Genomic DNA, 55346 nt, shown 5'->3' with positions numbered 1-55346 from the left:
GCCGCAGCTCACAGCGGTACGCGACAAACTCGTCACCGAACTCATCGGCCTCGCCGCCGACCCCGGCGCCGCGCGCGCCGCCCTCGCCCTGGGCAAGGGGGCTGACGCGGAGATCGCGCGCAATGCCGCCCTCCGCACCTCGCCGACCCGCCCGGCCCTGGACCGGTACACCGGCGTCCTCTACGACGCCCTCGACGCCGCCTCCTTCACCAAGGCCCAGCGCGCCAAGGCCGAAGCCCGCCTCGGCATCGGCTCCGCCCTCTTCGGCGTCATCCGCGCCGGCGACCCCATCCCCGCCTACCGCCTCTCCGGCGGCTCCAAACTGCCGGGACTGCCCACGCTGCAAGCAGTCTGGAAGCAGGCCCTGCCCGCCGCCCTGCGCGCGGAGACCCAGGGGCAGCTCACCGTCGACCTGCGCTCGGGCACCTACCAGAACCTGGGCCGCGTCCCCGGCGCGGTCACCGCCACCGTCCTCACCGAACGCCCCGACGGCAGCCGCACCGTGGTCAGCCACTTCAACAAGCACCACAAGGGCCTGCTCGCCCGCGCCCTCGTGCTGTCCCGCACCGAGCCCTCGGACATCAAGGGCCTGGCCGCGATCGCCGAGAAATCCGGCCTGCGCATCGAAATCGCCTCGCCGACCGAACTTCTCGTCCTGACTTCCTGACGCCGCCCGGCACTGCTGTTCACCGGTGCGGCGCCGGCCCTGGTAATGGCCGTCCGCGCAGGTCAACCCCGCGCGGCGCCGCCTGTGCCTGGGCTGCGATCGACCAGGGTGGGCGAGCCGAGCTGCGACCCACTGGGATATGAGCGGTCGGGCCGCGGGCGACCTGGCAAGGAAAGCCGGGCCGTGATCGGCTAGGGCAGGGGGAGTTCTGCCTTCAGATAGTCGGCCATGGTGGTGGCGGGGCGGCCGAGCAGGGTGGTGAGGTCCGCTGTGGCGGAGGAGAATTCGCCGTTCCGGCTCGCCTGGAACAGGCCCACCAGCAGGCCGGCGGCCGATTCCGGGACACCGCGGCCGATCAGAGCCTCGCGATAGTCGTTGTCGGACACGATGATCCGGCGGATGGGGCGACCACTGAGTTCGGCCGCCCGGTCTGCCACCTCGGCCATGGTCAGGGCTTCGGGACCCGTGAGGGGCGAGGTGACGGCGGCGGGGGCCGCGGTGGTCAGGAGGATTGCGGCGGCGTCGGCCAGGTCGGCGTGGGCGGTCCAGGCCACCGGACCGTCCTCGGGCGCAACGAGTTCGCCGGTCTCCACCGCATCGCCGAGCAGCATCACGGCGGACTGCGCGTAGAAACCGTTGCGCAGCACCGTGAACGGGACACCGCTCGCGCGCAACGCGGCCTCGGTGGCCGCATGGTCGGGCATCGGCGGGAAAGGCGAGTCCGGGTTCGCGCCCATATGACTGGTGTAGACGATCCGCCCGGCCCCGGCCGCCGCGGCGGCGTCGATGGCGGCGCGATGCTGAGCGACGGCCGCCGACCCGCTGGAGTTGCTCGACACGATCAGCACCGTATCCGCGCCCTCGAAGGCGGCGGCAAGGCTCGGCGGATCGGTGAAATCTCCCCGGCGTACTCGCACGCCACGCGCTTCGAGAACACTCGACTGCCGCGGGTCACGCACGCTGACGCCCAGCTCCCCGGCGGGCACCCGTTCCAGCAATCTCTCGGGTATCGACCCGCGCGGTCAGCACGGCGGCAGGCGTGCAACCGCCGACCATCTACCGCCTGTTCGGCGACAAACAGGGCTTGCTCGATGCGGTCGCCGCGCACGGCTTCGCCGCCTACCTCGCCACCAAAACGACGCGGGAACCCACCGCTGACCCGATCGCGGACCTGCGCGCGGGCTGGGACCTCCACGTCGGCCTCGGTCTCGCCGATCCGGCGTTGTACACCCTCATGTACACCCGCCCCGGCGCGGGCGCGGGCACCCCGGCCGCCGTCACCGCCTTCGGCATGCTCGCCGCACTCATTCGCCGCATCGCCGAGGCCGGCCGGCTGCGGCATCCCCGAAGAGCGGGCCGCCGCACTGGTCCACGCGGCGGGCAGCGGCACGACACTCGCCCTGATCGCCACACCCGAAGATCGCCGCGATCCGGAACTGTCCAGCACCGCACGCGAAGCGGTCATCGCCGCCATCACGACCGGTGAATCAGCCACCGCCGGCAAGAGATCGGCCACCGTCGGTAAAGCATCATCCACCGATGGCGTAGCACCGGCGACGGCGGCGGTCACCCTGCGTGCACTGCTGCCCCGCACCGAGGCCCTGACCGCGGCCGAACTCGGATTGCTGCGCGAATGGCTGGACCGCATCGCCGACCGGGCCCACTGATCGACCGGCTTTCATATACGGCTCTTTCCCCGGCAGCATCGCTCCGGCTCGATAGAGTGGCCTGGTGGAACCCAAAGATCTGGACCCCGAAGTGCTGGAGCTGGCGAGCAAGATCTTCGATCTGGCCCGCAGCGGTGACGCCGCCACCCTCGGCGCCTACCTCGACGCCGGCGTACCGGTGAACCTCACCAACGAGAACGGCGACACGCTGCTCATGCTGGCCGCCTATCACGCCCACCCGGAAGCGGTGAGCGTGCTGCTGGACCACAAGGCCGACCCCAACTTCGGCAATGACAAGGGTCAGACCCCCTTGTCCGGCGCGGTTTTCAAGGGCGAGGACGCGATCGTCAATGCCCTGCTGACCGCCGGCGCGGACCCGGACGCGGGCAGCCCCTCCGCGCGCGACGCCGCCGAAATGTTCGGGCAGACCAAGTATTTGAAGCTGTTCACCAAGTAGTCGCAGCCAGAAGGCTCACAGCCAGTCATTGCGGTGGAAATTCGCGTAGAGCCCACCGCAGATGACGAGCATGACCGCGATGACAGCGGGATACCCGAAATGCCAGGTCAATTCGGGCATGTGCTCGAAGTTCATACCGTAGATTCCGGCGATCATGGTCGGCACCGCGGCCAGGGCCGCCCACGCCGAAATCTTGCGCATATCGGTGTTCTGCTGTACACCGACCTTCGCCAACGCGGCATTGATCAGGGCGCTGAGGGATTCGTTGAAATTCATGATCTGCTCGGTGACCTGAGTGTGGTGGTCGGCGACATCCCGCAGATAGCTCCGGATCTGTTCCGGCAGCGGCAGTGTGGCGTCCTGTACGAGGGTCCGCAGCGCCAGGCCCAAAGGCCGGACCGCGCCACGCAATTCGACGACCTCGCTCTTGAGCTGATAGATGGCCTCCACCGCGATCCGGCTCCCCGGCCGGAAGACGGCCTCCTCCATCTCGTCGATATCCTTGTCGATGGATTCGATGACGCCCAGGTAGGAGTCCACGACATGGTCGGCCGCCGCATGCATGACCGCGCTCGGGCCGAGCCGCAGCCGAGACGGGTTGGCCTCCAGCTCATCCCGCGCCCGCAGCAACCCGCCGAAGTCCCCGTGCCGCACGATAATGACGAAATCCGGGCCGAGGAAGATCATGATCTCGCCCGTATCGACGATTTGCGCGCTCGCACTGGTCAATTCGTGCTCGAGATAGCGCACCGTGCGCATGACGAGAAACAAGGTGTCGCCGTAGCGTTCCAGCTTCGGTCGCTGATGCGCGTGTATGACGTCCTCAGCAGCGAGCTCGTGTAACCCGAAAGCCTGCGCCACATCGTCCATCGTGGCTTTGTCCGGCTCCAGCAGCCCCAGCCAGACGAAACCGTCCTTTCGCGCCCGCACATCCGTCAGCGCGTCACGATAAGTGAGCTGATCCGAGAATCGCCGGCCATCGAGGTAAACAGCGCAAACCATCTCACCGGATCGGATATCGGCCACGGCCCGATAGTAGACACAGAATCATCCGGCCCGCGGACGACATTCGCCGCGCGGGCCGGATTCTTCGCGAGAGCCGCGGTTACTGCGTGCGCTGGTAGCTGTGGAAGGCGGACAGGGCCCAGACGAAGGCGAGTGCCGCCAAGGCCGTCAGGTAGCCGAGGTGAGCGGCCACGAACCCGGCGTCCGCTGTGCCCGCCAGGCCGCTGCGGCCGATATCGACCGCCCACGACACCGGATTGAACTTCGAGATGTCCTGCACCCACCGCGGCATGAGCGCGGGCGACATCATGCCCGAGGACAGGAACGTCAACGGCAGGATGATCAACTGCGACATGCCGATCAGCGCGATCTGACTCCGCGAGATCAGCGCCAGCGCCACTGAACCCGCACAGAAGATGGCCGCCAGCAGCGTCGCCGCCGCCAGCGCGAGCACCATGCCGACCGCCCCGCCCGGATACCGTGCGCCCCCGGCGAATCCGATCACCAGCACCAGCGCCGACTGCACCAGCCCGATGATCAACTGCACCGTGAGCTGACCGGCGATCACCGCGCTACGCGAAATCGGCGCGGTCAGAATCTGATTCATGACACCGTTGTCGATGTCCTCGATATAGCCGGTGCCCGCCCACACGCCGGAGTAGAGCACCGTCATCATGAGCACGCCCGGCGCCAGGAACGTGATGTAGTTGGCGGCCCCGAAGCCCGGGATGTCACCCACCGACTTGAAGACCTGCCCGAACAGCAGGATCCACACGATCGGCTGCAACAGCGCTGCGAACACGCCCCAGGACTCCCGCAGGGTATTGACCATCCACCGCCGGAAGACCTGCCCGGCCGCCACCGGCCAACCGGCCGTGGGCACTTCGTAGGTGGCGGTGCTCTCGTAGGTCGCGAGCGCGGTCATGCCGCCACCCCCGTCCGGCCGTTGTCGGCCCGGTACGAGCGGCCCGCGTAATGCAGATACACATCGTCCAGACTCGGCCGGGACACCGATACCGCGCCGAAAGCGATTGCCGCGGCATCGAATTCACTGATGACCCGGCCGACCACGCCGGACAGGTCGTCGGTGCGGGCGATCAGCTTCCCGTTCGGGCCGTCCTGCTCGACGATCACATCGTGCAGCGCCGGAATGGCTTCCCCCACCGCGCGCACCGCGGCGATATCCGGTTCGATGAGCTCCACCGTCAAGGTATCGCCGTCGAGGGTCGACTTCAGTTGCGACGGAGTGCCTTCGATAACGGCCCGGCCGTGATCGATGATGACCAGCCGGTCGGCCAGCTCATCGGCCTCCTCCAGATAATGCGTGGTCAGTACCACGGTGAGCGCCGCCTCGGTGGCCAGCCGCCGGATCTCCGACCACATTTCGGCCCGCGCCTGCGGATCCAGACCGGTGGTCGGCTCGTCCAGGAACAGCACCTGCGGGCGGTGCACCAGCCCGACCGCGACATCCAGCTTGCGCCGCATACCGCCGGACAGCTTGGCCACCTTGCGATTCCGGGCCTCGGTCAGCTGGAACTGGTCGAGCAGCCGCTCCGCGCGGTCCGCGGCGTCGTGCCGCGTCATGCCGTGCAGCCGGCCCGCCATGACGAGATTCTCGAAGGGGTTCTGCCGCGGGTCCGCGCCCGAACCCTGTGAGACATAACCGATCCGCTGCCGGATGGCCGCCGCATCGGTGGTGACATCGAATCCGGCCACCCGCGCCGTACCGGAGGTGGCGGCGGACAGGGTGGTGCAGATCTTGGTGGTGGTGGATTTGCCCGCCCCATTGGGGCCGAGCATGCCGTAGACGGTGCCGGCGGCAATGCCGAAGGTCAGGCCGTCCAGCGCCCGGACATCGGGCTTGCGCCGCCCGCCCGGATAGATCTTGACGAGATCGGAGACCTCGACCGCGGCCGAGGGCATGGATGTGTGAGACATGAGTGGGTCCTCGTGTTCGGGGATGCGAACGACCGTGGGACCGCAGATATGCTGTGAGTGCTGTTCGAGCATCGGCGGTTCGCTGCCGGTCGTTCGGATCCGGCTCCGGCTCGGGTGTTGGCGCACCCGGGCCGTTGTCGTTACTGGGATAGGAGACTCGTTACTGGGTTTCGAGCGAGCGTCGATGAGATGGGCATCAGCTCGGTGGTTTCGGCATCCCCCGTTCTTCCATGAACTTGTCGGTCTCTTCCGGTGGCACGCGGCCACCGGGGTACTTGTCGACCAGCTCCCGCATCGCGTGCCAGCCGTCGAGGCCACCGAATACGCCCGATTCGATGCGGTCGGCGAGCTCGGCCGTGAACTCCCGTTCGGCTTCGAGCATGCGGACCTCGTAATTGCCCTCGACCATGAGCAGTTCGGGCAGCCAGTCCTCGACCTCGGCGGCTTGGGCGCGGGCCGCGCCGATCTGCCCGTCCAGCAGGGCAACCCGGCGGCGCAGCAGCTCGGTGACCTCCTCGGGTCCCAGCACCGGCAGGAAGGACAACGCGGCCATGAACCGCGGGTACTCCTTCTCCGGCTCGGACAGCCAGGCCCGCATCCAGTCCCGCGTCTCCGTATATCCGGCGTCGGTCACCCGATAGATGGTGCGGGCCGGCCGATTACCGTCCTGTTCCGCGCCGACGACCTCGATGAATCCCTGTTGCAGTAGCGACTCCACCACGGCGTAGAGCGCCCCGAAGTTGATTCGGACACTGCCTTCTTTGCCACGCTGCTTCAGGGTCTGCGAGAGCTGGTACGGATGCATCGGACGCTCGGACAGCAGGGTGAGCACCGCGAGCGCCAGCGGGTTCACCCGCCGGAAAGGCCGCTTCCCCGCCATGCTCGCCTCCGAGTACTCTGACCAAAGTATTTCCTTACTCTGGTCAGAGTATCCCCGCCGGTGCAAGGTCACAAGGGGAATGGAAGGGCCGCGCAGCACGTACGTGCTGCGCGGCCCGGATCCGGCACCCCGCTGTGCCGAAGTCGCTCGAAGCTCAGTTGCCGTAGGCCTTGGCCACATCGTCCAGCAGATGCTCGAGGGTGTCGTAGTCGGGCGGATCCACCACATTCACCAGATCCGGGATCACCGGCGCGTGATGCTCGGCGGTCACCTTCGTGAACAGGCTCGGATCCTGCGGCCGGAAACCGTGCTCGGCGGCCAGCCGCTGCAGGTCCGGATCCGTGGCCAGCAGCTTGCCCACGCTGTCGCCCTTGTCGTCCAGCGGCACCACCGTGTGCTGCGACAGCACCGTCGGCTTCGGATACATGAGCACCATGTCCGGCTTCAACTGATCGTGCACCGCGGCGTCCACGTACTGCGCCTCGTAGATCCACGCCATCGGGATCGGGCCCATGCCGCCGGCCAGATACTCCTTGAACGGCGCGTCCGAACTGCTCTCGGTGTAACCCTGCCGGGTGAACAGGCGCGAAATGCGGGACACCGCATAGTCCTCCGCCTTCGCGCCGCGCACGATGGTGTTGTCATTGGCGACGTACGCCGTCACCGCCACATACATGGCCGCCGAATTCGACGTCCGCGGGTCGGTGGTGGACACCAGCACGTTCTTGCTCACCGGATAGCTGGTGTTACCCGCCAGCTGATCCCACTGCGTGCCCTGCTCCGCCAGCTCCAGATACTTCTGCACATCGAAAGCCGGTGCCGGACCGGGCGTCACGATCCCGGCCGCCGTCAGCAGATCGGCGATGGGCTTGAAGGTTGCCACGGCCATGGGGGAGGAGAACGGCGTGTACTTGCCGCTGACCCCGCGCTGCCGCTGGATCCGCTCGGCCGCCGACGAGCTGGAGGGGAACGCGAAGTCGTAGTGGCTCAGATCAACCGAGGTCGCGATCTGCCGCGACCCGGCCGGATCGATATCCACCTGGAGACCGTGCTTCTTGAAGACATCCGCCACCTTCGGGTCCGCGAAGAAGTCGGACTTCTCCGACCCCACCACGCCGTGCACGACGGTCAGCGCCGCCGGCGCACCCGAGGCGGGCGCCGAATCCGGTTGCCGCACCGACAGGGCCACGGTCACGCCGAGCACCACCACCACGCCCGCCGCGACGGCGCCGACGAGCTTCTTGTTGGCGGTCACCTTCCCCAAGATGTCCTGGAGATTACGACTATCCGAATTCGAATTGTCGCCCAAGGTAATTGATGGTGATTTATCCGGAACAACTGTCATCGCTTCGGTTTTCGAACCGGGATGCGCCAATTCTCTTCGCGCTATTCGCTCCACCAGAATCGGTACGAACTCGCGCACCTTGTGCCCGGTGAACCGGCTCCGCACCGCACCCACCACGGCCTCGACCCGCTCCTGCGTATGCGCCTCGCCATAGTCGTCGACCAGGCGATTCGTCACCTCGCGCAGTGCTTTTTCTTCCCGGGCAGCATCGACCGCCACAGTATCTCCCTCGACCTCACACCGGAATCGAATTGCGCGGCAAAGAAATACGCCACCGCGCAAGCCGATACCCTACCGTGGAAATCGAATTCAGGGCTTGCCGGGAAATGCGATCGTCGCGGGGTTGGTGCCGAGGATCGCCTGCCAATTGGCCAACCGCACAGCGGAATCGGTGAGCGCCTCGATCCCGGTGCGGCGAGTCGCCGGCAGATCCGACTGCTCCACCACCGACCGCCACGCGACCGCACAATCGGATTCGACGGTGACGGCCAGCTTCGCGGCCGGAATGGGATCGTCCACCGGGAACGGCGCGGTATAGGCCGCGGCCGAATCCGGCACCGGCGCACCACCGGCCTTCAGCGCATCGATGGTGGCATCGCGCCGGGCCCGATGCGCGGCGGTGTACTCCGCCACCACCTTGGCCCGATCGGTATTCGCGTAGGCGGCGATGACCCCGTACGCGTAGACAGCGGCGTACTCGGCGCTCAGGGCATCGGTGAGCGCCTGCTGGTCGGCGGTTGTCATGCGAGCAGAACCCCCACGTGAGTCGCGCAGGCGGCACTGATCGAAGCGAGCAGCCCGGCGCGGTATCCGGTCGATTGGGCCGACAGATCGGCGGCGGAACGTTGCGACTGGCCCAAGTCGGTGCGCAACTGGCCGATCGACGGCGGCGACGCCACCGTCGGCGTGATCGGCGGCGTGCGCTTGCTCGGCGTGGTGCCGTCACCGTAAACGCCGATGGCACGGTCGATTTCGGTGCGCAGCGCATCGGCGTGCGCGGTGCGCTGGGTGGCGATGGTCTGCAGGGCCCCGGCGCGATCCGGCGTGGTGGCTATGGCGGCGGTCGCGGCGGCCGCATCGGTGCGGGCCGCAGCCTCCTGCACCAGCAGCGGATCCGGCGCCGACGGCGACTCGTCCTTCGAACATGCGGCCAGCGCCCCGACCGTGATAACTGCCACAGCGCCGCCACCCGCCAACCGCAGCGCCGACCGGCGATCGACGGTCACCCCGCGAGGGTTGCTGAGCTCGGCGGACGGGGGTTCGGGCGGCAGCGGGGACGGGCCTGTTCGGTCCGGTCGGACCACTGCACCGGCCGGGCGGCCGCTCTGACTGCTGGACACGGCATACATGGTGCCAGTCGTTGCGGCCGGCTTGCCGACTCAGGGCCGTCGGATAGGCTGTGATCTCGCACGATTTGTCGTCGCCACGGGCGCGTCACTCCTGGACACGCCGCCGGCCCGGCGGACCCCACCATGCCGAACTCGAGCAGGTTGGCTGGTCCTTTACACTCTTTCCGCGCGTTACGCTAGAGCTTTGGTCGGGTATTTCGCCGACGCCGCCGCGAGCGGCGCGCGCACCATGCCCCATCAGGATCTATACCGACAACTCAAACCGTCACAACTGAACCAGGAGCCGCCCAACATGCCGATGCCGACCGAGGAAAGGGTGAGCCAGCTAGTTGCTGGGCTCGTCGAACGCCGAGGGTTCGACCTCGAAGGCGTCGCGATTTCGGCCGCGGGTGCGCAGACCAAGGTGAAGGTGACCGTCGACAGCGACACAGCCTCCGATCTGGACGCCGTCGCCGACCTGAGTTCGGAGATCTCGCAGGCCCTCGACGACGCGGGCGACTTCGGAGAGACGCCCTACCTGCTGGAGGTCACCACCCCCGGCGTGGACCGCCCGCTCACCGCCCCCCGGCACTGGCGCCGCGCGCAGGGCCGCAAGGTCAAGCTCGCGTTGCGCCCGGGTGTGGAATCACCCGAAGAAAAGGGCAAGCCACACTTCGAAGCCCGCGTCGGCGTTCTCACTGATGATTCGGTGGCGTTGGTGCTGGGTGGCAAGCGGAAGCCACACCGGGTGACGGTGCCGCTGGCCGATATCGAGTCCGCCGTGGTCCAGGTCGAGTTCAGCCCACCCGGCGCGGCCGAGCTGGAACTCGCGGGGGGAGTAGCGCAGGGCCGTCCCCAGCCCGGCGCCCAGGAGGAATCCGAAACATCGCAGGAATCCGAAACAGCCACAGCCACAGCAGCGGCCGTATCACTGACCGAAGGGATCGTGGAATGAACATCGAAATCGAAGCCCTGCGCGCGATAGTCGCCGACAAGGGGATCTCGATGGAGACCGTGATCTCCGCGATCGAGTCGGCACTGCTCACCGCCTACCGGCACACCGAGGGCCACCAGCCCAACGCCCGCATCGACATCAACCAGAAGACCGGTGTGGTGCGCGTGATGGCCCGCGAGGTCGACGCCGACGGCAATGTCATCTCCGAATGGGACGACACCCCCGAAGGTTTCGGCCGCATCGCCGCCACCACCGCCCGCCAGGTCGTGCTGCAGCGCCTGCGTGACGCCGAGAACGAGAAGTCCTTCGGCGAATTCTCCACGCACGAGGGCGATATCGTCGGCGGCGTCGTGCAACGCGATGCCCGCATGAACGCCCGCGGCACCATCGTGGTCCGCATCGGCTCGGAAGCCCATGGCGCCGAAGGCGTCATCCCGCCCGCCGAGCAGGTGCCGGGCGAAACCTACGAGCACGGCGACCGCATCAAGTGCTACGTGGTCGGCGTCTCGCGCGGTCCGCGCGGCCCACAGATCACCCTCTCGCGCACGCACCCCAACCTGGTGCGCCGCCTGTTCGCGCTCGAGGTCCCCGAAATCGCCGACGGTTCAGTCGAAATCGTGGCCGTGGCGCGGGAGGCCGGGCATCGCTCCAAGATCGCGGTACGCTCCACCGTGCCCGGTGTGAACGCCAAGGGCGCGTGCATCGGCCCGATGGGTCAGCGCGTGCGCAATGTGATGAGCGAGCTCGCCGGCGAGAAGATCGACATCATCGACTACGCCGAGGATCCCGCCGCTTTCGTCGGGAATGCTCTGTCCCCGTCGAAAGTTGTATCCGTCACCATCGTGGATCCCGAGGCCCGTGCCGCACGGGTCGTGGTTCCGGACTTCCAGCTCTCGCTGGCGATCGGCAAGGAGGGGCAGAACGCCCGCCTCGCCGCCCGCCTCACGGGCTGGCGCATCGATATCCGCAGCGACGCGGCGCCCGATGTGACCGGATCGATGCGCACGGAGGCGCATCGGGGTTGATCTTGCCGCGCGGCGGTGACCATGGAAAACATGGCCCGATCGCTCCCGAGATTTGTGAAACGGACCCCGCGGGTGACAGGTTGGTAACTTCCAAGGGGTACGGATGCGGAGATCGGGACGTGACAGCGGTAGAGTGGACGCAGGCTCAGCACGAGTCTCCGGCTTCTCTGCGCGCCGAGCGGATGCAATCAAGATCAGCACCCGTCCGGACCTGCATAGGATGCCGGAAACGCGAGCTGGCTGCCGAGTTGGTGCGGGTCGTGGCGCAGGGCATTGCAGTCGAGGGTGAGAACTTTGGCGGCGAGAGCATTGCGATCGTTCCGGATCCGCGGCGCAGACTTCCCGGAAGGGGTGCGTGGTTGCACCCCTCTTCGGCTTGTCTGAGTCAAGCAGTTCGGCGCCGAGCATTCGGCAGAGCACTACGAGTGTCCGGAAATCTGGATATCTCAGCCCTGGAGCATTACGTAGAGAACAGGCACGAGCACTCATGAGCACACCGTGAAGTCCAAGCGATGATCGGCCATCGGAATTAATCGAGGTCGTGCGGGTCACCCGTCCTGAGACGGGGAGTCACGCTCGACCTCTGAGTGAGGAGAGCAGTGGCAGGCAAGGCCCGCGTGCACGAGTTGGCAAAAGAACTCGGTGTCACGAGCAAGGAACTACTCGCAAGGCTCAAGGAGCAGGGCGAGTTCGTGAAGTCGGCGTCCTCGACGGTGGAAGCACCCGTCGCACGCCGTCTGCGTGAGTCGTTCGCGTCGAAGGACGCCTCGTCGAACGGCGCGTCGAAGACCGGCGGCGCACGGCCCGGTCCCAATGCGGCACGACCCGCCCGTCCGGGCGATTCGGCGGCCGCCAAGCCCAACCCCAACGCTTCGGGACCTCGTCCCGGCGCCCCCCGTCCGGCCGCTCCCGCGCCGGCTCCCGCTGTGAAGCCGGCTCCGGCCGTCGCCGAGCAGTCCGCCCCCGCGGTCCGCGCCGAGGCTCCGGCCGCGCGTCCGGCCCAGCAGGGTGGCCCGCGTCCGGGTCCGGCCCCCAAGCCGGTTCCGCGTACGCCCGAAACCGCCGCTCCCGCAGCGGCTTCCGCGGCTCCGGCAGAGTCGGCGGCTCCCGCCACCGCGCCGGCGCCGAGCACTCCGGCTCCGCAGTCGGGCTCGCGCCCGGCTCCGGGTGGTCAGCGTCCGGCCCAGCAGGGCGGCTCGCGTCCGGAGTCCGGTCAGCGTCCGGCCCAGCCGCAGCAGCAGGGCGGTAACCCGTCCGCCGCACCGCGTCCGGGTGGCCCGAAGCCGGGTCCGAAGGCGCCGCGGGTCGGCAACAACCCCTTCTCTTCCGCACCGGAGCGCCCCGCGCCGCGTCCGGCCCCGCGCCCGGGTGGGCAGCAGGGTCAGGGCGGCCCGCGTCCGGGTCCGCAGGGCGGTGCCCGCCCGGGTCCCGGCCAGGGTGGCCCGCGTCCGGCTCCCGGCCAGGGCGGTCCGCGCCCGGGTCCGGGTCAGGGTGGTCAGCGTCCGGCCGCCGCGCAGGGCCAGGGTGGCCCGCGTCCCGGCGGTCCGCGTCCCAGCCCCGGTTCGATGCCCCCGCGGCCGAACCCGGGTGCCATGCCCGCTCGCACCAACCGTCCGGGCGGAGGCCCGGGTGGCGGTGCCGGTCGTCCCGCGCGTCCGGGTGGTCCCGGCGGCGCCGGTGCCGGTCGTCCCGGTGGCGGCGGCGGTGGCGGCTACCGCGGTGGCGGTGGCGGCGCTCCGGGTGCCGGTGGCGCCGGTGCGGGCGCGGGTAACACCGGTGGCGGTGCCGCGGGTGGTTTCCGCGGACGTCCCGGTGGCGGTGGCGGCGGTGGTCGTCCCGGTTCGGGTGGCGGTCGCGGCGGTGCCGCGGGTGCCTTCGGACGTCCGGGTGGCGCGCCCCGCAAGGGCCGCAAGTCGAAGCGGGCGAAGCGCGCCGAGTACGAGTCGATGCAGGCTCCCGCCGTCGGTGGCGTGCGGCTGCCGCGCGGCAACGGCGAGATCATCCGTCTCGCCCGTGGCGCGTCGCTGTCCGATTTCGCCGAGAAGATCGGCGCCAACCCGGCCTCGCTGGTACAGGCGTTGTTCAACCTCGGTGAGATGGTCACCGCTACCCAGTCGGTGAGCGAGGAGACCCTCGAGCTGCTGGGTTCGGAGATGAACTACGTCGTGAACGTGGTCTCCCCGGAGGACGAGGACCGCGAGCTGCTCGCCAACTTCGACCTCACCTACGGCGAGGACGCCGGCGACGAGGACGACCTGCAGATCCGTCCGCCGGTCGTGACCGTCATGGGTCACGTCGACCACGGTAAGACCCGACTGCTGGACACCATCCGTAAGGCCAATGTCCGTGAGGGCGAGGCCGGCGGTATCACCCAGCACATCGGCGCCTACCAGGTGCTGACCCACGTCAACGCCGAAGACCGGCTCATCACCTTCATCGATACCCCGGGTCACGAGGCGTTCACCGCCATGCGTGCCCGTGGTGCGAAGGCGACCGATATCGCGATCCTCGTGGTCGCCGCCGACGACGGCGTCATGCCGCAGACGGTGGAGGCCATCAACCACGCGCAGGCCGCTGACGTGCCGATCGTGGTGGCGGTCAACAAGATCGACAAGGAAGGCGCGAATCCGCAGAAGATTCGCCAGCAGCTGACCGAATACGGTCTGGTCGCCGAGGAATACGGCGGCGACACCATGTTCGTGGACATCTCGGCGAAGCAGGGCACCAATATCGAGCAGCTGCTCGAGGCGGTCGTCCTGACCGCGGACGCCTCCCTGGATCTGCGGGCGAACCCGGACATGGACGCGCAGGGTGTGGCCATCGAGGCGCACCTCGACCGCGGCCGTGGTCCCGTGGCCACCGTGCTGGTCCAGCGCGGCACCCTGCGGGTCGGCGACTCGATCGTGGCGGGTGACGCCTACGGCCGCGTCCGCCGCATGGTCGACGAGCACGGCGACGACGTCGAGGCGGCCCTGCCGTCGCGGCCCGTCCAGGTCATCGGTTTCACCTCGGTGCCGGGCGCAGGCGACAACCTGCTCGTGGTCGAGGAAGACCGGATCGCGCGTCAGATCGCCGATCGCCGCAACGCTCGCAAGCGCAACGCCCTGGCCGCGCGCAGCCGCAAGCGGATCTCCCTGGAAGATCTGGATGCCGCTCTGAAGGAGACTTCGGAGCTGAACCTGATCCTCAAGGGCGACAACTCCGGTACCGTCGAGGCCCTCGAAGAGGCGCTGCTCGGTATCGATGTCGGCGACGAGGTGCGACTGCGCGTCATCGACCGCGGTGTCGGTGGCGTCACCGAGACCAACGTCAACCTGGCGTCGGCCTCCAACGCGATCATCATCGGCTTCAACGTCCGTGCCGAGGGCAAGGCGACCGAGCTGGCGAACCGCGAAGGCGTGGACATCCGCTACTACTCGGTCATCTACCAGGCGATCGACGAGATCGAGAAGGCCCTCAAGGGTCTGCTCAAGCCGATCTACGAGGAGCACGAGCTGGGCCGGGCGGAGATCCGCCAGATCTTCCGCTCCTCCAAGTTCGGCAACATCGCGGGTTGCTGGATCACCTCCGGCTCGGTCAAGCGCAATGCCAAGGCGCGTCTGCTGCGTGACAACGTAGTGGTCGCGGAGACGGTGACCATCGCGTCGCTCCGTCGTGAGAAGGATGACGTGACCGAGGTTCGTGAAGGCTACGAATGCGGTATCACGCTGACCTTCAACGATATTCGCGAAGGTGACATCATCGAGGCCTACGAGCTGCGGGAGAAGCCGCGCGACTAGGCAGTACGCGATCCCGCCGGGTCTTCGGGCCCGGCGGGGTTGTGCCCCTTCCCTTTCCGGGTAACGGTGCGCGCATTTCCCGGGGCGCGTTCATATGACTGAAAAGATGTTCTTCGGAGCGCTCGAGTTCGATATCTTGCTCGGTGATGTGCATTCACTGAAGGAGAAGCGCTCCGTCATCCGCCCCATACTCGCCGACCTTAAGAGGTTCGAGGTGAGTGTGACCGAGGGCGGCGACCATGACCGGTACCGGCGGACGTTGCTCGGTGTGGCAATGGTCAGCTACGGCATGAATCACCTGACCGAGGTGCTGGACAAGTGCGAACGGCACGTCGCGAACCGTCCGGAGTTAGAGTTGCTGGCGGTACGCCGCCGCGTCTTCGGACCCGAAGACTGAACAGAATGAGGAGGTAACTGCCATGGTCGACCAGGCCCGGGCACGCCGACTCGCCAAGCGGATTTCCTCGATCGTGGCTACCGCGATCGAATACGAGATCAAGGATCCGCGGCTGCGGTTCGTCACGATCACCGACACCAAGGTGACCGGCGATCTGCGCGAGGCGACCGTCTACTACACCGTCATGGGTGAAACCATCGACGCCACACCCGATTACACCGAGGCGGAGGCCGGCCTGAAGAAGGCCACCGGCATCCTGCGCTCCAAGGTGGGCGCCGGCACGGGTGTGAAGTTCACGCCCACCCTGGCGTTCGTGCTGGACAAGGTGCCGGATGCCGCGCGTGAGATGGAAGAACTGCTGGCCAAGGCCCGCGCCGTCGACGAGCGAGTGGCGCAGGTCGCGGTGAACGCGAGCTACGCCGGCGAAGCCGACCCCTACAAGACCGAAGAAGACGACGAAGAAGACTGATCTTCGGTCGTAAGTCCGGGGAGGAGACGCCGGTGAACGAACCGGTCGACCTGGCCGCGGCGGTGTCGGTGCTCGACACCGCTCGCTCGGCAACCGTGCTCTGCCATGTGCAACCCGACGCCGACACCGTCGGCAGCGGGCTGGCACTTGCGCAGGTGCTGCATCGGCGCGGTGTGCCGGTGCGGGTGTCCTTCGCCGAGCCCGCCGCGCTACCGGTCTCCATGCGTTCCCTCCCCGGCACCGAATTCCTGGTGCCGCCCGCGCGGGTTCCGGCCGAAGTCGACGTGCTGATCGCGGTCGACTGCGGCAGTGTGGGCCGCCTCGGCTCGCTGCGCGACCGGCTGGACGGCGCGCGAGTGAGTCTGGTGCTCGACCATCACCGCTCCAATACCCGGTTCGGCAGTGTGAACGTGGTCGACGAGACCGCGGAGTCCACGGCGGGCCTGATCGCCCGGGTCCTGGATGCCTGGGGCGAGCCCATCGACCGATCCATCGCGCATTGCCTGTTCGCCGGATTGGTCACCGACACAGGCTCTTTCAAGTGGGCGCGGCCGGGTTCGCATGCGCTCGCCGAACGCCTGCTTGCCACCGGCATCGACGGCGCGGCCATCACCCGAACCCTCATGGACACCCACCCTTTCGCGTGGTTGCCGATGCTGTCGCGAGTGCTGGCCTCCGCCCAGCTGAACCCGGCGGCCGCGCGCGGCGCCGGCCTGGTCTACGCCGTGGTCCGGCAAGCCGACCTGACCGGCGTCCGTTCCGAGGAGGTCGAGAGCATCATCGACCTCCTTCGCACCACGTCCGAGGCGCAGGTGGCGGCGGTCTTCAAGGAGTCGCGTACCGCGCCCGGACTCTGGACGGTCTCCCTCCGCTCCCACGACAATGCTGACGGCACCCTCGGCGTGGATGTGGCGCGCGTGGCCACCGCGCTGGGCGGCGGCGGACATCGTTATGCCGCAGGCTATTCCACGACTGGCGTGGCCGAGGATCTGGTCGCGGCATTGATCGCAGCTCTCGCCTGATCGAAGATTCTCACGATCGCTTACCTAATCCCGTACGTAATTACGTACAGGATGGAGTACGTTCGTGAATATTGCCCCGCTTTGAACGGAGAGCCGCCATGCGCGCCATGCACGCAACCGAAGCCCGTGCCAACTTCGCTGCTGTCCTGGATGCGGCTACCGAGGACAACGAGGAAGTCATCATCACCCGCAGCGGCGATAAGGAACCTGCCGTGGTGATCAGCCTGCGCGAGTACGAGGCGTTGAAGGAAACGGCGTATTTGCTCGGCAGCCGGGCAAACGCACGCCGACTACTCGAGTCCGTCGAAAATGTCCGTGCTGGACGTGTCGAGCCGCGCGAGCTTCTCGACTCCGACGTGGAGGACGTTGACGAGTGAGCCGGAAGGTTCTGTTCGATACCAATGGCTGGGAAGACTATCTCTGGTGGCAGACAGAGGACCGAGCCACGCTGAAGAAGGTAGACCGGCTCATCGAGGATATTCGCCGCAATGGCAACGCAGAGGGGATCGGCAAGCCGGAACCGCTGCGGCAGAACCTGTCCGGATGGTGGTCGAGACGCATCACTCAGGAACATCGCATCGTCTATCTGGCGGACGACGAGACCGTAACTATCATCGCCTGTCGATATCACTACGACGATTGATGGCCCTTCGGTCTCGCCGGTATTCCGTTGTTGGCGGAATCGCGTTGGTGTCCGGGATCGCCATGCAGGAGCCGGCCGCGTGCATGCCCGCCGAGGCGAGCATGCACGCGCTGTACAACACCGCCGAGACCGTGTTCGACGGGCTGGAAGCAATCGGTCAGATCTGACGCCGGTCAGTCGGGCAGGCCGCTGACGGTGACGCCCTTGGCGGCCTCGACTCGGTAGCCGAAGGCGATGGTCGTTTCGGCTCGAGCGTTCAGTTCTGTTTTCCAGGTGAGGATTCCGAGTTCGTCGCGTTCCGTGGGCTGGGGTTTCAGGACGGTGTCGCGGACGGTGATCACGGCGTCGCGGGAGACCGGGAGACGGTCGAGGACCGTGACCCGGGCGGGGCGCGGCGTGTGATTCGCGATGGTGATGGAGTATTCGACCTCTATGCGGCGGCTGGAACCGAGTGTCGCCTTGGTTGCGTTGCGGCGCACCAGTTCTCGCTCGACGCGGATGCGGGCGTCGACGCCCAGGGCGAGTTCGCGTTCTTCACCGGGAGCCCAGGGGTCGAGGTCGGTTGCGCCGACGTATTCGGCGTCGTGGAAGAGCGAAGCGCGGCCCTCCGGGAGGGTGTGCTCGGAGGTGTTGCGGGCCGTGGCGCGGAGGATCGCTTCCAGGGAGCGGGCGGGGGCGGTCACGTAATCGAGGTCGGCCTCGAGGTCGAGGGCGGTGATCTGGGTGCGGTGGGCGGTGCCGTCGGCGGGGACGGCGATGGTCCGCTGCGGGGTGTAAGTCGCGGCGGTGATGCCCTGTTCGACGGTGGCGACCGATTCGCGAACAGGGGGCGGTGCCGGCTGGGGGCTGCCCGGAGCGGCCATCATCGGAGCGGACCCTGCCAGCGGATAGGAGCCGACGGTGTCGTCCATGCTGGCGCCGTAGGACATGGCTCGCCGACGGGGGACCGGGGTGGCCGGGACCGCGGGGCTGATGAACCAGGGGCTCAGTTCCGGGATGTCGACGGCCTGGGCGGGGCGGGCGGTGGACAGTTGCAAGCGGCATTCCGGCCAGTCCTCGCCGGTGCTCTGCTGGATCAGGCCGAACCAGCGCAGGGACAGGCCGGCGTCGCCGAGGCGCAGGTCGTAGCTGCTGTGCCAGCTCGCGCCGCGCACCACGTAGGAGAGTTCGAGATCCACGGTCACCGGGTCGGCGGCCTCGACGGTGATGATCGCGGCCTGGGCGTCGGGCTTGGTCTTGCCACGCAGGTCGGCCAGCCGCCGTTCGAGGGCCTGGTGTTCGCGAATGTGCTCCTGCCGCAACCGTTCCCGGTCGCGCCGGGCGGTATGCACGGCGCTGTACTGGGATTCGAGGCTGTCGCCGAAGGCGATGACGCGCGCCTCATCGGTCTTCGCCAGCTGTTCGGCCGATTCCCGCGCGAGGCGTTCGAGGAACTTGATCCGCGCCTCGGACGCGCGGTCCGCGTCGGCGAGCTGATTCATCGCGGCATCGAGTTCGCGCATGCGGGCGAGCAGTGCCGAAACCTGTTCATCGGAGGGTTCCGCCTGCCGTTCGGTCACGACATCCACCCCGAGCACCGTGACCTCGCCCTGCCCGGCCACCCGGATCGAATCCCGCAGCAGGCTCACCGGTAGCGGGCTGACCCGGATCCGATGCTCGCCCGCGGCCAGACTCGCCTTCCCGGACCGGGTGACCCGCGCCCGATCCGGATAGACCGTGACCGCGGTGATGGCAGTGTCGAGAGTCGTCATGCTCCCAGCCTGCCGCAATTGTCCCGGAATTGGCCGCGCCCGACCGGAATCCGCGCCCCGCGTCAGCGCGCCGTCCTCCATTCGGCGTGGCGGCTGATGCCGCGCACTGGTTGTCCGCTGGGCTGCGAGCTGCCCGGTGCTGCTGGTGCAGCACTCGCGGGATGGCGTGAGCGGCCCTGCGTACCCGCCGAGTCGGGGCCGTACCTGCCTGTCCGCCTGAAGCGGGGCATAAGGGTCGCTTGCGGCGCTGCCGGTGTCTGCCACCGCAACGGCCAGTCGGCGACCGGTGCGTTTCGACGGGCGGCCGCAGGGTTTCGGGATGGTGGCGGGGTGCGGTCGGCAGGTTGTGTCGTGGTCGTGTGCGATGGTGGCGGGATGAGCGGCGAGACGGCCTTGGGTGGCGAGGACCCGGGATCTTCGGTGGCAGCGCGAGCGCGCGGGGTGGCGGCGGTGGAGGCGGGGCCGCGGCGGATTCTGGGGATTGCGGTGCCGACATTGGGGGTGTTGGTGGCGGAGCCGGTTTATTTGCTTTGGGATATGGCTGTGGTGGGGCGGTTGGGGGCTTTGGCGCTGGCGGGGCTGGCGGTGGGTGGGTTGATTTTGGCGCAGGTCAGTTCGCAGTTGACGTTTTTGAGTTATGGGACGACTGCGCGGGCGGCGCGGCGGCACGGGGCGGGGGATGAGCGCGGGGCGGTGGTCGAGGGGGTGCAGGCCAGTTGGATCGCGGTCGGGGTCGGGGTGGTGATTCTGGTGGTGATCGAGGCTGGTGCGGGGCCGATTTCGCGGGCCATTTCCGGTGGGGCGGAGATTGCGGGGGAGGCGTTGCCGTGGTTGCGGATCGCCTTGTTCGGGGTGCCGTTGATTCTGTTGTCGATGGCGGGGAACGGGTGGCTGCGGGGAGTGCAGCAGACGCGGCGGCCGTTGCTGTATGTGATTGCGGGGCTGGGGCTTTCGGCGATGTTGTGCCCACTGCTGGTGCACGGGTTACTAGGGGCGCCGCGGCTGGGGCTGGAGGGGTCGGCCATTGCGAATCTCGCCGGGCAGCTGGTGACCGGTGGATTGTTCGTGCGCGCGCTGCTGCGGTCGCAGGTCTCGCTGGCGCCGCATATCGCGATCATGAAGGCGCAGCTGGTGCTGGGGCGGGATCTGATCGTGCGGAGTCTGGGATTCCAGGCCTGCTTCGTGTCGGCGGCGGCGGTGGCCGCGCGGTTCGGGGCGGCTTCGGTGGCGGCGCATCAGCTGGTGCTGCAGTTGTGGAATTTCCTGGCGCTCACCCTGGATTCGCTGGCCATTGCGGCGCAGACCCTGGTGGGTGCGGCACTGGGGGCCGGGAATGCCCGCGGCGCGGAGGGTTTGGCGCGGCGCATTACGGGCTGGTCGACGGTGTTCGCGGTGCTGCTGGCGGTGCTGTTCGCAACCGGGTATTCGATTGTGCCGCAGTTGTTCACGAACGATCCCGCCGTGCTGGACCGGGCGCATGTGGTGTGGTGGTTCTTCGTCGGGATCATTCCGATCGCGGGCGTGGTGTTCGCGCTCGACGGGGTGTTGCTCGGTGCGGGCGATGCCGCGTTCCTGCGCAATGCCACGCTGGGCGCGGCGCTGCTGGGCTTCCTGCCCGCCATCTGGCTATCCCTGGCCTACGACTGGGGGATCGCCGGAATCTGGTCGGGGCTGGTGGGTTTCATGGTGCTGCGGCTGGCGGCGGTGTCATGGCGGGCACTGTCGGGGCGGTGGGCGCGGGTCGGCGCGGAGGTGCCGCGCCGAGCCGCGTGACGACCCGGCCCGGCGCTCGAGGGTGACCGGTAGGCGGTCTAATTGCTTTCCGCCACCGCCTTTTCCGTGGCGATCCGCTCCAGGTTCTCCGCGACTTCGGCCTGCCAGTTCTCATTGGCGTGGGTGGTGTCCACCTCGTATTCGAAGCGGGCGGTCATCTCCGGGGTGATGTCGGCGACGTCCACATAGAACTGCTCGTACCAGCGGCGGTGCTGGTAGACGGGCCCGTCCTCCTTGGTGAGCAGCGGATTGTCGATGCGCGTCTTGTGTTTCCAGATCTCGACGTCCTGCAGAAAACCGACGCCGAAGCTCTTGCCGAACGCCTTGGCCAGTTTGCCGGACTTCTCCGGCGGCAGCCCGTCGATGCGCTGCACGCTGACGCCCCACTGCAGCATGAACGAGTTCTGCGTGACCGGGTAGTGGCAGTTGATGAGCGCCACTTCCACGGTGTGCTCACCGAAGTCGTTGTGCAGGTAGTTGATCATGTAGGAGGGCCCGAAATAGCTGGCCTCCGAACGCAGCAGCGACATTTCGGTCGAATAGTTGGATTTGGCGTGCACGTCCGGCCGGCCCTTGGAGTGCAGATACTGGGTGGCGACGTGCCCTTCGAAAACGTTCTTGAAGTACACCGGGTACGCGAAGTGGATATAGAAGAAGTGCGCCATATCGACGTTGTTGTCGATGATTTCGCGGCAGTGCGCGCCCTCGATGAGCAGTGAATTCCAGTCCCAGTCGCTCCACCGGTCGGTATCGATGCCGTCGATGTGCGGGATGGCGACCTCGGGCGGCGGCGGATTGCCCTCGGGGTCGTTGTAGACGAAGAACTGCCCGTTCTCCTCACAGGTGATCCAGGAGCGGGTGCGGGCCAGCGGCGGTACCCGGCGCGCGTACGGGATTGCGGCGCAACGACCGTTACCGTTCCAGCGCCAATCATGGAAGGGGCAGGCGATCTCGTCGCCCTTGACGGTGCCGTAGCCGAGGTCGGCGCCCATGTGCCGGCAGTAGCCGTCCAGGGCCTGGAGTTCGCCGTTGCTGTCGGCCCAGATCACCAGTTTGGTGCCGAAGGCGTTGACGGAGTGTGGTTGCCCGTCCCGGAAGGTCTCGGCGAGGCCGAGGCAGTGCCAGCCGCGGGCGAACCGGGTAATGGGTTCGCCGACATCGATCGTGCGATATTTCGGGGTCGAATTCGTTGCTGTCACTGCCGTCCTCCGGAGTCGAAAATCAGCGCACCATCACAGAGGTTAAGCACAAACGCTTAATCCGACAAGACCGAGTTCTTGCCCAATGGTCTGCGGTACCGGCGGACAACGACTTTGGCGGGTCTGATGGACCGCTCACCGATGGTCAGGCCCGGCTGGATCACCGACTCCACGGTCCGGTCCGCCGCCGGATCATCGGTATCGGTCAGCTCGGCGGCCTCCATGGTGAGGGCGTCGAAGGCCGCGCCGCGGAAGGGGGTGACCAGCTGCCCTCCGCGTTCGGCCAGCATGCGCTCCACGCGCCGGGCCAGGGCCTCGAAACCCTGCCGATCCGGATCGGATTCGGTGGTGGAGGAGAAGGTCTGCGCCAGGCCGTGCAGGGCGAACAGGTCCCGGATCAGGGGCGCGTCGGCCTCGGCCTGTTCGATGCGGGCGCGGGCCCTGGACTCGTCCGCTAGTCGTTCGATGGTTGCCGCTTGCCGGGCGACCACCCGAGCCAGATCGTCGATGCGCTCGGTGATCCGGTCTACACCGTCGCGGAGCGGCGTATCTACTCCGTCGCGGAGCGGCGTATCGGCAGGCTGGTCCACTGCGGATGGTTCGGTCATGGGTGAACGATAAACCCGGTGGTCGGTGCCGACTGCTAACATCGCGGCCATGGGGGTCTACGGAATCGACCTGGGCACAACGAATTCGGCAATTGCACGAATCGACGCAAATGGACGCCCTGAAGTACTGATCGGTATGAACGGTGCGCCGACCGTGCCCTCGGTGGTGCTGTTCGCCTCCGCGCAGGACCACGTCGTCGGCGAGGGCGCGCGCCGGCAGGCCCGGCTCGACCCGGAGCACGTGTGCACCCTGGTGAAACGCCGCATGGGGGATGCGGAATGGCGGTTCGCCGCGCACGGGCAGCAGTGGTCGGCGCCCGCGGTGTCGGCGCTCATCCTGGGCAGTCTGGCCGGGGATGCCGAATTCGGTGGCGGTGAACCCGTGGAGCGGGTGGTGATCACCGTGCCCGCCTATTTCGGTGACGAGGAGCGGCGCGCCACCATACAGGCCGGTATGTATGCGGGATTCGATGTGGCAGGCGTGCTTTCGGAGCCGATCGCCGCGGCCCTGGCCTACGGTTTCGGGCGGCTGGACGGCAGCATCGACACCGGTGAGATCGCCGCCCGCGAGACCGTACTCGTCTACGACCTGGGCGGCGGCACCTTCGACGCCACCGTGATCGAACTGGCGGATCGCCGCATCTCGGTGCTGGCCGTGGAGGGCGATCATCAGCTCGGCGGCGCGGATTGGGACGAACGCATCGCCCTGCACCTGTCCCAGCGGTTCTGCGCCGATCATCCGGATGCCGAAGACCCACTGGATGATTCGGTGGGCTCACAGTTGGTGGTGCTGGCCGCCGAACAGGCCAAACGAGATCTGACCACGGCCGCGAGCACGGAGGTGGTGGTCGCGCACGACGGGGTGCGATCGGTGATCACGCTGACCCGCGCCGAACTGGAGTTGCTCACCTCTTCACTGCTACGCCGGACCGTCGACCTGACCAAGGCGGTGATCGCCGCGGCCGGGCAGCGCGGGGTGCGGCACGTGGATCGCCTGCTGCTGGTCGGTGGTTCGTCCCGTATGCCCATGGTGGCCGAGCAGTTACTGAAGGAATTCGGGCTGATCGGCGAACTACACGATCCGGATCTGTCGGTGGCGCGCGGCGCCGCCCTGTACGGCGAGAAGCTGGAGATGGAGCGGCTGGTGGCCGCCGATCTGGTGACCCGCGGGCGACTATCCGCCGGCGCCGAACTGGCGGACGCCGATCCGCGTGAGCTGGAGGCGTCGCTGGTGCGGGTCGCCGAATCGTTCGGGCAGCCGGTCGGGCTGGTGCGGCGCATGATCGAGATCCAGGTGGACACGGTGGTGTCGCGCGGATTCGGGGTGCTCGCGCTGGATCCGTTCAATGGGCTGGCGGCGAGCTGGCTGGTGCATCGCAATCAGACCCTGCCCATCCGGGTGCGGCGCTCCTACGGGACGGTGCGCGCGGATCAGGATCAGATCGAGTTGACCATCGTGGAACAGCAGGGGCAGGCGGCCTCGACGCGCCCGGAGGATTCGAAGGTGCTGGTGGAGGGCAGTATTCGCGATATTCCGCCCGGCTATCCGGCCGGCAGTGAGGTGCGGGTGAGTTTCGAGATGGGGTTCGACGGGGTGCTGCACGTGACGGCCTATCACGTGGACGCGGATATGCCGCTGACCCTGTCCGTGCAGACCGGCGCGACGCTGTCGCAATCGGATGTGGCGCGCGAGCTGGATCAGCTGCAGCGCACCCGCCGCCGTCCGGCGTGACCGAGGTCCGGCCGAGCGAGAACCCATGCACGCCTTCGATCCCAACGATTACCGCAAACGAGTGCTGGCCGCAGTGGAGCGGCGGGGCGGCCTCGACCAGTCGGATGCCTTCGAGCTGTACGACATTCCCCTCGATGCGGCCGAGCAGCTCACCGACGCCGAGGTCGCCGCGCGCATCGATGCGGTGTGGGCGTTCTGGCAGAAGCAGCGTGATCACCCGAAATACCGGGTGCTGGTGGGACTGCTCGTCGACGCCCACCGCACCTTGTCCGCACCCCTGCACGGCGCGGCCGCGCGCCGAGTCGAAGCCGATCGCGTGCGTCGCCTGCGCGCCCGCCGCGACGCCGAGCGCTACGAAATGCTCGATACCGCAATCGAACGACTCGTGCAGCGGCACGGCGGCATCCCCGCCGCCAAACTCCCCGGCCTGGAGGACATCGGCAAACTCGGCGGCCTCACCCCCGCCGAAGTCCACACCCGCCTGAACCGCCACCCCCTCCTCGACGACGCCCCGCCCGCCCCCGCCGTGAGCGACCAGCGCCGGCACCAGATCCGTACCCTCCTGGCCGAATACGAGCGCCTGCACGCCGGTGAGCCGTACCCCACCCTGCTCGCGCTGCTCGGCCTGGACTACGCCAAAGCCCATCGCACCCCCGAAATCCGCCTCCGCGCCAACGCCCTTCGCGCCCGCGCCCGCGAACTCGCACCCGGCCGCATCCGAGTAGTCCTGGACGAACTCCTCATCCACATCAGCGACCTCCTGGAGCCCGGCCCCCCGACAGTCGACGCCTACCTCCGAGCGGTAACCGAAGATGTAACCACCCTCCTCCGCCCCCAGGTCCGCGCCGCCGTCCTGGTCGAAGACCGCCTGGTAGCCCCCGATTTCGACTACCTCCTACGTCTGGCCGTCACCGCCGGCCTGGACCGCCCCACCGCCGAACAAGTCCTCCACACCCTCACCGACGAACTCGGCACCACCATCGAAGGCCGCGAAAACAGGCGCAAACCCCCGGCCACTACCGCAGATTCCACTGCACGAGGAGACGATTCGCCGGGCGAAGTCGGCCCCGCCACGGGTGACTCGGTGCCGCTTCCACCGGCGGCCTCGACGGCTCCTACCGGCACGGCGGGCTCCGGTCCTGGCGATGCGCAGGACCGCGATCTCCGCGACGACGCAGCGACACGCTCGGCGGACGCCTGGCCGATGGACGCCGGAGCCGTGTTGCCGGGGCGTGAGTCGGCCGGCAGGGCTGCGGATGCTGCTGTGCCCGAGGTGGATTCGTCGCGGCGTCGGCGGCCGTCTCAGCCGCCGCCGGGACTTCCCGTGCCGCCGGGTGGTGCGGCGCAGACGGGAGGTGGAGCGCCGCAGGGGTTTGGGGTGCCGGGAGGCGAGGTGCCGCCTGGGGCCGGTGCGCCGCAGGGGTTTGGGGTGCCACCGGGAGGTGAGGCGCTGTCGGGGGCCGGTGTGCCGCAAGGGTTTGTGGTGCCGCCGGGGTTTGTGGGTGGGGGCGGGGCGCCCCCTCGGACCTGGGAGGCGCCGTTGCGGGCGGCGCGGGCGGCGTTGCGGGGTGGGCATCCGCGGGAGGCGGCGCAGCGGGTGGCGGAGGCGCGGCGGCGGTTGGGGGAGGACGGAGCGGGGGCGGCGGCGGTGCGGTCGGTGGGGGATGAGGTGGATCGGGTGCTGGCGGAGGCGGGGTCGCGGTGGCGGGCGGTGCATGCGGCGTTCGTGGGGAAGCGGTTCGTGGCGGGGCTGGAGCATTTGGATCATTTGCGGCAGCACGCCTCGGATGTGCCGGATCCGGACGGGAGCGGGTGGGGGCTGGAGCAGTTGGCGGGGCAGGGGCGGGCGGCGGTGCACGCGGCGGATCGGGAGTTCGCGACGGTGCCCGCGGGGCCGCCTGCCGCGCGGACGCGGGCGCTGCGGGCGGTGCTCGAGGTGTGTGCGGATCATCCGGCGGCGGTGACGGCCTTGGCGGGGATGCGGGTGGAGGCGCCGGCGCAGGTGACCGCCGCGCGGAAACCCGATGGGACGGTGGTGATCACGTGGTCGCCGTCCGCGGTGGACGAGGTGGAGTACCGGGTCACGCGGTTGCAGCCGGACGGGTCGTGGCGGGTGGTCGGGCGTACGCGCGGGACGGCGCTGGAGGACGGGGGCGCGGGTGGCGGGCCCACGCCGGTGTACGGGGTGGTCGCTTCGCTGTCGGGGCTCGCGTCGGAGATGCGTCGTTCGGATGGGGAGACGCGCCGGGAGGTGGCGGTCGCGCCGGATGCGGCATTGCGCGGGTTGCCGACGGTGCGTGGGCTGGCCGTGCGGTCCGGGCTGCTGATCTTCCAGTGGCCCACCGGGATCACCGAGGTGATGGTGGTGGCGCGGGTGGATGCGCCGCCCACCGATCCGGACGATCCGCGGGCGCGGCGCTGGAAGATCACCAATACCCGCTATCAGATCGACGGTGGCGTGCGGATTCCCGTGGAGATCCCGCGGCCCTGTCACCTGGCCATCGCCTCGTGCCGGCGGGATCCGACGGGCATTCTCATCGTGGCCGCCGGTTTCGCTCCCGACGCGCGGATTCGCTGGATCGGCTGAGTTCGCGGTGCCGGTCGGACCGGGCCGGCGAGGCACCGATCGAGCCCGGAACGCACGGTTCGGGGCGGGCGTGGGAATCTGGTGGGGGCCGCGGTCGTTGCTGGCGTGGACCGGTTGTGAGCAGAGAGGCGGAGCTGGGTGATTCCGAAGTTGATGGCGGTGAGCGACATTCATGTCGGTCATCAGGGCAACAAGCCGGTGGTGGAAGCCATTCGGCCGGACTCACCGGAGGACTGGCTGATCCTGGCCGGTGATGTCGGTGAGAAGACCGATGACATCCGGTGGGCGCTGGAGACCTTGCGGGGCCGTTTCGCCAAGGTGATCTGGGTGCCGGGAAATCACGAATTGTGGACCACCGCAAAGGATCCCGTGCAGATGCACGGTGCGTCGCGTTACGACTACCTGGTGTCGATCTGCCGTGACCTGGATGTACTCACGCCCGAGGATCCGTTCCCGGTGTGGACGGGTGACGGCGCGCAGGAGTACGGCGGCGCGGTCACGCTCGCGCCCCTGTTCATGCTCTACGACTATTCGTGGCTGCCGGCGGGCGCGACCACCAAGGCCGAGGGCCTGGCCATCGCGCGTGAGCGCAATGTGGTGGCCACGGACGAATTCCTGCTGTCCGCCGAGCCGTATCTCACCCGTGACGCCTGGTGTCATGCCCGGGTGAAGTACTCGATGCGGCGGCTGGATGCGCTGGAGTCCGGTACTCCGGTGGTGCTGATCAACCATTGGCCGCTGTTGCGCGCGCCGGTCGACATGATGTGGTACCCGGAATTCGCGTTGTGGTGTGGCACCGAGCTGACCGCCGACTGGCATCTGCTCTACAACACGGTGTGTGTCGTCTACGGCCACCTGCACATTCCGCGGACCAGCTGGCACGACGAGGTGCGCTTCGAAGAGGTCTCCCTCGGTTATCCGCGGGAATGGCAGCGGCGCGGGCTCCCGGACAAGCTGCTGCGCCAGATCCTGCCGACGCCCGACTACGGCGACACTCTCAACGAGTGGGGCGGCCATTTCAAGGTCACGCCCGAAATGCGTGCTGCCGCCGAGAAGATGCGCGAGCAGATCGAAAAGCGCCGCGGTCTCGCCTGATCGCACGGAACCGCCGGGATATTCGAATGCGTGCATCGAATTCCCGGCGGCCGATATTCACCGTTTATCGAGCCATTGATTCAGCTTGTGCCGGAATCGTATTCGGCTCGGGGTGAATTACCAGTTGCGGCAGCGATCGTCGTGGTGACCCCACTGGTCGTGCTCGTCGTTGTGCCAGTTGCCGTGGCGGTCGCAGTGCCAGTCGCTGTGGTACGGGTCGCCCGGGTCGGTCCAGCCCGGACGGTTGTATCCGCCCCAGTCACCGCCCTGGCCTTGGTCCTGGCCGGGGCCGGGGCCGCCTGCCGAGCCGGTGTCCTGAAGCGCCGGCGTGATGTCGGTGGCGCTCGCGGTCCCGACCATGGGGCCGACGATGAGTGCGCCCGCCGCCGCGGCGATGAACATCGTTCCGGCAATCCTAGATTTCACTTGGGGCCTTTCCATTCGGTGCTTTCGCACGCCTCGACTTGCGGGGCCAACACTAGATCAGCGAATCGTGCTGCCGGGTGGGCTCACTGGAAGTTCTAACCATTCACTGAGCAGCTACTTGGGTGTTTTGTCCAAGCTGTGAATGGCGGCCTTAATTGTTCATTGGTCCAACTTTGAGATCGGGTCCGGCGTGGTCGGCCGCGTGATACGTGCAGACCGGTCGGTTCACTGTGATGATGGGGGCATGCGTGACGTCTTGCGTCAGGTCATCGAGCGGGGACGAACGGGCCCGGTAGTGCTGGCCCGCGTGGTCGGCGTGACCGGCGCCGGACCGCGCGCCGTCGGGGCGGCCATGCTCGTCACCGCGGACGGCGAGGTCATCGGATCGCTGTCGGGCGGATGCGTCGAGGCCGCGGTGCTCGATTCGGCGGACTGCGTACTGCTCGGCGGGGTGGCGGTGCTCGAGCAGTTCGGGCTCACGGACGACGAGGGCTTCACCGTCGGACTCAGCTGCGGCGGTGAGATGGAGATCTTCATCGAGCGGATCGAACCGGAGCGAGTACCGCAGTTGGAGACGCTGGAACGCGACATTCTCTCGGGCCGGCCCGTCGCGCTCGTCACGACCCTCGACGAGAGCCCCGAATGGCAGCTCATCGATCCCGCCGCGGCAATCCCGCCGGTGATCGGTACTGCCGCGCGTGCGACAGGGCCTACTGCGTCGGCGACAGGGGCTGCCGCGGTGGCCACGGATACCGCCGCACCGGTTATCGGCCGGGACGCGCTGCAGTTGGCGCGTGCCGGCGGTTCCGGGGTCGTCGGCCTCCACGAATGCCTGGGCGCCGGCTCCCCGCGCCGGGCGTTCGTGCACAGCTTCGGTCCGCCCGCGCGCATGATCCTGGCCGGAGCGAATGATTTCGTGCGCGCCCTCAGCCGGCTCGGGGTGCAGCTCGGGTATCGGGTCACCGTGGTGGACGCGCGCGAAACCTTCACCACCCCGGCGCGTTTCCCGGCGGCGCACGAGGTGGTGGTGGAGTGGCCGCACCGCTATCTGCGCCGCGAGCACGAGCGCGGCCGCATCGACGCCCGCACCGTGGTGTGCGCGCTCACCCACGACACCAAGTTCGATGTCCCGATGCTGGCCGCCGCCTTGGCTATCGAACCGCTCGCCTTCATCGGCGCCCTGGGCTCCCGCCGCACCGACACCGACCGCAGGCAGCGCCTCCTCGACGCCGGTGTGCCGCCCGGCCGAATCAGCCGCCTGCGCAGCCCGATCGGCCTGGACCTCAACGCCCACACCCCGGACCAGACCGCGGTATCCATCGCGGCACAGATCATCGCGGAGGCCGGCGGCGCCTCCGCCCGCCCCCTCGCGGAAACGGACGGCCCGATCCACCACTGAGGGTGGCGGACAACAGCTTCGGGGCTCAGATCAGGTGTTCTATCCGCACCGGGATTTCGCGGATGGGTTTGCCGGTGGCGTGGCGGATGGCGTTGATGATTGCGGCGGAGGCGCCGACCATGCCGATTTCGCCGAGGCCCTTGACGCCGAGGGGATTCACTACCGCGTCGGTTACCGCTACGAAGGTGATGTCCACGGCGGGGGCGTCGGCGTTGACCGGGAGGAGGTATTCGAGCAGGGAGGAGTTGGCCCAGGCGCCGTTGCGGACATCGGGGAGGGTGGCCTCCATGAGGGCTTGGGAGAGGCCCCAGTTCATGCCGCCGAGGATCTGGCTGCGCGCGAGTTTGGCGTTCAGGACGCGGCCGGGGGCGTAGGCGCCGACCATGCGGCGCACGCGCACCAGTCCGAGTTCGGGATCGACTGCCACCTCGGCGAATTGGGCGCCGAAGCTGATCCTGCCGTAGGGGGCGTCGCCGCTCGGCGGGAACCAGGTGCCGATGGTTTCGAGGTCGGTGAGATGGTGCCGGGCGAGGAGGGCCGAATAGGTTTCTCCGACAGCGGGATTGGAGCGCACCCGCATGCGCCCGGCACGGCATTCGATCTCCTGCACGATGCGATCGTGCAGCGGCGATTCCGGGTCTCCGGTCGCCAATGCGATCAGCTGGGTGCGCAGGTCGGTGCAGGCGGTGTGGACGGCGGCGCTGACATTGCCCGCGCCCATCGAGCCGACCGCGGCGGCGATGTTCGGGTAGTCGCTGTCGCCGATATCGACTCGGATGCGGTCGAATTCGATGCCGAGCGCATCACCGGCAACCTGCGCCATGGTGGTGGCGACGCCGGTGCCGAAGTCCTGGGTGCCGGCCTGCACGGTCAGGGAGCCGTCGGCCAGCAGCCGCGCGTGCGCGCGCTGCGGCTGGCCGGGCAGGTACACCGGGTACCCGGCGGTGCTCATGCCCTGGCCGATCAGCCAATTCCCGTCCGTGCGCGGCCCGGCCCGGTGGTCGGCGGCCGACCAGCCGAAGCGTTCGGCGGCCACCCGGACGCATTCGGCGTAACCGTCCGAACTCCACGGATGTCCGCTCTCCGGATCGATGGCGGCGTGATTGCGCAGCCGCAATTCCACCGGGTCCACACCGATGTCGGTGGCGAGTTCGTCGACGGCGCATTCCATGGCGAGCATGCCGGAGGCTTCGCCGGGCCCGCGCATGAAGGTCGGCGTCATGGTGTTGCCGTGGATCAGCCGATACTGCCCGTCCCAGTTGGGGATGGCATACGCCTGCCCCGCGACACCCAGCGATACCTCCGCGAAGTCGTCGAAAGGTGAAGTGACGGAGAGCTTGTGGTGCCGGAGCCCGGTGAAGATGCCCTGGTCGTCGCAGACCAGCGTGATGCGTTGTTCCTGTTCTTCACGCAGTCCGGTGCCGTGGAACATCTGCTCGCGGGTGAGCACCACCTTCACCGGCCGCCCCAGCTCCCGCGCGATCATGGGCGCGAGCGTGACATGCGGCCAGATCATGGCCTTGCCACCGAAGCCGCCGCCCACGAAATGCGCCACCACCCGCACGTTTCCGGGCGAGATGCCGAGGTAGGCGGCGACGGTGGCCTGGGTGGCGCTGACGCCCTGGGTGGCGTCGTAGACGGTGACCTGGTCGCCGTCCCATACCGCGGCGGTGGCCGAGCATTCGATGGGATTGTGGTGGTTGGCGGCGAAATGGTAAGTGGCGTCGACGGAATGGGTCGCGACCCGTGCCGCCGCCTCGAAGTCACCGCGTGATTGGATCGCGGGCACCAGCCCGCAGAACACCTTCTCGGGCTGATATTGCACGTCCCGGCCGTCGTCGAGGCGGACCAATGCGTCCACCCGGTCATATTCCGCGGTCACCAATTCCGCGGCGTGCTGGGCGGTTTCGAAGGTGTCCGCCAGCACCACGGCGATGGGCTGACCGTGATAGTGAATGACATTGTCCTGCATGGGAAAGAACGTCTGCCCGGGCGCGATGCCGCCGAATCCGGACGGGAACACCGGCGGCACGGTGGCGACCTTGGGCAGGTTCTCGTGGGTGTACACCGCGACCGCACCGGCCGCCATGGCCAGGGAGGTGTCGATGGAACGCACTGTGCCGCTGCCGATCCGGGCGCCGACCAGAACCGCGTGCGCGATGCCGGGCAGCGGGATCTCCGCGGTGTAGTGCGCTTTTCCGGTCACCTTCGCGCGCCCGTCGACGCGGTCGAACCCGCGTCCGATCAGCGGGCCCGCGGCGGTGGCGGTCATCGCGTGCCGTCCAGCGGATTCACCTGTGGCCGTACGGCTTCCAAGGCGCGCACCAGGGTGCGCTGGGCCAGTCGGGCCTTGAAGGCGTTCATCGGGTGCGAGGTGTCGGCGGCTTCCAATTCGGCGGCCGCGGCCTTCGCGAAGCCGGCGGGGGTCGCGGACTTGCCGATGAGCAGGCTTTCGGCGGTGCGCGCCCGCCATGGTTTGGTGGCCACGCCGCCGAGCCCGATGCGCACGTCGACCACGGTGCCGTCGGCGACGTTCATGGCCACCGCGGCGGAGGTGAGGGCGAATTCGTAGGATTCCCGGTCCCGCACCTTCAGATAGTGCGAATTCCTGGCGAACGGCAGCGGCGGTACGTCGATGCGCGTGATCAGTTCGTCGTCGGCGATCGGATGTTCGAGGTGTGGTGTCTCGCCGGGCAGTAGGAAGAAGTCGTCGAAGCCGATGGTGCGTTCCCCGCGCGGCCCCCACACGGTGACGGTGGCGTCGAGGGCCACCAGGGGGATCGCCACGTCCGAGGGGTGGGTGGCGAAGCATTGCGGGCTGGTGCCGAGTATCGCGTGCCCGCGGTGGATGCCGTCCAGGGCCGCGCAGCCGGAGCCGGGTTCGCGTTTGTTGCAGGCGGTTCCGGGTTCGCGGAAGTAGGCGCAGCGCACTTTCTGCATGAGATTGCCGCCCATGGTCGCCATGTTCCGCAGTTGCGCGGACGCGCCTTTCCACAGTGCTACGGAGAGGAACGGATAGCGTTCCCGCACACCGGGTTCGGCGGCGACCTCGCTCATCTTGGCGAGCGCGCCGATGCGCAGTCCGCCACCGGGTGTGTGTTCGAGTCCGCCGAGGGGCAGCCAGGTGATGTCGACGACATTGTCGGGTTCCATGGCGCCGATGCGCAGCATGTCGACGAGGGTGGTGCCGCCGGCCAGGAAAACGGTTCGGGGCCTTGCGGTTACGGTGTGGACGGCCTGTTCGAGGGTGGTGGGGCGGGCGTAGGCGATGGGTTTCACGGCCGGCTCCCGTCCGCCGCGCGCATGGCGTCGCGGGCCTGCAGTACCGCCTCGCGAATGTTCTGGTAGGCGGCGCAGCGGCAGATATTGCCGCTCATCCATTCGGCGATCTCGGTTTCGGTTTCGGCGTGGCCCTCTTCGATGCATTTGACGGCCGACATGATCTGGCCGGGAGTGCAGTAGCCGCACTGGAATCCGTCGGCGTCGAGGAAGGCCTGCTGGACCGGGTGCAGGGTGTCGCCGTCGGCGACGCCTTCGATGGTGGTGATGTCGCGGCCTTCGCAGGCCAGGGCGAGGGTGAGGCAGGCGAGGACGCGCCGATTGTCGACCCAGACGGTGCAGGCGCCGCAGCCGCCTTGGTCGCAGCCCTTCTTGGTGCCGGTGAGGTGGAGGTGTTCGCGCAGGGCGTCGAGCAGGCTGGTGCGGGGTTCGAGGACCGCGTAGTGGTCGTGGCCGTTGACGCGCAGGGTGGCCATGATGCGGCCGGGGCCGATGAATTCGGCCGGTTTCGCGCCCGCGCGCCCGGTCGACGGTTCGACTGTCATACCTTCGCCTCCTTGCCGCGCGGGTCCCGGGGACACCGCGAGCCTCGCCGGACTGCGTGTGGTGATGAACTGGGCAAAATCCTAGCAACTGACCGGTTCGTCCGCAGCGTGAACGAGAAAGCCCCGCGTCAGCCCACTTTCGCGGCCCGCCCCGGCAGTGGGATACGGGCTGCGGCCGGTGCGCGGCAGCCTGCCGTCAGTGCGACTCCGCCGTCAGCCGGACCGTCTCCGCGACCTTCGTGCGGAAGTGCGGGCAGGTCCGGAAGTCCTCCGCCTGACATTCCATGGCGTGCTCGACGGTCGCCAATGCCGCTTGTGCGCGAGCGATACGCTCACGCAACCGGGCGCAGTGCCCCTGCAGCAGCCGCTGCCGGGTCGCGCGATCCGACGCGCGAGCGAACAGCTCCCGCAGGTCCTGCAGTGACAGGCCGACACCGCGGCCCGCCAGGATGATGGCCACCGCCTCCACATCGGCCTCGCGGAAACGCCGCCGCCCCGCCGAATCGCGCCGCGGCTGCAGCAACCCGACATCCTCCCAGTGCCGCAGCACGTGGGTGGCGAGCCCGAACCGGCCCGCCACTTCCCCGATGGTCAGCTCGGTGACCCGTCCGGTGCCCATGTCTGTGCCCGGCATAGTCGAACTCTAGGCCGCTCGGCGGTTCATGCCGCCCAGTTCACCAGCCGGACGAACAATCCGATCGGATGCCCTGGGAGACGGATGCTTTCGCGATGCGCGTCGTCGGAGGATATGCGCAGGACGGCCAGGGCGTGACCGGTGCGCACGAAGCGGAAGTCGTAGACGGCCAGCCGCCCGCCCGGGCGCAGTACTCGCTGTAGTTCGTCCAGTGCTGCGGGCACATCGGTCCATTCGTGCAGGCTGAGACTGGACAGCACGATGTCGAAGGCGTTGTCCGGGTAGGGGAGTGCGGTCACATCCCCGACCGTCAGCTCCACCGGATGGGCGAGCATCCGGTGTTCGGCGAGTTCGATCATGTGCGGGGACAGGTCGATTCCGTGCAGGCACAGGTCCGGCCGCCGGCGCGCGATGTGCTCGAGCAGCAGGCCCGGTCCGGCGCCGGCATCGAGCACGGTCGCACCCGTTGCGGCCAGGTCGTCGATATCGGCGGCGATGCGCCGGTAGAGGCCCTGGTTCAGGCGGGTGGCGATGCTCTCGTACCGGCGGCTCTGCGTCGCGTCGAAATGCCTGCTGCGCTTGGCTCCGAAGGTGGTCATGGCGGGTCCTTTCTGGTTCCTGCGGCCAGCGTCCGACTTCAGGCCGACCTGAAGTCAAGGGCCGGGTAGCGGCGCGGTCCGGACCGCTCTCACCGGCCGGTAGGCTCGAACCGGCAGGATTCGCGCGAGGAGGAGGCGGTCATCGAGGAGCGGGCAGTCGCGGCCACGGAGTCGGCACGATCGGCTACGGGGTCAGCGCATTTGATCGGCAGCATCCTTCCCGGCGGTGTCGCCGCCGCCGAACTGACGGTGTATCCGGAGGGCTTACAAGCACATCCGGCCGAAGAACATCTGATCTCCCGCGCGGTCGAGAAGCGGCGGCGCGATTTCATCGGCGCGCGCTACTGCGCCCGGCAGGCGCTCGCGCAACTCGGCGAACCCGAGGTTCCTATCGGCAAGGCCGAGGACGGCGGCCCGGTGTGGCCGCGCGGCATCGTGGGCAGCCTCACCCACTGCGACGGCTACAAGGCGGCCGTACTCGCACACAAGCTCCGCTTCCGTTCCATCGGCATCGACGCCGAACCGCACGCCCAGCTCCCCGACGGCGTCCTGGAGTCGGTGAGCCTGCCGTCCGAACGCGACTGGCTGGCGGCCGCGCTGCCCGGCACCGGACTGCACCTGGACCGCCTGCTCTTCTGCGCGAAGGAAGCCACCTACAAGGCGTGGCGGCCCCTGACCGGCCGCTGGCTCGGCTTCGAGGACGCCCATATCACCTTCACCGTCGACGAGCAGTCGGCCGGCGGCGCGGGCACCTTCCACAGCGACCTCCTCATCCCCGGCAACACCACCGACGGCGGCACCCCCCTCACCTCCTTCGACGGCCGCTGGCGCATCACCGACGGCCTCATCCTCACCGCGATCGTGACGAGCTGATGAGCGGCAACCAGGTGCGCGAACAGGAGGCCGTCCGCGAGCAGGAGGCCGCCCGTGAACAGGAGGCCGCCCGTGAACAGCACGAGGCGCGCGAGCAGCAGCCCGCCCGCGAACAACAGGCGGCGAGTGAACAACAGCCGGCCCGCGAACCCAAGCCGGCCCGCGAACCCAAGCCGGCTCGCGAACAGCAGCCGGGGCGCGGGCGGAAGCCGGTGCGGGAGAAGTTGCCGCCGCGGGTGGATGCGTTCGGGGGGCTGGTCATCGTCGACAAGGACGGTGGGTGGACCAGTCATGATGTGGTTGCCAAGGGGCGAGGGCTGTTGCGTACCAAGAAGGTCGGGCATGCGGGCACGCTCGACCCGATGGCCACCGGTGTGCTGGTGCTGGGCGTGGAACGCGCCACCAAGCTGCTCGGTCAGCTCATCCTGACCACCAAGGCGTACACCGCGACCATTCGGCTGGGGCAGTCCACCATCACCGATGATGCCGAGGGCGAGGTGACCGCCACCACGGCGGCCGGACACCTCACCGATGCCGAGATCGCCGCTGCCGTAGCCGAATTGACCGGCGACATTCAGCAGGTGCCGGCCACGGTGAGCGCCATCAAGGTCAACGGTGAACGCGCCTACGCTCGCGCTCGCGCCGGCGAGGAGGTGGAACTGGCCGCCCGGCCCGTCACGGTGAGCCGCTTCGATATTCTCGCTCGCCGCGATATCGACTCGGACGGAACGCAATTCGTGGATCTGGATGTCGACGTGGAGTGCTCCTCCGGCACCTACATTCGCGCCCTGGCCCGCGACCTCGGTGAAAAGCTCGGCGTCGGCGGCCATCTCACCGCGCTGCGCCGCACCCGCGTCGGCCCTTTCACCCTCGAACATGCCCGTACCCTGGAGCAGCTCGCCGCAGCCGCCGAGGCCGACGAGGATCTGCTCAGCCTGGACATCGACGCGGCGGTCCGCACCGCCTTCCCGGTGCGAGACATCACCGACGCGCAAGCCGGTGATCTCCGCAACGGCCGCTGGCTGGACCCGGTCGGCATCCCGGGCGTCTACGCCGCGATCGATCCGCAGGGGCATGCCGTCGCGCTCCTGAAGGAGAGTGGCAAGCGCGCCGCCTCGGTCATGGTGGTCCGGCCCGCGAATCTGTAGGCGCGGCCCAGCGCTGCCACTCCCCTGAACGTCCCCATGGCCGGGGCGGCTGTAGAGGCCGGTCCCGCGGCCTAGAGTGCGAGGGTGGAATTGCGGCAGTTGCGGTACTTCGTGGCGGTAGCGGAGGAGCTGCATTTCCGGCGCGCGGCGGAGCGGTTGTTCATTTCGACGCCGACGCTGAGCCAGCAGATCCGGTCCATCGAGCGTGAGGTCGGCGGGCCGCTCCTGATCCGCGGGGCGCAGGGCGTCGAATTGACCGCGGCCGGTGAGGTACTGCTGAAGGCGTCCCGCGACATTCTCGATGCCGCCGACAATGCCCTTCGTGACACCCGGGCGGTGGCGCAGCCGGACAGTGCCGTTTTCCGGCTGGGTGTCGTGAACGGCGCGCCCCCTTGGCTCCCGAGTCGCATCGAGGCCCTGCTGAAGTCACGTCAGCCGGCGGCGCGGATCATCCTCACCGGCGGTCCCTCCGCCGATCAGGTGCGCCTCCTCGATCGCGAGGATGTGGACCTGGCGATCCTCCGCAAACCGGTCCGCCTGCCCGAAAACCTGTCCTATGCGCCGATTGCCGATGAGGAACTCGGGATAGTCATGTCCCGCGACAGTGACCTGGCGGCTCAGGAGGCCATCGCTCCCGCGAATCTCGCCGGCCGCGAACTGATCATGTTCCCGCGCGGTTCCGCCCCGGAGGTGCACGATTCGATGCTGTCGCAACTCCGCGAGCGCGGCGCGACGGTCAGCCTCAGCGCCACCGCCCTGAGCCACGCCCAGATGCTCACCCTGCTCCCGCTGCGGCCGGATGCCGTGGGTCTCGGCTCCATTCGCACCGGCGAGGTGCCCGGCCTGGTCTGGCGCCCCCTGCTGCCGCGACCGGTGATCATCACCTACATCGCCGCTTGGCGAGCCACCGCCCGGAACCCGGTGCTGCACACGGTGACCGATGCGCTGTCCGGAGGATTACGGCTCGCACCGGACTGAGCTGGATCGTTAGCCGCCGCCTCATGCGCGTTCGGCAGCGCGTCGTGGACGGGGTCAGCGGCCGCGGGTTTGCTGAATGGAATGACGCAGAACGAAATTCAGGTGAAGACCGGACGCGCCGTGGTGGTGGGCGGCGGCTCCGGAATGGGGCAGGCGATTGCCGACGCGCTGCTCGCCGCGGGCAGCGAAGTGACCATTGTCGGCCGGTCGGAGCAGCGACTGGCGGATGCGGTGCGAGAGCTGGGCGCGGGCAAGGTGAACGCCCTCGCCGCGGATATCGGGGATGAGGCGCAGGTGGCACGAGTCTTCGAGAGCGTAGGCGAGGTCGATCACGTGATCACCACGGCGGGCGATACCACCGGGACCTACGGGCCCATAAAGGAATTCGACTTCGAGGCCGGCAGCGGTTTCGTCGAGACGAAGCTCATCGGCTCCATGCTGCTGGCCAAGCATGCGCAGATCGTCGCGGGCGGATCGCTCGTCTTCACGTCCGGCATCGCCGCCTATCGGCCGGCCGCCGGCGGGGCAATGGTGGCGACCGTGAATGCGGCCCTGGAAGGGCTGGCGCGGGCGCTGGCGATCGAACTGGCGCCGACCCGGGTGAATGCGGTGTCACCGGGCTGGGTGTGCACTGGAATCTGGGACAAGCTGGGCTGGGACGACAAGGAGGAGCGGTTGCGGACGATGGCCGAGCGGCTGCCCGCCGGTCGCCTCGGAATGCCGGAAGATATTGCGCAGGCGGTGCTTTCGCTACTGCGGAACCGCTTCATCACCGGCACCGTCGTGCATGTGGACGGTGGGCATCGGCTGGTCTGAATTCCCTCTCCCATTTCAACGTATATCGCGCGGGGGGTCTTGCCGCAAGGCCCCGGTGCGCGTTCATAATCGCTGAACTGGGCATAGGGAAGGGGAATGATGACCGAGCAGCTGGCCGGGCAGGTCGGGCCGTCCGGAATCGATATCGCCTACGAGCGATTCGGTGACCCTGGGAATCCGGCGGTGGTGCTGATCATGGGTGCGGGTGCACAGCTGATCAATTGGCCGGCGGAGTTCTGCACGGAATTGGCGGCGCGCGGGTTGCAGGTGATCCGCTTCGACAATCGGGACGCGGGGCGTTCGACGCATATGTCGGAGGCGCCGGCGCCGGATATCAGGGCGGCCCTGGGCGGGGATCTTTCCCAGGCCACCTACAACCTCTCCGATCTGGCGGCCGACACCATCGGCCTGCTGGACGCGCTCGGTATCGATGGCGCGCATCTGGTGGGCATGTCGATGGGCGGGATGATCGCGCAGACCATCGCCATCGAATATCCCGAGCGCGTGCTGTCGCTCACCTCGATTTCGAGCACCACGGGCGATCCCGCGGTGGGACGGCCCGCCCCGGGCGCATTGGGTGGCGGCGGCGCCGTGCCGGACGATCGAGACGGCTATATCGCCTGGCAGTTGCAAAACACGCGCCGATTGCGCTCGCCCGGTTACGAATTCGACGAGGCCGCGGTGATCGCCCGGGCCGGGCTGTCCTATGACCGCGGCTACGACCCGGACGGCATGATGCGCCAGTTCGTGGCGGTGCTGGCCTCGAATCCGGCCGATCGCACGCAGTCGCTGCGGAAGCTGGATGTTCCGACCCTGGTGATCCACGGCGCCGATGACCTCATGATCGACAGCAGCGGCGGCCGGGCCACGGCCGACGCGATTCCGGAGGCGAAGCTGCTGATCGTGGCGGGCATGGGCCACCACCTGCCGCGCGAGCTGTACTCCGCCTTCGCCGACGAGATCGCCGCTATTGCGGGTCGCTGAGCCAGATGGCCTCGGCGGCAATGCTGCCGAGGTCGATGGTGCGTTCGTCGACGAGCACCGCGATGCTGCCCGCGAAGTCGCGCCGCTCCACGATGGCGATCGGCGTATCCAAATTGATTCCGAGCGAATCGAAGTAGCGCAGCATGGCCGGATCGGAGTCGGAAATCCGTGCCACCCGCCCGGATTCGCCGTCCTTGAAATCACTGAGCTGCCGTGCCGGGGGAGTGGGCACCGCGCCGTCCACGGACGGGATGGGGTCGCCGTGCGGATCCCGGTCCGGGTGGCCGAGTTTGGCGTCGATGCGATCCATGAGTGTTTCGGAGACGGCGTGCTCGAGGATCTCCGCCTCGTCGTGCACCTCGTCCCAGCCGTAGCCGAGCTCGCTGACGAGGAAGGTCTCGATGAGCCGATGCCGCCGCACCATGGCGATGGCGGCGCGGCGCCCGTCCTCGGTGAGGGTGATGGCCCCGTAGCGGGCGTGCTCGACCAGTCCCTGGTCGGCGAGCTTGCGGACGGCCTCGGACACGGTGGACGCGGAGACGCCGATCTTCTCGGCCAACAGCTTGGTCGACACCTTCTCCGGCGACCATTCCTGAGCGGTCCAGATCACTTTCAGGTAGTCCTGGGCCACCGACGACAGCACGGGAGCGGCGGTGGTCACGCGGGCCGCGGAGGTGGCGGCGGCCTGCCGGTCCGGTTCGACAGGTGCGGAGGTATCGGCCAGCTCGCGGCGCGTGGCGATGTCTCGTTTTCCGGGCACGTACCCGAGCTTAGGCACACCTGCGCCCGTTTCCCACATCGGCGCGCACGCTCCCGCCCGCGGGGAAACCCCGAGCACGGAGGGCCTTCGCTCGCGGGTGGCGGCGGGATACGGATGGGCGAACAGGTGATGAAGAGCGTGCTTCGGAGCGGCAAGATCCGCACCGCCGAATATTGTCTGTGACGCGCTTTGCGTAGGCTTCCGGTGTGCAGAGATGGCGAAGTCTCGATGAGATGCCCGCGGAGTGGGGCCGGTGCGTGCTCACGATCGGTGTGTTCGACGGCGTGCATCGCGGACATGCGCAGCTCATCAGTCGTGCGGTGAAATCCGCTGCGGTGCGGGGCGTTCCGTCGGTGCTCATGACTTTCGACCCGCACCCGCTGGACGTGGTCCGGCCCGGTGCGCATCCCGCGCAGCTGTCCACCCTGGATCGGCGCGCGGAACTGGTCGCGGAACTCGGTATCGACGTGTTCCTGGTGATGCCGTTCACCAAGGATTTCATGAAGCTCACCCCCGACGAGTACGTCGAGGAACTGCTGGTGAACCGCCTGCATGTGGCCGAGGTGGTGGTGGGTGACAACTTCACCTTCGGCAAGCAGGCCGCCGGCACCGTCGACACCATGCGGGAGCTGGGCCGCCGCTACGGCTTCGACGTGGACGGCGTGCAACTGCTCGGCGAGCACGCGGTCACCTTCTCCTCTACTTACATCCGTTCCTGCCTGGCCGCCGGTGATGTGGCGGCCGCCGCGGAGGCGCTGGGCCGCCCGCATCGCATCGAGGGCGTGGTCGTGCACGGTGACGGCCGCGGCAAGGGGCTCGGCTTCCCGACCGCGAATGTGGCCCCGACCATGTACGCGGCCGTCCCCGCCGACGGCGTCTACGCGGGCTGGTTCACCGACCTTGACGATCCGGCCGCCGAGCCCCGCATGGCGGCGATCTCGGTCGGCACGAATCCGACCTTCGACGGCCGTAATCGCACGGTCGAGCCGCACATTCTCGATTTCGACGGCGACCTCTACGACAAGCACGTGGCGGTCGATTTCGTCGAACAGTTGCGCGGCATGCGCAGATTCGACTCGATCGAAGATCTCGTGGAGGCCATCGGCCGCGACGTGGATCAGGCCCGAAAAGTTCTGACCTCGGCCGACGTGTAAACTGGCCCGCTGGGTTTGCTGCGGTCCGCGGTGGCGCCCACGAAATCCCCCGGGATTCCGACCTAGAGCGCGGACTGAAACACAGGAGTGAAATAAGTGGCTCTGACCACCGAGCAGAAGAAGACGATCCTCGCCGAGTACGGCCTGCACGAGACGGACACCGGTTCCCCGGAGGCCCAGATCGCGATGCTGTCGAAGCGGATCGCCGACATCACCGAGCACCTCAAGAAGCACAAGCACGACCACCACACGCGCCACGGTCTGATGGCGCTGATCGGTCGCCGCAAGCGCCTCTCGAAGTACCTGGCCAGCAACGACATCGAGCGTTACCGTTCGCTGATCGAGCGGCTCGGCCTGCGTCGCTGATCCTGTACGTATCCTCGGCCAGCCGAGGTGCGACACGCGTGTCGCCGCCTTTGCGACACAACACAGCTACCCGAGGTAGTTGACGAACCGGCCAGCGGGGAGGCATAGAATCTCCTCGTTGGCCTTTCGTGCATGTGGCGAAATCCGCGAGAAGCCGCCGTGTGCATGCCAACGCAAGCCGTATGTACCCGTCGCGTGGCGTCGGTCTTCGGTAGTGGCTTTTCGGGGCGTAAAGAGGAACCGGTCCCGGAGGCTTCGATCGATGACCGCCTCCGCGTCGCCTGATCCAAGGGGGTCGGGCCGGGTGCCCGTGTAGTGGCCACGAGGGCCGCCGCATGCCCATGCCGGGTACGGCACCGCTGGATCGCGCAGAACGAGCGCTGGATCCGGCAAAGACGAGAGGTTGAGATAACAACAATGTCAGACACTGTGACCAGTTCCGCCACCGAGGTAGAGCCCGGAATCTTCGAGTCCGTCGCGCTGATCGACAACGGCAGCTACGGCACCCGCACCGTCCGCTTCGAGACCGGCCGCCTGGCCAAGCAGGCCGCGGGTTCCGTGGTCGCCTACCTGGACGACGAGACCATGCTGCTGTCGGCCACCACCGCCGGCAAGTCGCCCAAGGACCAGTTCGATTTCTTCCCGCTGACGGTCGACGTCGAAGAGCGCATGTACGCCGCGGGCCGTATCCCGGGTTCGTTCTTCCGTCGTGAGGGCCGCCCCTCCACCGACGCGATCCTGACCTGCCGCCTGATCGACCGGCCGCTGCGCCCGTCCTTCGTCGACGGTCTGCGCAATGAGATCCAGGTCGTCGTCACCGTCATGTCGCTGGATCCGAAGGATCTGTACGACGTGGTCGCCATCAATGCCGCGTCGGCGTCCACCCAGCTCGCCGGTCTGCCGTTCTCCGGCCCGGTCGGCGGTGTGCGCGTCGCGCTGATCGAGGGTCAGTGGGTCGCGTTCCCGACCGTGGAGCAGCTGGAGAAGGCCGTGTTCGACATGGTCGTCGCCGGTCGCGTGGTCGAGGGTGACGTCGCCATCATGATGGTCGAGGCCGAGGCCACCGACAATGTGCTCGCCCTGATCGCCGACGGTGCGGCCGCGCCGACGGAAATCGTTGTGGCGCAAGGCCTCGAGGCCGCCAAGCCGTTCATCGCCCGGCTGTGCAAGGCGCAGGCGGACCTGGCCGAGAAGGCCGCCAAGGAGACCGCCGAGTTCCCGGTCTTCCTGCCCTACGAGCAGGACGTCTACCAGGCCGTCGAGGGCACCTCGAAGCGTGAGCTGAACGAGGCGCTGTCCATCGCCGGCAAGCACGAGCGCGAAGAGAAGATCGACGAGATCAAGCTCGACGTGCTGTCCGAGCTGGCCGAGACCTTCGCGGGCCGCGAGAAGGAGATCGGCGCGGCGTTCCGCTCGGTCACCAAGAAGCTTGTGCGCCAGCGCATCCTGACCGACGGCTTCCGCATCGACGGCCGTGGCCTGGCGGACATCCGTGCGCTGTCGGCCGAGGTCGCCGTGGTCCCGCGCGCCCACGGTTCCGCGCTCTTCGAGCGTGGCGAGACCCAGATCCTGGGTGTCACCACCCTGGACATGGTGAAGATGGCGCAGCAGGTCGACTCGCTCGGCCCGGAGAAGTCCAAGCGCTACATGCACCACTACAACTTCCCGCCGTTCTCCACCGGTGAGACCGGTCGCGTGGGTTCGCCCAAGCGCCGCGAGATCGGCCACGGCGCGCTCGCCGAGCGGGCCCTGATGCCGGTGCTGCCGTCGCAGGAGGAGTTCCCTTACGCCATCCGTCAGGTGTCGGAGGCGTTGAGCTCCAACGGTTCCACCTCGATGGGTTCGGTCTGCGCCTCGACCCTGTCGCTGCTGAACGCCGGTGTGCCGCTGAAGGCTCCGGTCGCCGGTATCGCCATGGGCCTGGTGTCCGACACCATCAAGAACGACAAGGGTGAGGACGAGGTCCGCTACGTGGCCCTCACCGACATCCTGGGCGCCGAGGATGCCTTCGGCGACATGGACTTCAAGGTGGCCGGTACCCGCGAGTTCGTGACCGCGCTGCAGCTCGACACCAAGCTGGACGGCATCCCGTCGCAGGTTCTCGCCGGTGCGCTGAACCAGGCCAAGGATGCCCGCGACACCATCCTGGATGTCATGGCCGAGGCCATCAACACCCCGGACGAGATGAGCCCGTACGCCCCGCGCGTCACGGCCATCAAGATCCCGGTCGACAAGATCGGCGAGGTGATCGGACCCAAGGGCAAGGTCATCAACCAGATCACCGAGGACACCGGCGCCAACATCTCCATCGAGGATGACGGCACCGTGTTCGTCGGCGCGACCGACGGCCCGTCGGCGCAGGCGGCGATCGATTTGATCAACGCCATTGCGAACCCGCAGCTGCCGAAGGTCGGCGAGCGCTTCCTGGGCACGGTCGTGAAGACCACCGCCTTCGGTGCGTTCGTCTCGCTGCTGCCGGGTCGCGACGGTCTGGTGCACATCTCGAAGCTGGGCAACGGCAAGCGCGTCGCCAAGGTCGAGGATGTCGTCAATGTGGGCGACAAGATCCGCGTCGAGATCGCCGATATCGACAACCGCGGCAAGATCTCCCTCGTCCCGATCGACGAGGATTCGGACAACTCCGAGTCCTCTGCTGCGGTCGAGGCTGTGGCCGAGTAATTATTTGTCTGTGACGACGAAGAAGTCCGCGGCGCGCAAGGGTGCCTCGAGCACCCCGCGCGCTGCGACCGACAGCGCCCCCTTGCTCCGGAATCTGGAGCAGGGGGGCTCTGCTCTGACCCTGGCCCAAGCCGATTCGACGGTTTCCGATACCGGCGTGCGAAAGACCGTGCTGCCCGGCGGTCTACGGGTCGTGACCGAGCATGTGCCCGGTGTGCGTTCGGCCTCCATCGGCGTATGGGTCGGGGTCGGGTCGCGCGACGAAGGCCCGAGCGTGGCCGGCGCCGCGCATTTCCTCGAACATCTGCTGTTCAAGGCGACGCCCTCGCGCTCGGCCCTGGATATCGCGCAGGCCATGGACGCGGTCGGCGGTGAGCTGAACGCGTTCACGGCCAAGGAGCAGACCTGCTACTACGCACACGTTTTGGACGAGGATCTGCCGCTGGCGGTGGACCTGGTCTCGGATGTGGTGCTCAATGGGCTGTGCCGCATGGAGGACGTGTCGGTGGAACGTCAAGTGGTGCTGGAGGAGATCTCCATGCGCGACGACGATCCCGAGGACATGGTCGGTGACGCCTTCCTCACCGCGCTGTTCGGCGATCATCCGATCGGCCGGCCGGTGATCGGCAGCATCGAATCCATCGAAGGCATGCAGACCGCGCAGCTGCGCTCGTTCCATCAACGCCGCTACCGGCCCGACCGCATGGTGGTCGCGGTGGCCGGCAATATCGAGCACGATCACACGGTCGAACTCGTCTACCGGGCCTTCAAGGATCGCCTGCAACCCGGCCTGGATCCCGCCCCGCGGCGGGAGGGCAAGTTCCGGCCGCGCAGCAATCCCGAACTGCTGCGCATCCACCGCGACAGCGAACAGGCCCACCTGGTCTTCGGCACCCGCGCCTTCGGCCGGCACGAAGGTCAGAAGCGCTGGCCGCTGTCGGTACTCAATACCGTGCTGGGCGGCGGCCTGAGTTCCCGCCTGTTCCAGCGCATCCGGGAGGAGCGCGGCCTGGCCTACTCGGTGTACTCCAGCGTCGACACCTTCGCCGACACCGGCGCCTTCTCGCTCTACATCGGCTGCCAGCCCGAAAACCTCGGGCGGGTAGCGGATCTGGCGCGCGGCGTACTGGAAGAGGTGGCCGCCGACGGCATCACCGACGCCGAATGCGCCCGAGCCAAGGGCTCACTCCGCGGCGGCCTGGTCCTCGGCCTGGAGGATTCCGGCTCCCGCATGAACCGCATCGGCCGCAGCGAACTCAGCTACGGCAATCACCGCAGCGTCTCCGAAACCCTCGCTCGCATAGACGAAGTCACCACCGACGAGGTCTCGAAGATCGCCGCAACCCTGTTGTCCCGCCCCTTCGGCGTGGCAGTCGCGGGCCCGTACCGCCGCACCCGCGACCTCCCCGCCGCCGTCCGCCGCCTGGCGGACTAGCCGAGACCCCCGGTCAGCCTTCCGCGCCGGGGATCCCGGCACCGGGTGGAATCATCCGTGCGCGAGCGGCCCGCAGCCGCTCGCGCTCACCCGGCCGGAACCTGACGCAACGTCAGTTTCAAGTGTCCTGCCGAGCATTGATCGCTTTCCGGATCAGCGCCCGTGCACCGTCACCGGTCAGGGATTGACCTGCGAGAATGTCGAAGGCGCGGCCGTAGAGGACGATCTCGCGTGGCTGCGTGATCGTCAATTCCGCGGTGTGTGCCTCGACCTTCACCATGCGGTTGTCGAACATCATGAAGCCTTCGACGACCACGATTGCCTCGGTGGTGAGTGGAACGATCCCCAGCGTGACGCGGGGCATTCCGATGATTGCTTGTAGTCGGTCGAGCTGTCCGAGCATTACGTGGTCGTCGCCGACCGTTGTGTAGAGGGCTGTTTCGCCGACGAGGAAGTGGAAGCGACGGCCTCTGCGATACAGGATCTGTTGTCGTTCCATGCGTTTGGATACGCCTGCGTCCAAGTCGTCGGGCAAGCGGTAGAACTCGATTACCCGCCCGAGTTTCGCTTCGGCGTATTCAGCGGTTTGCAGCAGGCCCGGAATGATCTGTGGCTCATAGTTCCGGATGAGTGTCGTCTCGGACGCCAGCTTCAGAGCCAGTTGCTGGCCGCGTTTTACGCCGGTTCCGAGCAGCCGCCGCCATTCGAGCCAGGCCGAGTCGATATTGTGCAGGTTGGCGAGCAGGTCCGGCAATTGGTCGTTCGCATCGCAGTGGTGGCAATAGGCGCGCAGGTCGGTACCGGATGGCCTGGCTTTGCCGTGTTCTATGCGGGAGATTTTCGACTCGTGCCAGCCTTCGCGCGCGGCAAGCTCTCGGCCCGTGATTCCGGCGTCGCGTCGAATCTCCCGGAGTCGCTTGCCCAGAGCTTCCCGTGCCTCTTGAACCGAATCGGTCACTTCCCGCTGGTCACCGCGGATCCGCTGATGTACTCCCGGTATGGCGTAGCCGAGGGCCACAGTCGTTCCCGCACGCCACGGCAGTACGCGGCGACCTTCGGATCCGTTGTGACCGCGACACCCGCCGGCCGTCCCGCTCGATCGACGAGGTTGAACGCAACCCGTCGCCCGTCGAACAACCACCAGTCATCGGTGGGCAGGTCGGCTGGTTCGGCGAGATGCCTTGGCAGATAACGGATATCTTCACCGGCATCGACGTTCTTGCCGGTCACCGAGAGCAGCCAGCGCTGATAGTCGCTGTGCGGCACCGTGACCACCCGGATTCGGCTCACGGTGACCCCGCGTCCGGTCATCTCCCGGATGAGGCCGGTCCAATCGGACTTGTCGTAGGCCGGCGGCGGCTCGCCCGCGAGGAATCGCCGCAACGGCTCGGACTCGCTCGCCACGGCGTAGGCGTCGCGAATCTCCATGTGATAGGCCGATTCCCGGCACTCGTGAAACAGGTCATCCCAGTCGTCAATGCCGCGAAATTCCACCGAAGTAGATCCTCTCAGCCCTCGGAACCTCGATCGCCGATTCGAAGTCTTCCATGGTCAGCTGCCCTAGCGTCTCACTATCGGTGACCGGCCGCCCCGACAGCATGAACGTCCCTCTCCCCGTATCGGTCATGGCCGCGCCGAGGTAGCCCTCCTGCCCGGCGAACCCGAGCAGAACATGTGGAATCTCGACAGTCTCGGAACTGCCGGTCCTCCACCCTTGAACCAGGAAACTGCCCTGGTCGGTGGAGTAGAGGCTCGGACAGTTCTTCTTGTCGGACCCGCTCTTACCGAGAAACCGCAACCGCATGATCTTGCTCCCATCCAACTGCTTGCGCCTACTTGGATCCCCGCCCTCAATAGTCCTCCAGCTCGGTGCATTCCGATAGCAGGTAGACGAATCTGCGCAAGTAACCGCAAGTTCATCGACCGACCCGGTTCCAGGTTCTCAGCATTGAGCCATGAGAGAGCAGAGCGGTGAATCCGGTTGGGTGCAGGACGACTGCGGGAGCGGGTATGTGTTCCCGATGGATCGGCAACGTGCGGAAGGCATCTTGAAGATCCACGCGCCGTGCGAGCCGCCGTGTCCGCGGAAGCAGACCGCCGCGGACTATCTGGATGGCAAGCTCGACTATCTGAACGCGGGCTCCTAGCTCGCTTCTGTCCGCGGGCTGCGGTTGTGGTTCTTGCCGGAATGGCAAGTTTTCGTGCTGGGTTGTGGTGCGCGTGGGCAGACTGGCTGGGTTGCCCCATCAAGGAGACTGTCGTGCCTGCTGCCCGCCGTACCCGCCGTGACACCCCGCCGCCCCGGACCGGGGGCAGTGAGGTGGAGACCCTGCGTGGATTTCTCGACTACCTCCGGATGTCGATCGCTGCGAAGGTCGAGGATGCGCCGGAGCCGCAGGTGCGGACGGCCGGGGTGCCGTCGGGGACCAATCTGCTCGGGTTGTTGAATCATCTGACATTCGTCGAGCGGTCGATGTTTCTGGGGGACAACGTGACCGATTGGCCGGCGACGTTCCGCGCGGCGCCAGCGGACAGTGTGGCCGATGTTGTCGAACGTTATCGGGAAGCGGTGGAGCGGGCGAACAAGGTTCTGGACGGGTGCACCGATCTTGGTGCGCCGGTCCCTCGGCCGCATTCGGGTCGTGCTGCTCCCAGTGTTCGGTGGGCGCTCACTCACCTGATCGAGGAGACCGGTCGGCATGCCGGGCATGCGGACATTCTGCGCGAGTTGATCGACGGTGCGACCGGGCGATGAATCGGACCTGTGACCTATGTCATAGATGAGGGCTGTTATGGGTGTGGGGTGGGCGGCGTCTGGTGTTCGTACGGAATGGCGAGAGATCGGATGTTGTGATGGACGCTCGGATTGATTTGATGGGGAATGAGTTGGCGGCCAAGTTCGGGAAGCGGTTTGCTAATACGAGCATGGTGATTATGCAGTCGGCGTTGCCGCGGGTTACGCAGGAGTTGGTTTCGTTGCGGGCCAGTCAGATCAATGGGTGTGGGGTTTGTGTTGATATGCATACGAAGGAGTTGGGGGCGGCGGGGGTGAGTGCGGTGCGAGTCAATATGGTTGCGGCTTGGCGGGATTCGAATGTGTTCAGTGCGGGGGAGCGGGCTGCGCTGGCGCTGGCCGAGGAAGGGACTCGGCTGGCGGACGGTGGGCGAGGAGTGTCGGATGAGACCTGGGCGGAGGTGCGGAAGCATTACGACGATAATCAGACCGTGGCTCTTGTCGGGGTGGTCGCGATGATCAATGCGGCCAATCGGCTCAATGTGATTACGCATCAGGTGGGCGGATCTTATGAACCCGGAATGCTCGACGCCATGTTGAAGTGATCGAGCGCTAGGCGCCGGCCTTCCAGTCGAGGTAGGCCGCATGCATGCAGACCGAACAGGGACGGTAACCCGCGGCGCGGGCGGTGGCCTCGTCGGCGAAGAAGACGCGGTGGCTGCTGTAGTGACCACGAGCCAGAGCGCGTAAGGCCGAGGGGCAATCGAGGCGCCCGTAGATGCGGAGGCGGCGGTTGCCGCCCAGGGTGCCGGGAACGGTGCTGGGGTAGGGCTTTTCGTCGGGGCCGAGCAGGGTGAAGGTCATGCTTCGTGGAAGACGAGGCCGAGGGTGCGGCGGTGGCCGGAGCGGATGGTGCTGACGCCGTGCCGCATGGGGGCGGCGGACCAGCCGCGGGTAGAGCGGACCGGTCGGTCGCGGGTGGTGAAGATGAGTCCGTGGCCCTGGGGGAGAGGGATTGCGGTGCCGCGGGATTGGGCGCGGGGGCGTTGTTCGAGCATGAGGAATTCGCCGCCGGTGTAGTCGGCGCCGGGCGTGTCCAGGCCGACGACCACTTGCAGCGGGAAGATCATGTCGCCGAACAGGTCTCGGTGCAGGGCGTTCCAGTCGCCGGGACCGTAGCGGAGCAGGATCTGGCTGGATTGGGTTTGACCGGCGCGATGGCAGCGGTCGAGCCAGTCGTCGAACCGGTCGGGCCAGGAACCGGGCCGCCCGAGACGGTCGGCCCAGTCCCGGGCGATGGGCAGCAGGCGCGGGTAGAACGCTTCCCGCAGGGCGCGAACCGGTTCCGGTAGATCGTGGGTGAAGTACCGGTACCGGCCCGAGCCGAAGCGGTGCCGGGCCATGTCGACGGTGGAGCGGAAGCGGTCGGTCTCGTCGAAAAGGTCCGCGAGACCGCCGCATTCGGCACCGCTGAGCAACGGACCGGTCAGCGCGTACCCCTGCTCGCCGAGATCGCTCGCCAAGGCGGCCCAATCCTGTTCCGCCACCGGGTCACGCGGCATGTTCGAGCTCCAGCAGTTGCTGCTTGCGCTCGATGCCGCCCGCGTAGCCGGTGAGGGAGCCGTTCGCGCCGAGTACGCGGTGGCAGGGGCGGATGATCAGCAGGGGATTGGCTCCGATGGCCGCGCCGACCGCGCGCACGGCCGAGCGGGGCGCGCCGATATCCGCCGCGATGCGGCCGTAGGTGACGGTCTCGCCGTAGGGGATCTCGTCCAGCGCCTGCCACACCTGCTGCTGGAATTCGCTGCCCGCACTGGCGAATTCGATATCGAAGCGGGTGAGTTCACCGGCGAAGTACGCGCGGAGCTGGGCGATGATCCCGTCGAACGCGGCGTCGTCGCGCACCCACTCCGGCTGTACCGCGAAGCTCTTCTGCCCGGGCATGGCGACGCGGGTGAGGGTGGTGGTGTTGCCGAGGGATTCCCCGACCAGCAGTAGCTCGCCGAGCGGGCTGTCGATCGTGGTGTACACGCTCATCGCGAATCCTTTCGTCTGTTTCGATGTTCCGCACTCCAATCTGCCCGCCTCACCCGGCCGATACCGGCGGAAATCGGACACGTCATTTCCGCTCCTGCGTGGCTATGATTTCCCTGGTCGGCCGTGGGAGGGGATGTGCTCGAGCCGGGTGAGAGTTTCGCCGGTTATGTCATAGAACGTGAGCTGGGGCGCGGCGGGATGGGGTCCGTCTATCTGGCCCGGCATCCACGCCTGCCGCGGTGGATCGCGCTCAAGTTGCTGAACCCGGAATATCACGGGCACAGCCAGATCCACGCGCGCTTCGAACGCGAGGCCGATCTGGCGGCGCGGTTGAATCACCCCGGCATCGTGACCGTCTATGACCGCGGCGCCGAGCACGGCCGGCTGTGGATCGCCATGCAGTACGTCGACGGCGTCGAGGCCGAAGCCGTGCCGGACATGTCGCCGGAACGCGCCGTGGAGATCGTCATGGCCACCGCCGACGCACTGGATTACGCGCATCGGGTCGGCGTCCTGCATCGAGATGTGAAGCCCGCCAATATCCTGCTCGCCCGCGAGACCCGCGACCAGCAGGCGGGCGTGGTGCTCACCGATTTCGGGATTGCCCGATTACAGGAGGACACCGGCCGGCTCACCGGTTCCGGTTCGGTCATGGCGACCATCGCCTACGCCTCGCCGGAGCAGTTGCAGGACATGCCGGTGGATCACCGGTCGGATCAATACTCCTTGGCCTGCACCCTGTTTCGGCTGCTGACCGGCGCCGGCCCGTATCCCGGCACCGATATCGGCGCACTCGTGAAGGCGCACCTGTACGACAGTCCGCGCCCCCTCGCCAGCGTCCGTCCGGACCTGCCCAGCGAGCTCGATGCGGTGCTGGCGCGTGCCCTGGCCAAGCGTTCCGCGGACCGGTATCCCTCGTGCAGCGATTTCGCCGCGGCCGCCCTGCGGGTCCTCGATGTCGCGGCAGCCCTGCCCCCGCCGCGGATGCGTACGGCCGCGCCACCGCAAGCCGAGGCGGTCGCGCCAATGCCAATGCCAATGCCAATGCCGAAGCCGCGGGCCGCGCCGGTCGCCGCGCGTTCCGGTGCGGTCGGTATCTCCGATCTGCTCGGCCCGAACACCGGCCGTCATGCGAAAGTGCCTGCGCCCGAGCCCGAACCACGGCGGCGAGTGTGGTGGAATGGCCGGGCCCGGGCCGCGGTGTTCATCGGCGTCTGCCTGGCGGCGGCGCTGGCACTGGCGCTGTTTCTCACGACGCCGTCGGGCCGGTCGGCGAAGCCCAAGCCGGTATTGCCGGAAATCACCGAAATGAGCAGTGCTTTCCCGGGTTTGGTGCCCGCAACCGGCTCGGCAGGCACCGGCTTCCAGGGCTCGAACTGTCAGTCGGCGGAGCATGAGACGGCGGATTTCAAGCCGCGGGAGGCGTTCTCCGGTTGGGTGGCGGCCTGGTACTGCACGTATTCGCGTGGTCACGACGTGCAGGAGTTCCAGCTGCTGGCCTTCCGTTCCGCTGCCAGCGCCAGGTGGGCGGCGAGTCAGGTGCGGCCGTTCGCCTCGTCTGCGGAGGACCCCGGGTTCACCGAGACGTGCGGCGGAAAGTCCTACTCCAACTACCGATTCGACGGTCCGCCGGATAAACCGTCCATGATCTTCGCGACGTCGTTCTTCGATGATCCGCGGCGGGAGACGGTGCTGCTGTACACCCACGGTGAGTCCGCGACGCCGAGTGGTGTCGTGAATTGGTGGAAGTCTCTCCCGCTCTCCTGAGCGCCCCCGCTGCCCCGATCTGCGTGCCGTTTTCCGCATCCGCCGGGTTGCCCCCTATTCTCTTCCCGCGGGGGCGGACTCGGATCCATCGGATTGAGGAGTGGAATGGCGCTGGTGGCGCGATTGGCGGGCGCGATAGCGGCGATGGCGCTGCTCGGCGGGTGTGGCGGAAATTCGGAAGCCGCGGACACCACCGCGCCGCAGGAGTCGGCGGTCAAGCATGCGGTGCAGGCGTATTTCGATTCGCTGGGCCAGAACAATCTGAACGCCGCGGTGGACGCCTACACCCCGGACGGGGTGCTGGAGCTGGCCGGCGCCGAGACCGTGCAGGGCACGGCGGCCCTGCGCACCGCCTACGCGGATACGTTCCAGGCGATCCGTTTCGGCCAGGCGACCCACAATTACGACGAGGTCCGCATCTACGGCGATCAGGCCTTCGTGCGCACCAGCAGTGAGGTCGCGACCACGTCGCTCACGGACGATACCGAGTCGACGGATCGTTATCGCGAGTTCTTCATCCTGAAGAAGACCGATATCGGCTGGAAGATCGACCGCTACCTGAACAACAAGCCGGCCGCCCCCGCAGCGCCGCCCCCGGCCGGGTGACCGCTACCCACTGGTAGATTCGATTCCTGGGATGTTTCGAAGGGAGTCGCCGTGTCGAATCGCTATGCGCAGATCGTCTTCTCACCGGCCGCGGTGGAGAAGCAGCGGCAGGCCGGCAGCTTCCCGGATTACGGCGCCCAGCTGACGGAACGCCCGGACGGCCCGCAGGAACTCGAATTGCACGAGAGCGGTTTCATCCGGAACTCGGATTCGTTCTTCCTCGGCACCGTCACTCCGGACGGCTGGCCCTACATCCAGCATCGGGGCGGCCCACAGGGTTTCGTGCAGGTGCTGGACAAGCACACTGTCGCGTTCGCCGATCTGTCCGGCAACCGGCAGTATGTGACGGTCGGCAATCTGACCGAGAACAACCGGGTGGCGCTGTTCTTCATCGACTATCCGCTGCGGCAGCGCCTGAAGGTCTACGGCACCGCCCGCATGGTGGAGCGCGCCGACGATCCCGACCTGGTCGATCGGGTGGCTTCCGCCTACAACGGGGCCATTCAGAAGATCACCGAACGCGCCATCGTGATCAGTGTCGAGGCCTACAACTGGAACTGCGTGAAGTACATCCGCCCGCGGTTCACCAAGGAACGTCTCGATGAGGCCATTGCCCTGGAGCGCCGGGACGCCGCGGCGGATCGTCAGCGCCTGGAGGCCGAGATCGCCGAGCTGCGCCGCGAGAACGATTCGCTCCGTACGCAATTGAACGAAGTGCGCGCCAGGGTCTGACGCGCACTTCGTGCTTACGGTTCCCGCCACATGGCGGCGCTTACAGTTCCCGCCACATGGCGGTGCGCGGCCACCGGTCCAGCCCCACATCCGCCTCCTGCTCCCGGATCTTGCGTAATTCCGGCGGCAGTTCGGCGGCGTCGAGCTGCCGGAAGCCGAGTTGCTCGTAATACGGTGCGTTCCAAGGCACTTCGACGAATGTGGTCAGGGTGAGGGCGGAAAGCCCGGCGGCCCGCGCGTGTCCGGCCGCATGCTCGATGAGTTCCCGTCCGATACCGCGGCGCGCCATCCGCGGATGCACCGATACCTGCGCGATGTATTCGGTGCCGTCCACGGGACGGCTGATCAGATACGCCACCGGGTCATCGTGTTCGTCGGCGGCCACCCAGGCCCGTCCCGACCGCCGATACTCTTCGAGCATTTCGAGGGCCGGCGGCGGATCATCGGCGATTTCGATCATTCCGATGGTGCGGAACGGTTCTCCGGTGGCTACTTCGATCCCCTGCAGGATTGTCAGTTCTTCCGGCCGGACAGAGCGAATACGCATTTTGCGACGGTATCGCACGTCCGGCTGGGCGTGTCGGTCATTTCCGGGTTGGATCGAGGTCCTGATTGGCGGCGTCGATGACGGCGGTGAGCAGGCCGGGGAATGCCTCGTCCATCGCTTCGGTGCGCAGTCGCTGCCAGATATTGCCGTCGACCATGACCCGCTCGGTCACGCCGGCCTCGCGCAGGATCTTGAAGTGGTGCGATGCGGTCGATTTGCCGACGGTTTCATAGAGGTCGGTACAGCGCACGGCGGTGCCGGCATTGCCGAGCCGGCGGACCATCTCGAGGCGGACCGGGTCCTGTAGGGCGCCCAGGATCGCGGGGAGTTCTGCCACTCCGGGGGGCGTGGTGGCGTCGGACATGATCCACCTCACTTCCTGTACTGGTTTGATGATTGTCAAACCGGGTGTACCGTCAGGTTCGATGTTAATCGAACTTACCTGATGGAGTCTGTGATGGTAGCGACAACACAAGCTGCGACTCGGGCCGAGCAGGGTAGTCAGACCTGGGCGTACGCGCTGATC

Annotated in this window: 59 protein-coding genes (2 of these 59 only partly in view); 33 read left to right on the top strand and 26 right to left on the bottom strand. The window is 67.7% G+C overall.

The window, feature by feature from the left end; all coding sequences use genetic code 11:
- A protein-coding gene (yaaA, locus tag ACIP5Y_RS02780; RefSeq protein ID WP_400346994.1) for a peroxide stress protein YaaA crosses the window boundary here: on the top strand, positions 1-667 show its 3' portion. Its footprint begins 80 nt before the window's first position; the window shows 667 of its 747 coding nt (coding positions 81-747); the start codon falls outside the window, past its left edge; the stop codon is at positions 665-667.
- Between the two features lie 191 nt (positions 668-858).
- On the opposite strand, the gene ACIP5Y_RS02775 is transcribed toward yaaA, so the two are convergent.
- The gene (locus ACIP5Y_RS02775) at positions 859-1665 is read right to left on the bottom strand and encodes an NAD(P)H-binding protein (protein ID WP_400346992.1); all 807 of its coding nucleotides are present in this window, start codon (positions 1663-1665) and stop codon (positions 859-861) included.
- 41 nt (positions 1666-1706) lie between these two features.
- On the opposite strand from ACIP5Y_RS02775, the gene ACIP5Y_RS02770 reads away from it, so the two are divergent.
- On the top strand, positions 1707-2153 hold the full coding sequence (locus ACIP5Y_RS02770; RefSeq protein WP_400346991.1) for a TetR/AcrR family transcriptional regulator: 447 nt from the start codon (positions 1707-1709) through the stop codon (positions 2151-2153).
- A 245-nt stretch (positions 2154-2398) separates the two neighbouring features.
- Complete coding sequence (locus ACIP5Y_RS02765; protein WP_400346989.1) at positions 2399-2791, top strand: ankyrin repeat domain-containing protein; 393 nt, start codon at positions 2399-2401, stop codon at positions 2789-2791.
- A gap of 15 nt (positions 2792-2806) precedes the next feature.
- On the opposite strand, the gene ACIP5Y_RS02760 is transcribed toward ACIP5Y_RS02765, so the two are convergent.
- From ACIP5Y_RS02760 to ACIP5Y_RS02730, 7 genes are all read right to left on the bottom strand, one after another.
- Entirely contained in the window at positions 2807-3817 is a 1011-nt protein-coding gene (locus tag ACIP5Y_RS02760; RefSeq protein WP_400346987.1) for a magnesium and cobalt transport protein CorA, read from the bottom strand.
- Between the two features lie 79 nt (positions 3818-3896).
- The gene (locus ACIP5Y_RS02755; RefSeq protein WP_400346985.1) at positions 3897-4721 is read right to left on the bottom strand and encodes an ABC transporter permease; all 825 of its coding nucleotides are present in this window, start codon (positions 4719-4721) and stop codon (positions 3897-3899) included.
- The gene (locus ACIP5Y_RS02750; protein WP_400346983.1) at positions 4718-5734 is read right to left on the bottom strand and encodes an ABC transporter ATP-binding protein; all 1017 of its coding nucleotides are present in this window, start codon (positions 5732-5734) and stop codon (positions 4718-4720) included. The genes ACIP5Y_RS02755 and ACIP5Y_RS02750 overlap by 4 nt, the downstream gene beginning before the upstream one ends.
- A gap of 196 nt (positions 5735-5930) precedes the next feature.
- Entirely contained in the window at positions 5931-6614 is a 684-nt protein-coding gene (locus tag ACIP5Y_RS02745; RefSeq protein ID WP_400346981.1) for a PadR family transcriptional regulator, read from the bottom strand.
- 154 nt (positions 6615-6768) lie between these two features.
- Entirely contained in the window at positions 6769-8178 is a 1410-nt protein-coding gene (locus tag ACIP5Y_RS02740; RefSeq protein WP_400346979.1) for a three-helix bundle dimerization domain-containing protein, read from the bottom strand.
- Between the two features lie 90 nt (positions 8179-8268).
- Positions 8269-8703 (bottom strand): ferritin-like domain-containing protein, encoded by a 435-nt coding sequence (locus ACIP5Y_RS02735; protein ID WP_400346977.1) that lies wholly within the window; start codon positions 8701-8703, stop codon positions 8269-8271.
- Positions 8700-9185: a hypothetical protein gene (locus tag ACIP5Y_RS02730; RefSeq protein ID WP_397010743.1), complete on the bottom strand. Its 486-nt coding sequence runs from the start codon at positions 9183-9185 to the stop codon at positions 8700-8702. The genes ACIP5Y_RS02735 and ACIP5Y_RS02730 overlap by 4 nt, the downstream gene beginning before the upstream one ends.
- Positions 9186-9600: 415 nt before the next feature.
- Between ACIP5Y_RS02730 and rimP the strand changes: the two genes are divergently transcribed.
- The 9 genes from rimP to ACIP5Y_RS02685 all read left to right on the top strand — a co-directional run bounded on the left by rimP (position 9601) and on the right by ACIP5Y_RS02685 (position 17577).
- Positions 9601-10242: a ribosome maturation factor RimP gene (gene rimP, locus ACIP5Y_RS02725; RefSeq protein WP_400346976.1), complete on the top strand. Its 642-nt coding sequence runs from the start codon at positions 9601-9603 to the stop codon at positions 10240-10242.
- The gene (nusA, locus tag ACIP5Y_RS02720; RefSeq protein ID WP_397010739.1) at positions 10239-11267 is read left to right on the top strand and encodes a transcription termination factor NusA; all 1029 of its coding nucleotides are present in this window, start codon (positions 10239-10241) and stop codon (positions 11265-11267) included. The genes rimP and nusA overlap by 4 nt, the downstream gene beginning before the upstream one ends.
- Before the next feature lie 182 nt (positions 11268-11449).
- Positions 11450-11758 carry a YlxR family protein gene (locus ACIP5Y_RS02715; RefSeq protein ID WP_400349077.1) on the top strand — a complete coding sequence of 103 codons (309 nt, stop codon included), beginning with the start codon at positions 11450-11452 and terminating at the stop codon, positions 11756-11758.
- 108 nt (positions 11759-11866) lie between these two features.
- Complete coding sequence (gene infB, locus ACIP5Y_RS02710) at positions 11867-15046, top strand: translation initiation factor IF-2 (protein WP_400346975.1); 3180 nt, start codon at positions 11867-11869, stop codon at positions 15044-15046.
- Between the two features lie 106 nt (positions 15047-15152).
- A complete protein-coding gene (locus ACIP5Y_RS02705) occupies positions 15153-15443 on the top strand; it encodes a DUF503 domain-containing protein (protein ID WP_397010819.1) in 291 nt (96 codons plus the stop codon).
- Positions 15444-15465: 22 nt separating this feature from the next.
- On the top strand, positions 15466-15912 hold the full coding sequence (gene rbfA, locus ACIP5Y_RS02700) for a 30S ribosome-binding factor RbfA (protein ID WP_397010735.1): 447 nt from the start codon (positions 15466-15468) through the stop codon (positions 15910-15912).
- Positions 15913-15944: 32 nt separating this feature from the next.
- Positions 15945-16934 (top strand): bifunctional oligoribonuclease/PAP phosphatase NrnA, encoded by a 990-nt coding sequence (locus tag ACIP5Y_RS02695; RefSeq protein WP_400346974.1) that lies wholly within the window; start codon positions 15945-15947, stop codon positions 16932-16934.
- A gap of 98 nt (positions 16935-17032) precedes the next feature.
- Positions 17033-17311, top strand: coding sequence for a type II toxin-antitoxin system Phd/YefM family antitoxin (locus ACIP5Y_RS02690; protein WP_400346972.1), 279 nt, complete (start codon positions 17033-17035; stop codon positions 17309-17311).
- Complete coding sequence (locus ACIP5Y_RS02685; RefSeq protein ID WP_400346970.1) at positions 17308-17577, top strand: Txe/YoeB family addiction module toxin; 270 nt, start codon at positions 17308-17310, stop codon at positions 17575-17577. The genes ACIP5Y_RS02690 and ACIP5Y_RS02685 overlap by 4 nt, the downstream gene beginning before the upstream one ends.
- Positions 17578-17750: 173 nt before the next feature.
- On the opposite strand, the gene ACIP5Y_RS02680 is transcribed toward ACIP5Y_RS02685, so the two are convergent.
- The gene (locus tag ACIP5Y_RS02680; protein WP_400346968.1) at positions 17751-19328 is read right to left on the bottom strand and encodes a mucoidy inhibitor MuiA family protein; all 1578 of its coding nucleotides are present in this window, start codon (positions 19326-19328) and stop codon (positions 17751-17753) included.
- Between the two features lie 375 nt (positions 19329-19703).
- Here ACIP5Y_RS02680 and ACIP5Y_RS02675 point away from each other — a divergent pair, with 375 nt between their 5' ends.
- On the top strand, positions 19704-21101 hold the full coding sequence (locus tag ACIP5Y_RS02675; protein ID WP_400346966.1) for an MATE family efflux transporter: 1398 nt from the start codon (positions 19704-19706) through the stop codon (positions 21099-21101).
- 38 nt (positions 21102-21139) lie between these two features.
- On the opposite strand, the gene ACIP5Y_RS02670 is transcribed toward ACIP5Y_RS02675, so the two are convergent.
- Together ACIP5Y_RS02670 and grpE are read right to left on the bottom strand one after the other, a co-directional pair.
- Positions 21140-22300 (bottom strand): Rieske 2Fe-2S domain-containing protein, encoded by a 1161-nt coding sequence (locus ACIP5Y_RS02670; protein WP_400346965.1) that lies wholly within the window; start codon positions 22298-22300, stop codon positions 21140-21142.
- A gap of 56 nt (positions 22301-22356) precedes the next feature.
- Positions 22357-22908, bottom strand: a complete 552-nt coding sequence (gene grpE, locus ACIP5Y_RS02665; RefSeq protein ID WP_400346963.1) for a nucleotide exchange factor GrpE — start codon at positions 22906-22908, stop codon at positions 22357-22359.
- Positions 22909-22957: 49 nt separating this feature from the next.
- Between grpE and ACIP5Y_RS02660 the strand changes: the two genes are divergently transcribed.
- From ACIP5Y_RS02660 to ACIP5Y_RS02650, 3 genes are all read left to right on the top strand, one after another.
- The gene (locus ACIP5Y_RS02660) at positions 22958-24640 is read left to right on the top strand and encodes an Hsp70 family protein (protein ID WP_400346961.1); all 1683 of its coding nucleotides are present in this window, start codon (positions 22958-22960) and stop codon (positions 24638-24640) included.
- Between the two features lie 25 nt (positions 24641-24665).
- A complete protein-coding gene (locus ACIP5Y_RS02655; RefSeq protein WP_400346959.1) occupies positions 24666-27227 on the top strand; it encodes a hypothetical protein in 2562 nt (853 codons plus the stop codon).
- A 138-nt stretch (positions 27228-27365) separates the two neighbouring features.
- The gene (locus tag ACIP5Y_RS02650) at positions 27366-28322 is read left to right on the top strand and encodes a metallophosphoesterase family protein (RefSeq protein ID WP_400346957.1); all 957 of its coding nucleotides are present in this window, start codon (positions 27366-27368) and stop codon (positions 28320-28322) included.
- Positions 28323-28439: 117 nt separating this feature from the next.
- Here ACIP5Y_RS02650 and ACIP5Y_RS02645 read toward each other — a convergent pair whose 3' ends face one another.
- Positions 28440-28748, bottom strand: a complete 309-nt coding sequence (locus tag ACIP5Y_RS02645; protein WP_400346955.1) for a hypothetical protein — start codon at positions 28746-28748, stop codon at positions 28440-28442.
- Between the two features lie 244 nt (positions 28749-28992).
- Here ACIP5Y_RS02645 and ACIP5Y_RS02640 point away from each other — a divergent pair, with 244 nt between their 5' ends.
- On the top strand, positions 28993-30147 hold the full coding sequence (locus tag ACIP5Y_RS02640) for an XdhC family protein (RefSeq protein ID WP_400346953.1): 1155 nt from the start codon (positions 28993-28995) through the stop codon (positions 30145-30147).
- A gap of 25 nt (positions 30148-30172) precedes the next feature.
- On the opposite strand, the gene ACIP5Y_RS02635 is transcribed toward ACIP5Y_RS02640, so the two are convergent.
- The 5 genes from ACIP5Y_RS02635 to ACIP5Y_RS02615 all read right to left on the bottom strand — a co-directional run bounded on the left by ACIP5Y_RS02635 (position 30173) and on the right by ACIP5Y_RS02615 (position 35204).
- Entirely contained in the window at positions 30173-32419 is a 2247-nt protein-coding gene (locus tag ACIP5Y_RS02635) for a xanthine dehydrogenase family protein molybdopterin-binding subunit (RefSeq protein ID WP_400346952.1), read from the bottom strand.
- On the bottom strand, positions 32416-33426 hold the full coding sequence (locus tag ACIP5Y_RS02630; RefSeq protein WP_400346950.1) for an FAD binding domain-containing protein: 1011 nt from the start codon (positions 33424-33426) through the stop codon (positions 32416-32418). The genes ACIP5Y_RS02635 and ACIP5Y_RS02630 overlap by 4 nt, the downstream gene beginning before the upstream one ends.
- Positions 33423-33971 carry a (2Fe-2S)-binding protein gene (locus ACIP5Y_RS02625; protein WP_400346948.1) on the bottom strand — a complete coding sequence of 183 codons (549 nt, stop codon included), beginning with the start codon at positions 33969-33971 and terminating at the stop codon, positions 33423-33425. The genes ACIP5Y_RS02630 and ACIP5Y_RS02625 overlap by 4 nt, the downstream gene beginning before the upstream one ends.
- A 196-nt stretch (positions 33972-34167) precedes the next feature.
- The gene (locus ACIP5Y_RS02620) at positions 34168-34605 is read right to left on the bottom strand and encodes a MerR family transcriptional regulator (protein WP_400346946.1); all 438 of its coding nucleotides are present in this window, start codon (positions 34603-34605) and stop codon (positions 34168-34170) included.
- 26 nt (positions 34606-34631) lie between these two features.
- Positions 34632-35204, bottom strand: a complete 573-nt coding sequence (locus tag ACIP5Y_RS02615) for a class I SAM-dependent methyltransferase (RefSeq protein ID WP_400346944.1) — start codon at positions 35202-35204, stop codon at positions 34632-34634.
- Between the two features lie 201 nt (positions 35205-35405).
- On the opposite strand from ACIP5Y_RS02615, the gene npt reads away from it, so the two are divergent.
- The 5 genes from npt (at position 35406) to ACIP5Y_RS02590 (ending at position 40003) form a co-directional block, all read left to right on the top strand.
- Complete coding sequence (gene npt / locus ACIP5Y_RS02610; protein WP_400346942.1) at positions 35406-36077, top strand: 4'-phosphopantetheinyl transferase Npt; 672 nt, start codon at positions 35406-35408, stop codon at positions 36075-36077.
- Complete coding sequence (gene truB / locus ACIP5Y_RS02605) at positions 36077-37225, top strand: tRNA pseudouridine(55) synthase TruB (protein WP_400346941.1); 1149 nt, start codon at positions 36077-36079, stop codon at positions 37223-37225. The genes npt and truB overlap by 1 nt, the downstream gene beginning before the upstream one ends.
- 84 nt (positions 37226-37309) lie before the next feature.
- On the top strand, positions 37310-38203 hold the full coding sequence (locus ACIP5Y_RS02600) for a LysR family transcriptional regulator (protein ID WP_400346939.1): 894 nt from the start codon (positions 37310-37312) through the stop codon (positions 38201-38203).
- Positions 38204-38284: 81 nt separating this feature from the next.
- Positions 38285-39019: an SDR family oxidoreductase gene (locus ACIP5Y_RS02595; protein ID WP_400346937.1), complete on the top strand. Its 735-nt coding sequence runs from the start codon at positions 38285-38287 to the stop codon at positions 39017-39019.
- A 96-nt stretch (positions 39020-39115) separates the two neighbouring features.
- Positions 39116-40003 carry an alpha/beta fold hydrolase gene (locus tag ACIP5Y_RS02590; protein WP_400346936.1) on the top strand — a complete coding sequence of 296 codons (888 nt, stop codon included), beginning with the start codon at positions 39116-39118 and terminating at the stop codon, positions 40001-40003.
- Here ACIP5Y_RS02590 and ACIP5Y_RS02585 read toward each other — a convergent pair.
- Positions 39987-40781 carry a metal-dependent transcriptional regulator gene (locus ACIP5Y_RS02585; protein WP_400346934.1) on the bottom strand — a complete coding sequence of 265 codons (795 nt, stop codon included), beginning with the start codon at positions 40779-40781 and terminating at the stop codon, positions 39987-39989. The two genes, ACIP5Y_RS02590 and ACIP5Y_RS02585, sit on opposite strands and share 17 nt — an antisense overlap.
- Before the next feature lie 188 nt (positions 40782-40969).
- On the opposite strand from ACIP5Y_RS02585, the gene ACIP5Y_RS02580 reads away from it, so the two are divergent.
- From ACIP5Y_RS02580 to ACIP5Y_RS02565, 4 genes are all read left to right on the top strand, one after another.
- The gene (locus ACIP5Y_RS02580) at positions 40970-41917 is read left to right on the top strand and encodes a bifunctional riboflavin kinase/FAD synthetase (protein WP_400346932.1); all 948 of its coding nucleotides are present in this window, start codon (positions 40970-40972) and stop codon (positions 41915-41917) included.
- 96 nt (positions 41918-42013) lie between these two features.
- A complete protein-coding gene (gene rpsO, locus ACIP5Y_RS02575) occupies positions 42014-42283 on the top strand; it encodes a 30S ribosomal protein S15 (protein ID WP_397010685.1) in 270 nt (89 codons plus the stop codon).
- Between the two features lie 417 nt (positions 42284-42700).
- On the top strand, positions 42701-44962 hold the full coding sequence (locus tag ACIP5Y_RS02570) for a polyribonucleotide nucleotidyltransferase (protein WP_400346929.1): 2262 nt from the start codon (positions 42701-42703) through the stop codon (positions 44960-44962).
- A gap of 115 nt (positions 44963-45077) precedes the next feature.
- Entirely contained in the window at positions 45078-46397 is a 1320-nt protein-coding gene (locus tag ACIP5Y_RS02565) for a M16 family metallopeptidase (RefSeq protein ID WP_400349074.1), read from the top strand.
- Positions 46398-46515: 118 nt separating this feature from the next.
- Here ACIP5Y_RS02565 and ACIP5Y_RS02560 read toward each other — a convergent pair whose 3' ends face one another.
- The 3 genes from ACIP5Y_RS02560 to ACIP5Y_RS02550 are packed head-to-tail and all read right to left on the bottom strand — an operon-like array spanning position 46516 to position 48201.
- Positions 46516-47355: a helix-turn-helix domain-containing protein gene (locus ACIP5Y_RS02560; RefSeq protein WP_400346927.1), complete on the bottom strand. Its 840-nt coding sequence runs from the start codon at positions 47353-47355 to the stop codon at positions 46516-46518.
- Complete coding sequence (locus tag ACIP5Y_RS02555) at positions 47352-47891, bottom strand: DUF6879 family protein (RefSeq protein WP_400346926.1); 540 nt, start codon at positions 47889-47891, stop codon at positions 47352-47354. The genes ACIP5Y_RS02560 and ACIP5Y_RS02555 overlap by 4 nt, the downstream gene beginning before the upstream one ends.
- The gene (locus ACIP5Y_RS02550) at positions 47872-48201 is read right to left on the bottom strand and encodes a hypothetical protein (RefSeq protein WP_400346924.1); all 330 of its coding nucleotides are present in this window, start codon (positions 48199-48201) and stop codon (positions 47872-47874) included. The genes ACIP5Y_RS02555 and ACIP5Y_RS02550 overlap by 20 nt, the downstream gene beginning before the upstream one ends.
- 151 nt (positions 48202-48352) lie before the next feature.
- On the opposite strand from ACIP5Y_RS02550, the gene ACIP5Y_RS02545 reads away from it, so the two are divergent.
- The 3 genes from ACIP5Y_RS02545 (at position 48353) to ACIP5Y_RS02535 (ending at position 49736) form a co-directional block, all read left to right on the top strand.
- Positions 48353-48544 (top strand): hypothetical protein, encoded by a 192-nt coding sequence (locus ACIP5Y_RS02545; RefSeq protein WP_400346922.1) that lies wholly within the window; start codon positions 48353-48355, stop codon positions 48542-48544.
- A 113-nt stretch (positions 48545-48657) separates the two neighbouring features.
- Positions 48658-49152, top strand: coding sequence for a DinB family protein (locus ACIP5Y_RS02540; RefSeq protein WP_400346921.1), 495 nt, complete (start codon positions 48658-48660; stop codon positions 49150-49152).
- A gap of 98 nt (positions 49153-49250) precedes the next feature.
- Positions 49251-49736 (top strand): carboxymuconolactone decarboxylase family protein, encoded by a 486-nt coding sequence (locus ACIP5Y_RS02535; RefSeq protein WP_400346919.1) that lies wholly within the window; start codon positions 49251-49253, stop codon positions 49734-49736.
- Between the two features lie 7 nt (positions 49737-49743).
- On the opposite strand, the gene ACIP5Y_RS02530 is transcribed toward ACIP5Y_RS02535, so the two are convergent.
- Genes ACIP5Y_RS02530 through ACIP5Y_RS02520 form a run of 3 tightly spaced genes read right to left on the bottom strand, consistent with a single transcriptional unit; the run spans position 49744 to position 51168 of the window.
- Positions 49744-49995 (bottom strand): Ada metal-binding domain-containing protein, encoded by a 252-nt coding sequence (locus tag ACIP5Y_RS02530; RefSeq protein ID WP_400346918.1) that lies wholly within the window; start codon positions 49993-49995, stop codon positions 49744-49746.
- Positions 49992-50693: a 2OG-Fe(II) oxygenase gene (locus ACIP5Y_RS02525; RefSeq protein WP_400346916.1), complete on the bottom strand. Its 702-nt coding sequence runs from the start codon at positions 50691-50693 to the stop codon at positions 49992-49994. The genes ACIP5Y_RS02530 and ACIP5Y_RS02525 overlap by 4 nt, the downstream gene beginning before the upstream one ends.
- Entirely contained in the window at positions 50683-51168 is a 486-nt protein-coding gene (locus tag ACIP5Y_RS02520; RefSeq protein ID WP_400346914.1) for a methylated-DNA--[protein]-cysteine S-methyltransferase, read from the bottom strand. Before ACIP5Y_RS02520 ends, ACIP5Y_RS02525 begins: the two co-directional genes overlap by 11 nt.
- Before the next feature lie 135 nt (positions 51169-51303).
- On the opposite strand from ACIP5Y_RS02520, the gene ACIP5Y_RS02515 reads away from it, so the two are divergent.
- From ACIP5Y_RS02515 to ACIP5Y_RS02505, 3 genes are all read left to right on the top strand, one after another.
- Complete coding sequence (locus ACIP5Y_RS02515; RefSeq protein ID WP_400346913.1) at positions 51304-52935, top strand: serine/threonine-protein kinase; 1632 nt, start codon at positions 51304-51306, stop codon at positions 52933-52935.
- 105 nt (positions 52936-53040) lie between these two features.
- Positions 53041-53541, top strand: a complete 501-nt coding sequence (locus ACIP5Y_RS02510; protein WP_400346912.1) for a YybH family protein — start codon at positions 53041-53043, stop codon at positions 53539-53541.
- A 51-nt stretch (positions 53542-53592) separates the two neighbouring features.
- Positions 53593-54273, top strand: coding sequence for a pyridoxamine 5'-phosphate oxidase family protein (locus ACIP5Y_RS02505; protein ID WP_400346910.1), 681 nt, complete (start codon positions 53593-53595; stop codon positions 54271-54273).
- Between the two features lie 40 nt (positions 54274-54313).
- On the opposite strand, the gene ACIP5Y_RS02500 is transcribed toward ACIP5Y_RS02505, so the two are convergent.
- Together ACIP5Y_RS02500 and ACIP5Y_RS02495 are read right to left on the bottom strand one after the other, a co-directional pair.
- Entirely contained in the window at positions 54314-54820 is a 507-nt protein-coding gene (locus ACIP5Y_RS02500; protein WP_400346908.1) for a GNAT family N-acetyltransferase, read from the bottom strand.
- A gap of 37 nt (positions 54821-54857) precedes the next feature.
- Positions 54858-55184 carry an ArsR/SmtB family transcription factor gene (locus tag ACIP5Y_RS02495; RefSeq protein WP_400346906.1) on the bottom strand — a complete coding sequence of 109 codons (327 nt, stop codon included), beginning with the start codon at positions 55182-55184 and terminating at the stop codon, positions 54858-54860.
- Between the two features lie 93 nt (positions 55185-55277).
- Between ACIP5Y_RS02495 and ACIP5Y_RS02490 the strand changes: the two genes are divergently transcribed.
- Positions 55278-55346: the 5' portion of an MFS transporter gene (locus tag ACIP5Y_RS02490; protein WP_400346904.1), read on the top strand. It continues 1140 nt past the right edge of the window; the window shows 69 of its 1209 coding nt (coding positions 1-69); it begins with the start codon at positions 55278-55280; its stop codon lies off the right edge, out of view.

It is taken from the genome of Nocardia sp. NPDC088792, assembly GCF_044750615.1.
Taxonomy (GTDB): domain Bacteria; phylum Actinomycetota; class Actinomycetes; order Mycobacteriales; family Mycobacteriaceae; genus Nocardia.
This window is presented reverse-complemented; position numbering and strand designations above follow the sequence as displayed.

What these genes read in the sequence shown, in the direction of transcription:
- ACIP5Y_RS02525 (WP_400346916.1), bottom strand. Translation starts at nt 50,693, where the DNA reads ATGCCGCGTGACCCGGTGGCGGAACAGGATTGGGCCGCCTTGGCGAGC.
- ACIP5Y_RS02635 (WP_400346952.1), bottom strand. Translation starts at nt 32,419, where the DNA reads ATGACCGCCACCGCCGCGGGCCCGCTGATCGGACGCGGGTTCGACCGC.
- ACIP5Y_RS02680 (WP_400346968.1), bottom strand. Translation starts at nt 19,328, where the DNA reads ATGACGACTCTCGACACTGCCATCACCGCGGTCACGGTCTATCCGGAT.
- ACIP5Y_RS02625 (WP_400346948.1), bottom strand. Translation starts at nt 33,971, where the DNA reads ATGACAGTCGAACCGTCGACCGGGCGCGCGGGCGCGAAACCGGCCGAA.
- ACIP5Y_RS02590 (WP_400346936.1), top strand. Translation starts at nt 39,116, where the DNA reads ATGATGACCGAGCAGCTGGCCGGGCAGGTCGGGCCGTCCGGAATCGAT.
- rimP (WP_400346976.1), top strand. Translation starts at nt 9,601, where the DNA reads ATGCCGATGCCGACCGAGGAAAGGGTGAGCCAGCTAGTTGCTGGGCTC.
- ACIP5Y_RS02745 (WP_400346981.1), bottom strand. Translation starts at nt 6,614, where the DNA reads ATGGCGGGGAAGCGGCCTTTCCGGCGGGTGAACCCGCTGGCGCTCGCG.
- ACIP5Y_RS02510 (WP_400346912.1), top strand. Translation starts at nt 53,041, where the DNA reads ATGGCGCTGGTGGCGCGATTGGCGGGCGCGATAGCGGCGATGGCGCTG.
- ACIP5Y_RS02705 (WP_397010819.1), top strand. Translation starts at nt 15,153, where the DNA reads ATGTTCTTCGGAGCGCTCGAGTTCGATATCTTGCTCGGTGATGTGCAT.
- ACIP5Y_RS02595 (WP_400346937.1), top strand. Translation starts at nt 38,285, where the DNA reads ATGACGCAGAACGAAATTCAGGTGAAGACCGGACGCGCCGTGGTGGTG.
- ACIP5Y_RS02545 (WP_400346922.1), top strand. Translation starts at nt 48,353, where the DNA reads ATGAGAGAGCAGAGCGGTGAATCCGGTTGGGTGCAGGACGACTGCGGG.
- ACIP5Y_RS02550 (WP_400346924.1), bottom strand. Translation starts at nt 48,201, where the DNA reads ATGCGGTTGCGGTTTCTCGGTAAGAGCGGGTCCGACAAGAAGAACTGT.
- ACIP5Y_RS02615 (WP_400346944.1), bottom strand. Translation starts at nt 35,204, where the DNA reads ATGACCACCTTCGGAGCCAAGCGCAGCAGGCATTTCGACGCGACGCAG.
- nusA (WP_397010739.1), top strand. Translation starts at nt 10,239, where the DNA reads ATGAACATCGAAATCGAAGCCCTGCGCGCGATAGTCGCCGACAAGGGG.
- ACIP5Y_RS02735 (WP_400346977.1), bottom strand. Translation starts at nt 8,703, where the DNA reads ATGACAACCGCCGACCAGCAGGCGCTCACCGATGCCCTGAGCGCCGAG.
- grpE (WP_400346963.1), bottom strand. Translation starts at nt 22,908, where the DNA reads ATGACCGAACCATCCGCAGTGGACCAGCCTGCCGATACGCCGCTCCGC.
- ACIP5Y_RS02655 (WP_400346959.1), top strand. Translation starts at nt 24,666, where the DNA reads ATGCACGCCTTCGATCCCAACGATTACCGCAAACGAGTGCTGGCCGCA.
- ACIP5Y_RS02675 (WP_400346966.1), top strand. Translation starts at nt 19,704, where the DNA reads ATGAGCGGCGAGACGGCCTTGGGTGGCGAGGACCCGGGATCTTCGGTG.
- ACIP5Y_RS02750 (WP_400346983.1), bottom strand. Translation starts at nt 5,734, where the DNA reads ATGTCTCACACATCCATGCCCTCGGCCGCGGTCGAGGTCTCCGATCTC.
- ACIP5Y_RS02660 (WP_400346961.1), top strand. Translation starts at nt 22,958, where the DNA reads ATGGGGGTCTACGGAATCGACCTGGGCACAACGAATTCGGCAATTGCA.
- ACIP5Y_RS02640 (WP_400346953.1), top strand. Translation starts at nt 28,993, where the DNA reads ATGCGTGACGTCTTGCGTCAGGTCATCGAGCGGGGACGAACGGGCCCG.
- truB (WP_400346941.1), top strand. Translation starts at nt 36,077, where the DNA reads ATGAGCGGCAACCAGGTGCGCGAACAGGAGGCCGTCCGCGAGCAGGAG.
- ACIP5Y_RS02530 (WP_400346918.1), bottom strand. Translation starts at nt 49,995, where the DNA reads ATGACCTTCACCCTGCTCGGCCCCGACGAAAAGCCCTACCCCAGCACC.
- ACIP5Y_RS02570 (WP_400346929.1), top strand. Translation starts at nt 42,701, where the DNA reads ATGTCAGACACTGTGACCAGTTCCGCCACCGAGGTAGAGCCCGGAATC.
- rbfA (WP_397010735.1), top strand. Translation starts at nt 15,466, where the DNA reads ATGGTCGACCAGGCCCGGGCACGCCGACTCGCCAAGCGGATTTCCTCG.
- ACIP5Y_RS02620 (WP_400346946.1), bottom strand. Translation starts at nt 34,605, where the DNA reads ATGCCGGGCACAGACATGGGCACCGGACGGGTCACCGAGCTGACCATC.
- ACIP5Y_RS02535 (WP_400346919.1), top strand. Translation starts at nt 49,251, where the DNA reads ATGGACGCTCGGATTGATTTGATGGGGAATGAGTTGGCGGCCAAGTTC.
- ACIP5Y_RS02520 (WP_400346914.1), bottom strand. Translation starts at nt 51,168, where the DNA reads ATGAGCGTGTACACCACGATCGACAGCCCGCTCGGCGAGCTACTGCTG.
- ACIP5Y_RS02755 (WP_400346985.1), bottom strand. Translation starts at nt 4,721, where the DNA reads ATGACCGCGCTCGCGACCTACGAGAGCACCGCCACCTACGAAGTGCCC.
- ACIP5Y_RS02690 (WP_400346972.1), top strand. Translation starts at nt 17,033, where the DNA reads ATGCGCGCCATGCACGCAACCGAAGCCCGTGCCAACTTCGCTGCTGTC.
- ACIP5Y_RS02500 (WP_400346908.1), bottom strand. Translation starts at nt 54,820, where the DNA reads ATGCGTATTCGCTCTGTCCGGCCGGAAGAACTGACAATCCTGCAGGGG.
- ACIP5Y_RS02715 (WP_400349077.1), top strand. Translation starts at nt 11,450, where the DNA reads ATGCAATCAAGATCAGCACCCGTCCGGACCTGCATAGGATGCCGGAAA.
- ACIP5Y_RS02495 (WP_400346906.1), bottom strand. Translation starts at nt 55,184, where the DNA reads ATGTCCGACGCCACCACGCCCCCCGGAGTGGCAGAACTCCCCGCGATC.